The sequence below is a fragment of the Brevundimonas sp. BAL450 genome (assembly GCF_015767455.1).
GTDB lineage: Bacteria > Pseudomonadota > Alphaproteobacteria > Caulobacterales > Caulobacteraceae > Brevundimonas > Brevundimonas abyssalis.
In genome coordinates this window covers 54,278-109,544 of the sequence record NZ_JADWOW010000055.1, presented here as the reverse complement: position 1 = coordinate 109,544, position 55,267 = coordinate 54,278, and the positions used below count along the sequence as shown (strand labels likewise).

Genomic DNA, 55,267 nt, shown 5'->3' with positions numbered 1-55,267 from the left:
ACGCCCTGAACGACCAGCAGCGCGACGCCATCCTGACCCGCATCCCGGCCGGCCGCCTCGGCACGGGCGACGAGATCGCGGCAGCGGCCGTCTATCTGGCCTCGGACGAAGGCGCCTATGTCACCGGCCAGACCCTGAACGTGAACGGCGGCATGGCGATGATCTGAGCCGGGACCGGTTCCCTCACATTCCTGTCATGACGGGCTGTTTCCTCCCGTTTCAGGCGTGCTAAACATCAATTCGCGCTACCAGCCACCGGTTCCGTGGGCTATGGGACTTGCGAAACCAGCGGCTTCGTGACAACGGAGCGCGACCAGAAAGACCGCCACTAAGGCGTATCTAGGAAGGCATTAGATTCATGTCCGATACTCTCGAACGCGTCCGCAAGATCGTCATCGACCACCTGGACGCCGATCCGGACAAGGTGACCGAAAAGGCCAGCTTCATCGACGACCTGGGCGCCGACTCGCTCGACAACGTCGAGCTGGTGATGGCCTTTGAAGAAGAATTCGACATTGAGATTCCCGATGACGCGGCCGAGCACATCCAGACGGTCGGCGACGCGGTGAAGTTCATCGACGAGAAGACCGCGGGCTGATTTCGGCTCACGATCAACGGTAATTCGGCGGCCGCCGGCCTGTTCCTTTGCGGGACCGACCGGCGGCCGTTACTGTTTAAGGCTTAGGTTCTTGAGGAGCTGACCATGCGCCGCGTCGTCATCACTGGCATCGGCCTCGTCACCCCCCTGGGTTGGGGCGTCGAACACAGCTGGCGAAACATCCTGGACGGCAAGTCCGGCGCCGGCCAGATCACGGTCTTCGACACCGAAGGCTACGGCTGCACCATCGCCTGCGAGGTGCCGTCCGTGGACGGACGGGGCGGCGGCGGGCCGGACACGCCCGGCAGCTTCGACCCCGATCAGATCATGTCGGCCAAGGACCGCAAGCGCGTCGACGACTTCATCCTGTTCGCCATCGCCGCCGCCGACGAGGCCCTGGCCGACGCGAACTGGAAGCCCGAATCGACCGAGGACCAGGAAGCCACCGGCGTCATGATCGGCTCCGGCATCGGCGGTCTCGGCCCCATCGCCGACACCGCCATCGTGCTGAAGGAGCAGGGTCCGCGCCGGGTCAGCCCGTTCTTCATCCCCTCGGCCCTGATCAATCTGGCGTCCGGCCAGGTGTCGATCCGTCACGGCCTCAAGGGCCCGAACCACTCTGTCGTCACCGCCTGCGCCACGGGCGCCCACGCCATCGGTGATGCGGCGCGCATGATCGCCCTGGGCGACGCGGACGTGATGGTGGCCGGCGGCGCGGAAAGCGCCATCGTGCCTGTGGGCATCGCCGGATTCCTGGCCTGCCGCGCCCTGACCACCAGCTTCAACGACGCGCCGGAAAAGGCCAGCCGTCCCTATGATCGGGACCACGACGGTTTCGTCATGGGCGAGGGCGCGGGCATTCTGGTGCTGGAGGAGTACGAGCACGCCAAGGCCCGCGGCGCCAAGATCTACGCCGAGGTGGCGGGCTACGGCATGAGCGGCGACGCCTATCACATCACAGCCCCGTCCGAGGACGGGGAGGGCGGCTACCGCGCCATGCAGATGGCGCTGAAGCAGGCCGGAATGCAGGCGTCGGACATCGACTACGTCAACACCCACGGCACTTCGACCATGGCCGACTGGATCGAGCTGAAGGCCATCGAGCGAGTGCTGGGCGACCATGCGAAGAACGTCTCCCTGTCCTCGACCAAGTCCATGATCGGCCACCTGCTCGGCGCCGCCGGGGCGGTGGAGGCGGCGTTCTGCGCCCTGGCCATCCGCGACCAGACCGCGCCGCCGACCATCAATCTGGATGATCCGGAACACGAGACGGCCATCGACATGGTCAGGGACAAGGGCAAGGCGCGGAAGATCGATGTGGCCGTGTCCAACAGCTTCGGCTTCGGCGGCACCAACGCCTGTCTGATCCTGAAGTCGGTGTCCTGAGATGGCCCTGTTCCGTCGGCGGGGGGAAACGCCGGAACAGAAGAAGGGCGGTCTGATCGCCGGCCTGATCGGCGCCACGGCCACGCTCAGCCTGGTGGCCATCGCCGGGCTGGTCTGGGTCTGGAGCGTCTACTGGGGGCCGGGTCCGCAGGCGGGGCAGGGCGAGACCACGACCGTGATCCTGCGCTCCGGCGCCGGGGTTTCGGAAATCGGCGCGGCCCTGCACGAGGCCGGGGTGATCCGGTCGCCCGACATGTTCCGCGCCGCCGCCAGCCTGAGCGGCGCCGACCGGCGGCTGCGCGCGGGCGAGTACGAGATCGAATCACGCCTGTCGCTGGCCGGGGTCATCGACAAGCTGGTGTCAGGCGAGGTGGTGCGCCACTTCGTGACCCTGCCTGAGGGCCGGTCGTCGACCCAAGCCTGGGACATCCTGAACGCCGAAGAGGTGCTGACCGGCGAGATCCCGATCCCGCCCGAGGGCTCGCTGCTGCCGGAAACCTATGAAGTCACGCGTGGGGAAACCCGCGCCGAGGTGGTGCGCCGCATGCAGCAGGCCCACGACGAACTGCTGGCCGAGCTCTGGGCCGGGCGCGCGCCGAACCTGCCCATCGACACGCCGGAAGAGGCCGTGATCCTCGCCTCCATCGTCGAGAAGGAGACCGGCCTGGCCGAGGAAAGGCCCCAGGTGGCGGCGGTGTTCATCAGCCGGCTGCGTCGCGGCATGCGGCTGGAGAGCGATCCCACCATCGTCTACGGCGTCAACGGCGGCCGTCCGCTGGGCCGCGGCATTCGCCGCTCCGAGTTGCAGCGCCAGACGCCCTACAACACCTATCTGATCGACGGTCTGCCGCCGACGCCCATCGCCAATCCGGGCCGCGAGGCCCTGGCCGCCGTGCTGAACCCGCCCGAGACCGAATATCTGTTCTTCGTCGCCGACGGCACGGGGGGCCACGCCTTCGCCCGCACCTATGACGAACACCTGCGAAACGTGGCCCGCTGGCGCGCCATCGAGGCCCGGCGGGCGGGGGAGCCGGCCGAGACGGCCCCGCCCGAGGCGGTGCTGGAGGATGCGCGCGAGGATGCGGCGGGGGACGGCGAACCCTGATGGCGCAACTGACCAGCATGACCGGCTTCGGCCGGGCCGAGGGCGCCCATCAGGGCTGGACCTGGGCGGTCGAGGCGCGGTCGGTCAACGGGCGCAATCTGGAGGTCCGCTTTCGCGGCCCGCCGGGCTTCGACGGGCTTGAGCGATCCACGCGCGAGGCGGCGCAGGCCCGCTTCCAGCGCGGCCAGATCACCCTGGGGGTCCAGGCCCGCCGCGCCGAGGGCGATCAGGCTCTGGTCCTGAACGAGGCGGTGCTGGAGCAATACACGGCCATGGCCGAACGTCTGGCCGGGCGCGGCTTCGCCCAGGCCTCGGCCGACGGCTTGCTGGCCCTGCGCGGGGTCATGGAGGCGCCGCAGGAGGACGCCGACGCCGAGACCCGCGCCGCCCTCGAAGCGGCCATGACCGTCAGCATCAACGATGCGCTGGACGCCCTGTCGGTCTCGCGCGCCGCCGAGGGCGAGCGGCTGGCCCCGGTCGTCATTGGCCTGATCGAACGCATCGAGGTGCTGGTCGGGCAAGCGGAAACCGACGCCGCGGCCCAGACGGAGGCCATCCGTGAGCGCTTCACCCGCCGCATGAACGAGCTGGCGCCCGACGCACCGGATCTGGCGGACCGCATCGTTCTGGAGGCCGCCGCCCTGGCCGCCCGCGCCGACGTGCGCGAGGAGCTGGACCGGCTGACCGCCCACATCGATTCGGCGCGCGCCCTGTCGAAGGGCGGGGCGGTGGGCCGCAAGCTGGACTTCCTGATGCAGGAGTTCATGCGCGAGGCGAACACCCTGTGCTCCAAGTCCGCCACCACGCGGCTGACCGCCGTGGGCCTTGACCTCAAGGCCGCCATCGAACAGTTGCGTGAGCAGGTCCAGAATGTCGAATAACCACACCCCGCGCCGCGGCGTCCTGCTCATCGTCGCCAGCCCTTCGGGGGCGGGCAAGACTTCGCTGTGCCGTCGCCTGATGGCCGACCACGGCGGGCTGGAGCTGTCCATCTCCATGACCACCCGGCCCATCCGCCCCGGCGAGGTGGACGGCCGCGACTACAATTTCGTCAGCCACGAGGAGTTCCAGCGGCTGGTGGATCAGGACGCGTTCCTGGAATGGGCCGACGTGCATGGCCAGCGTTACGGCTCGCCGCGCGGCCCCATCGACCGGGCCCTGGCCGAGGGCCGGGACGTGCTGTTCGACATCGACTGGCAGGGGGCGGCCCAGGTCGCCGAGAAATGCCCCGAAGACGCGGTGCGCGTCTTCATCCTCCCGCCCAGCCTCGAGGAGCTGCGACGTCGGCTGATCACCCGGTCGCAGGATGCGCCGGAGGTGATCGAGCGGCGCATCAAGAACGCCAAGGGCGAGATCGAGCACTGCGACGTCTTTGACTACGTCTTCGTCAACGACGATTTCGACCGCTCCTACGCCGAGCTGGCCCACATCTACCATGCCGAGCGCAGCCGCCGTTTCCGCAATCTCTGGGTCGCCGACTACAAGGCCGCCCTGCTGCGCGAAGTGGTGTGATACGTCCCTGACGGGCTGACCGTTGGCGGCCGTCCTGCGTCGTCCGGCGGGCGCGTGGGGGCATCACGGTTCTGTGGCCGGATTTCCGTCAAGCTTGAACCGCCCGCGTTTGACGCCACATACTCTTCCGAACACCGTCGGAATCGGCGGACGGTCCGAATGTCCGGGCCGTGGGTCCAAGATGATCGAGGGCCCTGAAAGCAGTGAGCATCATGTCCGAGTCCAAGATTCTCCCCGTCCTGCCGCTTCGCGACATCGTCGTTTTCCCGCACATGGTCGTGCCCCTGTTCGTGGGCCGCGAGAAATCCGTGCGCGCCCTCGACGAGATCATGAAGGGGGAAAAGCAGATACTGCTGGCCACCCAGAAGAACTCGGTGGACGACGATCCGGCGCCCGGCGCCATCTATCCCATCGGCGTGCTGGCCACGGTCCTGCAGCTGCTGAAGCTGCCCGACGGCACCGTGAAGGTGCTGGTCGAGGGCAAGTCGCGCGCGCGCCTGACGGCCTTCACCGAGCGGGAGGAGTTCTACGAGGCCAGCGCCGTCGAGATCGACGATGAGGACGGCGACGCCGAGGAGGCCGAGGCCCTGATCCGCGCCGTGGTCGAGCAGTTCGACAGCTATGTGAAGCTGAACAAGAAGATCCCGCCCGAGGCGCTCAGCTCCATTCCGCAGATCACCGACCCGTCCAAGCTGGCGGACTCGGTGGCCGCGCACCTGTCGGTCAAGATTTCCGACAAGCAGAGCCTGCTGGACACCATCAGCGTGCCGCGCCGCCTGGAAAAGGTCTACGGCCTGATGGAGGGCGAGATCAGCGTCCTGCAGGTGGAGAAGAAGATCCGCTCGCGCGTGAAGCGTCAGATGGAGAAGACCCAGCGCGAATATTATCTGAACGAGCAGATGAAGGCGATCCAGCGCGAGCTGGGCGAGACCGACGATCAGCGCGACGAAATCCTCGAGATCGAGACGCGCATCCGCAAGACCAAGCTGTCCAAGGAAGCGCGCGCCAAGGCCGAGGCCGAGGTCAAGAAGCTGCGCAACATGTCGCCCATGTCGGCGGAATCCACCGTGGTGCGGAACTATCTGGACTGGTTGCTGTCGATCCCGTGGGGCAAGGCGCGCACCAAGCCCATCGACCTGGCGAAGGCCGAGACCATTCTCGAGGAGGACCACTATGGTCTGGAGAAGGTCAAGGAGCGGATCATCGAGTATCTGGCCGTTCAGGCGCGCACCAACAGCCTGAAGGGGCCGATCCTGTGCCTGGTGGGCCCTCCCGGCGTCGGCAAGACGTCGCTGGCCGCCTCCATCGCCAAGGCGACGGGCCGTGAGTACGTGCGCATGTCGCTGGGCGGCGTGCGGGACGAGGCCGAGATCCGCGGCCACCGCCGCACCTACATCGGCTCCATGCCCGGCAAGATCATCCAGTCCATGAAGAAGGCCAAGACCACCAACGCCTTCGTGCTGCTGGACGAGATCGACAAGCTGGGCGCCGACTGGCGCGGGGACCCGTCCTCGGCCCTGCTGGAGGTGCTGGACCCGGCGCAGAATTCGACCTTCGGCGACCACTATCTGGAGGTGGACTACGACCTGTCGAACGTCATGTTCGTGACCACGGCCAACAGCCTCAACATGCCCCAGCCGCTGATGGACCGGATGGAGATCATCCGCGTCGCCGGCTACACCGAGGACGAGAAGGTCGAGATCGCCAAGCGGCACCTGCTGCCCAAGCTGGCCAAGGACCATGGCCTGAAGGAGGGCGAGTGGATCGTGCCGGACGAGACCATCCGCGACACTATCCGCTACTACACCCGCGAGGCCGGCGTGCGTTCGCTGGAGCGGGCCCTGGGCGGGCTGGCCCGCAAGGCCGTGCGCGAGATGGCGCGCGGTGATGTCCTGTCGATCACCGTGGATGACGCCAAGCTGGCCGAATACGCCGGTGTCCGTCGATACCGCCACGGCGAGACGGACGAGGAGGATCAGGTCGGCATCGTCACCGGTCTGGCCTGGACCGAGTTCGGCGGCGACATCCTGACCATCGAGGCCATCAAGATGCCGGGCCGCGGCCGCATGACCGTGACCGGCAACCTCAAGGAGGTGATGAAGGAGTCCATCTCGGCCGCCGCCAGCTATGTGCGCGCCCGGGCCCTGGCCTTCGGCGTCAAGCCGCCGGTGTTCGAGAAGACCGACATCCACGTGCACGTGCCCGACGGCGCGACGCCCAAGGACGGCCCCTCGGCGGGCGTGGCCATGACCGTGGCCATGGTCTCGGTGCTGACCGGCATCCCGATCCGCAAGGACATCGCCATGACCGGCGAGATCACGCTGAGGGGCCGGGTCACGGCCATCGGCGGCCTGAAGGAGAAGCTGCTGGCGGCCCTGCGTTCGGGCGTGAAGACGGTGCTGATCCCGCAGGAGAACGAGAAGGACCTCGCCGAGGTGCCGGACAACGTCAAGGCGGCGCTGGAGATCGTGCCGGTGTCCACCGCCGATGAGGCGCTGAAGTGGGCCCTGACGGGCAACCTGACGCCGGTGGAGTGGGACGAGGAGACGGAACCCCTTCCGCCTGCCCCGCCTGCGGGGACCGGCGCGGAGACCGTCATCAGCCACTGATCGGTGAGAAAATCCTGCGAAAAGGCCGAAAAACCCCCAATTTAAAGGGATTGCGGGCGGTTTCCCTTTTGACGCGAGGGAAAAGCTGTCCTTTAGTCGGGGCGTAGGGCTTAGGCCGAGTCGTCTTTCAGACGGCAGCTGCGCCCATATAGGGCTGGAGAAAATTGTAATGACGAAAGCTGAACTCATCGCCGCCATCTCCGATGGCGCCGGGATCACCCGCGACCAGGCCAAGAAGTCCCTGGACGTGTTCACCGAAAGCGTGACCAAGGCGCTGAAGTCCGGCGAGGACGTGCGTCTGGTCGGTTTCGGCAGCTTCGTGGCGACCGAGCGCAAGGCTGGTCTGGCGCGCAACCCGCGCACCGGCGAGACCGTTCAACGCCCGGCCTCCAAGACCGCGCGCTTCCGCGTCGGCGAAGGTCTGAAGAGCGCCCTGAACGGCTAAACCGTTTATGCGTTGTTTCGATCAGGGCGCGGGCCGTGCGGTCCGCGCCCTGTTCAATTGAGGGCGGCTAGCTCAGCTGGAAGAGCATCTCGTTTACACCGAGAGGGTCGGCGGTTCGAACCCGTCGCCGCCCACCAATCCGTCAGCTTTCGTGGCTTGAGGCCGACACCCGCGCACGGGCATAGGCTGGCAGATGCTGACCCTTGTGCTGATTTCCACGATTCTCGCCACGTCCGTCGACACCGACTGGAGCGGGCAGGGCGCCTGGCCTGCGCCGCGCGAGGGCTATGCCGGCGTTACGGCGCCGAAGACGCCGCCGCGTGGAGACCCCGCGGCGCGGCGCGCCCTGTTCGCGGGCAAGGTGGAGGCCGCCTGGCTTTTGGCCGGCGGCGTTCCGCAGCAATCAGAACCGGAAGCTTGCCCGTAGCAGCAGGGCGTAGCGGACGTAATCGTCCAGGAACTCCGCATCGGCCTCGACGGCCAGCATGCCGAGCTCGTTGCCCACGTTCAGACGCAGGCCGACGATCGGACCGCCCCCTTCGAGACTGTCGGCCATGAGATCGAAGCCGGGACCGCCGCTGAGGAAGCGGGCCGTGGTGATCCCGCCGTCGTGGGAGATGATCTGACGCCAGCCGACCCGAAGCTCGGGACGCAGCCACTGGTTCTCGCCGAAGCCCATGCCGAAGTTCAGGGCGGCCGTGGTCGAGAAGATGTGGCCGTCCCGGTCCTCGATCGCCAGATTGAAGCCGTCGCCGCCGCCGGTTTCCTCGAAGCCGTCTTCGCTCAGGGCGAAATATTCGGCCAGGACTTCCGGCCGCAGGCTGTAGCGGCCGAAATTGCGTTCGTAGGACGCGCCAGCCGCGGCCGTGACCGTGTAGCCGTTCCAGTCGGCCTCGGCGCGGCGCAGGATGCCTTCGCCCACGAACTGTCGGACCGATTCAAAGCTGGCGTAGCCGCCCGCCGCACGGGCCCAGGTGGTCCAGGAGCCGCCCTGGGCGCGCCAGTAGAGGCCCAGTTCGATCAGATTGGCCGACAGACGCTCTTCAGCGGCCGCGCCCGGCTCTTCGAGATCCGAGGAGGTGAAGGCCGTGGACACGCCGATGGCGCCGAAGGCCGTTCCCCGTTCCACGCCGCCGGCGAAGCCGAAGCCCTCCGACTTGAAGCCGTAGGCGTTGTCGGTCTCCTTGTCGGCGTAGAAATTGATTTCTTGCAGCCAGGCGCTGGTCTCGCCGCGCGCGGCGCTGTTGTTGCGGCCGGCGAGGGCCCGGGTCACCGCATCCACACCCGAGGCCAGGGAGATCAGGGCGCCGCCCGAATGATCCGGCAGCATCTGCTCGTACACGGCCATCAGGCCGTCGCGCTCGTTCTGGCCAAGGAAGGCGTTGCGCAGCTCCTCGTCCGAATTCAGGGCGTTGTAGACCGCATCAAAGGCCGCAGATTCCGACTGGATCATGCCGATCTCGTCGGCGGTGCGGCGACGCACGTCCAGGTAGACCTGGCCGGCGGCTTCATCCGCCCCGGCCTCGACCACGAACAGGAAGGGCGAGTTCTCCGTGAGCGAGCTCTCGTCGATATCACCGAATTCCAGCACGCCCGCCTCGATGACGACGTAACGGGTCGGATCATCCACGAGCGAGATGAAGCGGGCGCCGAGACCGGCGCCGTCCGCGAAACTGGCGGTTCCCGACACGTTGAACCCGCCGGACGTTCCCGCCGCCGGATCGATGGTGAGGATCAGATCGCCGTCGGCGCCGACGGACAGGCTGCTGATGTCGAGAGAGCCGGCCTGCTGGGCGTCCAGGAGCCCGCTGGCCACGTCGATGGAGAGCAGGCCGCCGGTGGCGGACAGGGCGCCCCGAACCTCGGCGTCGCCGCTGATCAGCAGTCTGTCCGCGCCGGACCCGAAATCGATGTTTCCGTAAACGAACCCGTCACGGATATCCACGGTGTCGGCCCCCGAGCCGAGCAGGATGTCGCCGCTGATCACCGGGGAGGTGATGCCGCTGGCGGGCGGATCCTCGGGATCCGTCTCCAGAAGGAGCTGGGTCAGGGTGACCCCGGTTGTGTTGGCGCTGACGTCGATGGCGACGCGCTGCCCTTCGGCGGGAATGACCTCGCCGTCTTCATCCCGCGTCGAGACCGTGGTCGCCTGGATGACGCCGATGTTGTCGATCTGGGTGAGGGTGCCGCTGAGGTCGCGAATGGTCACCGCATCGCCGAGCGCACCGGTGAGAACCGATTGCAGGCGGCCGGAATTGTACAGGGCCGGCAGGCTGGCGCCGGCTTCGACAAGAATCGCCGTGGCGTCATGGCCGCCGTCGGTCACCGCGCCGCCAAGGATCGTGCCCGAGTTGTAGAGAATGGGGGTCGTGGCGCCGGCGCCGAACCGGACCGCCGTCGCGGCGGCCTCTCTCGAACGCGCTTCGACGCCCCCTTCATTTCTGAAGCCGCCCTCGATGGTGACGGCGTTGCCGCCGGCGACGCCGATCTGAATGCCGGTCGCCTCGACGCCGTCATAGACGCCCGAGGCCGTCACGCCTCCGCGGTTGATGAAGCCGTAGGCGAGTTCGTCCGCCCCCACGAGGCCCAGGGTGATGTCCCGGGTTTCCGAACCGATCTCGATGGCGGGCGCGGAGCCGAATGAGGTGATGCTGGCGGTTGTCTGTTCAGAGTCCGGAACGCCGTCACCGTCCGTGTCCGGGTTCTCCTCATCGTCGTCCTCATCCTCGTCTTCGACGGGGGGAGCCGTTGTGGCCAGCAGAACGCCTCCGGCCACGTTGCCGCTGATGCGGACGGCAGGACCGCCGATCAGGAGGTCGTCCTCGTCCAGGGCCTCCACCGCCTCCTCGTTGGCGGAGCGGCCGGTATAGCGGAAACCGGTCACGGTGATGTTGCCGTCGATGCGCAGGGATCCGCCGATATCGCCTTCCAGCGACACGCCGACCGTATCCTCGCCACGCGCAGTGATGGCGCCGCCGACCCAGACATCGCCGTCGACATTTCCCGTGCTGCGGATCGCATAGGAGCCGTCGCCGGTCATGGTGACGCTGCCGCGCATCACCAGGTCGCCCGTCAGTCCAGCCTCATTGAAGATGCCGTAGGAGTTGTTGCCCTCGACCGTAATGGCGCCCTGACGGCCGACGGTGATGCCGCCGTCCAGCGCCTCGGCGCCGACGACGCGAATGCCATAGCGATCCGACCCGATGGCGAAGGGACCGTCCAGGTCGCCGTCCTCGTCCTCGTCCTCGCCTTCGTGATCCTCGGTGATGCTGATCAGGCCGTTGACCTCGATCGAGCCGGAGTTGCCGCCTTCCGCCAGAATCGCGGTGGCGCCGTCCTCGGCGTCCTCCATCTGGATCAGTCCGCCGTTGGCGATCGTGATGTCGTTGTCGGAGTTCAGGGTCGCGGCGACGCCGGTGGCGATTCTGAGCGTGCCGCCATTGGTGATCACCACATCGTCCGCTTCGCCGTTGTTGGCGTTCGCGGTCAGAATCGGCGTGGTGCGCGTGTTCGAAATCTCGGTGTCGGCGTGAGCGGCCCCGGCGGCGATGGCGAGAGGTGCGAGCGCGACAGCGGCCGCGAGCAGTTTACGCATGGATTAAGAACCCCTTGGTGACGCGCGCCCGATACAGTCTGACCCCGAGTCCGGGACCGAACGGCACGCCCCAAGTTTCTCGAATTTGAGGCGATTGCAAGGCCGTCCCCCTCATAGCCGTGATGAAGCTGTCGTGCAAAGCCATGCACGCCTGCGACATCAGAAAGCTTGACCGTTACTGTGGTGGAGCGCACGCATCCAACGCTCGCGCTTGCGCGTTGCAGCCTTATGGGTAAGGCGGAGTAAGGAATGATCGACGTTCAGGAAAGCGAAGTTCAGCTGATTCCCGGCCGGGACGAAAAGGTGGCGAACACTTTCAGCAGTGTGAAGGGCGCTTCAGCCGACCCCAGAACCCGGATGGTCGACACCACCATGCTTTATGCGCCCCGGTCCGGCGGCGTGAAACGCTATCTGCTGGCCAAGAAGGCCTGGCTGGAGGCGAACCGGCCCGAAATCGCCCACACCCTGGTCGTGCCGGGCGCGCGCTATCATTCGCGTCCGGGCCTGCTGACACTGCAGGCGCCCAAACTGCCGTTCGGCGACGGATACCGTTGGCCCACGTCCATCAAGCGCTGGAGCGCATGGGTGGCGGCGACCCACCCCCACCTGATCGAGGCCGGCGACCCCTACACGCCCGGGCAGGCGGCCCTGGAGGCCGGGCAGCGGGCGGGATGTCCGGTGATCGGCTTCTGTCATTCGGATCCGGCTGCGCTGGCGGCGCTGCATTTCGGTGAATGGGCCAAGAAACCGGTGGAGAAGCGCTGGTCGAAGCTGTTCTGCCAGTTCGACCGGGTGGTTTCGCCCAGCCGCTACATTGCTCGCCGCCTGGAAGAGGCGAGGGTGTCCAACATCGTGGTCCAGCCCCTGGGCGTGGAGGTGGACACCTTCCGACCGGAGCGGGCGGACCGGGCCGATCTGCTGAAGCAGCTGGGCCTGAAGTCCGATGCGCGGCTGCTGGTGTTCGCCGGGCGGCCCGCGCGTGAGAAGAACATCGACGTCCTGATCCGGGCGGTCCAGAAGCTGGGCGCGCCCTATCATCTTGTGCTGGTGGGCGCGGGCATGGGCCTGCCCCGCGAGGACCGGGTGATCTCCCTGCCTTACGAATCAGACCCGAAGGCCGTGGCGCGGATCGTGGCCAGCTGTGACGCCTTCGTGCACGCCAACGACCACGAGCCCTTCGGCCTGATCGTGCTGGAGGCCATGGCGTGCGGTCGCCCCGTGGTGGGCGTGAACGCCGGCGGGGTGGCCGAGACCGTGGACCGCGAGGTCGGCGAACTGGCCGAGGCCGCCGAGCCTGCCGCCTTCGCCGCCGCCGTCGAGGCCCTGTTCGCGCGGGATGTGGAGGCCCTGGGCCAGGCCGCGCGTCTGCGGGCGGTCCAGCGGTTCTCCTGGGGGCGGGTCTTCGAGGACCTGTGCATGGTCTATGGCGACGTCAGCGGCCAGACCGCCTTCGTCCAGCCGGGTGTGTCCTATCCGGTCCACTGAGACGGTCGGACGCAAAGACAGTCCAATGAGAGTCTCACAAGTCCCACGGCGCGCGCCGGAGGCCTCCATAGGGCTGGGCGAATCTGAACGGAAGCGGGCCGGGCTGGTGACACTCAAATGAGTCTCACCGGTATCGACGGCTGATTCCGGTCTCCTACGCGGCTGCTGACCAGGCCGTCAGTTCAATTGCGTCCGAAGATGGTGGGCGTAAAGCGCCGTGAAATTCGCGCAAAACCTTGCCGCGGACGGCATTCGCGCGTGGAAATGCGGGATTACGGCCGACGATGGGGGAATTGAAAAGCGCCATTCCCTCGAAAGAAGGAATGGCGCGAGTGACGGGGCTCGAACCCGCGACCTCCGGCGTGACAGGCCGGCACTCTAACCAACTGAGCTACACCCGCGTATTCCCTCGTCGCGAAGCGGTGCGTCGCGGCGAGGGGCGTCGTTTAGGCGGCGCCCCTCGCGCCGTCAAGCGGCATAAGTCATGAAATTACCGCCCCGACGGTTCCGGCGCCGCCGGGCCCACCGGATTGGCGGGCTGGGCGGCCTCGGCGGGGGTGGGAAGATCGTAGTGCACCCCGGCGCCGGGCCCCAGCGGCAAGGCGGCGGCGGCCCAGGCGCCAGTCATGATCGAGCCGAAGATCATGAAGACCATCGAATAGGGGATCATGATCGCCATCAGGCTGCCCATGCCGAAATCCTTGTCCCAGCGGTGGCAGAAGGTCAGCACCAGCGGGAAATAGACCATCAGGGGCGTGATGATGTTGGTGACCGAGTCGCCCATGCGGTACGCGGCCGTGGTCATCTCGGGGCTGATGCCCAGCAGCATCAGCATGGGCACCAGGATCGGGGCCAGGAAGGCCCATTTGGCCGAGGCCGAGCCCACGAAGATGTTGATGAAGCCCGCCACGATGACGATGGCGAACAGCAGGCCGAAGGTGTTCAGGCCCGACTGGCTGATCAGCTCGGCGCCGCCGATGGCCATGATGGCCCCCAGATTCGACCAGTTGAACATGGCCACGAAGTGCGCCGCCACGAAGGCCAGGACGATGTAGGGCGCCATGTCGGCCATGGCCTGGGAGGTCATCCTGACGATGTCCCGGTGCGATTTCACCGTGCCCGCGGCGACGCCGAAGGCCACGCCGGTGAGCAGGAACAGCACGAAGAAGGCCGCCACCAGGGACTGATAGAACGGCTGCAGCCGGGCGGCGGAGTCCGCGCCTTCAGGATCGACCAGAGGCGCGCCGGGCGCGAACACCATGGCCGCCCATCCGCCGATGACCACCAGCGCAGCCAGGCCGGCCATCCACAGGCCGCGACGCTCGGCCGGGGTGGTGTCGCCGTCCGAGATCTGGATCGGCGAATCATCCTTCTGGACCCAGGCGCCCAGGCGCGGCTCGATCATCTTGTCGGTGACCCACCAGCCCAGGGGCACGAACATCACGGTCATGGCGACGATGAAGAACCAGTTGCCCGCCGGATTCATGGTCCAGCTGGGGTCGATCAGCTGAGCGGCCGGCTCGGTGATGCCCAGCAGCAGGACGTCCAGCTGGCCGGGGAAGATGTTCGCCGAGAAGCCTGCAGATACACCGGCAAAGGCCGCGGCGATGCCGGCGATGGGGTGGCGGCCCGCGGCGGCGTAGAGCACGCCCGCCAGAGGCACCAGAACCACATAGGCCGCGTCCGCCGCGTGGTTGCCGATGATGGCGATGAAGATGACCATGGGCGTGAGGAGGAAGGCGGGGGCGCGTTTCACGGCCGCCCGCATGCCGGCGGAAAACAACCCTGTGCGCTCGGCCACGCCTGCGCCCAGCATGACCACCAGGACATAACCCAGGGGCGCGAAGCCGGTCAGGGTCCGGGGCATCTCAACGAACAGCTGCCGAAGGTTGTCGGGTGAAACCAGGCTCTCCGCAACGATCGGCGCGCCCGTCACCGGATTGACGGCGGCCCAGCCTGCATAGGTAGCGAAGACGCTGACCCCCATCAGGATGGCGATGAGCCAGACAAAGATGAACACCGGATCCGGCAGCTTGTTGCCCGCCTTCTCGACCCCGTTCAGCAGCCAGTTGCCGATGCCCATGCGCCCAATTTCCTGATCTTCGGCCCCTCGAGCCTAGTTTGACCCAAAGGGAGAGGCGTTAGGGTGAAAAATCAACCCTCAAGGTTGCGAACCATTCTCAACAAAATCCTTGTACGACATGGGTTTGAACCGTTCGCGTCTTGGGTCTAGAAGACGCGCGAATCCGCCGCCTCCCCCCGGCGAACCAGGCGTGGTCTCGATGAACGAATTTCTGCTCGAATATCTGCCGATCGTGGTCTTCTTCGGGATCGCGACGGTGCTTGGACTCGGCTTCATGATCGCCGCCTGGGTGCTGGCGCCCAAGAATCCCGACACCGAGAAGCTGTCCGCCTACGAGTGCGGCTTCAACGCCTTCGACGATGCGCGGATGAAGTTCGACGTGCGGTTCTATCTGGTGTCGATCCTGTTCATCATTTTCGATCTGGAGATCGCCTTCCTGTTCCCGTGGGCGGTGGCGATGATGGGCATGCCGGGCGAGCATATGGTGTTCGCCTTCTGGTCGATGATGGTGTTCCTGGGCGTGCTGACCATCGGGTTCCTTTACGAATGGAAGAAGGGGGCCCTGGAATGGCAGTGACCGCCAAGACGGCTTCGGGCCTGGTCGTGCCGCCCGCCTATGGGGTGGGCGCGCGCTCGACGGTCGAGGGATACGATCCCGCGAAGCACGACCGGTTCTTCGAGCAGGTCAGCGACGAGCTGGACCAGCGCGGCTTCATCACCGCCTCGCTGGATGACGTCATCACCTGGGCCCGCACCGGCAGTCTGATGTGGATGACCTTCGGTCTGGCGTGCTGTGCGGTTGAGATGATGCAGGCGTCCATGCCGCGCTATGACATGGAGCGCTTCGGCATGGCCCCGCGCGCCAGTCCGCGGCAATCGGACCTGATGATCGTGGCCGGAACCCTGACCAACAAGATGGCGCCCGCACTTCGCAAGGTTTACGATCAGATGCCGGACCCGCGTTACGTGCTTTCGATGGGCTCGTGCGCCAACGGCGGCGGGTATTACCACTACAGTTACAGTGTTGTTCGTGGTTGTGACCGCGTTGTGCCTGTCGACGTCTATGTGCCGGGGTGCCCGCCGACGGCGGAGGCGCTGCTGTACGGGCTGCTGCAGCTGCAGAAGAAGATTCGCCGCACCGGGACGATCGACCGATGACCGATGTGATGACCAAGGCTGAAAAGTCCCTGGGCACGCTGGGCCGCGCCATCCAGAAGGCCGGCGGCAAGGCCGTGACCGGCTGGAGCGTGGCGTTCGGCGAACTGACCGTCGAGGTTCGCCGCGATGACATCGTGGCGGTCCTGACCAGGCTGCGGGACCAGTTCGAGTTCCAGCAGCTGACCGATCTGGCGGGGGTGGACTATCCCGAGCGGGTCGAGCGGTTCGACGTGGTCTATCACCTGCTGTCGTTGACGAAGAACCTGCGCCTGCGGGCGCGGGTGACGACGGACGAGCGCGCGCCCGTGCCCAGCATCACCGGCGTCTATCCGGCGGCGGACTGGTTCGAGCGCGAGGCGTTCGACATGTACGGCATGCTGTTCTCGGGCCACCCGGACCTGCGCCGGTTGCTGACCGACTACGGCTTCCAGGGCTATCCCCTGCGCAAGGACTTCCCCATGACCGGCTATGTGGAAGTCCGCTACGACGAGGCGCAGAAGCGGGTGGTCTATGAACCCGTCAAGCTGGCCCAGGAATTCCGGAATTTCGACTTCCTGTCGCCATGGGAAGGCGCCGAATACGCCGCGTCGGTCCTGCCGGGCGACGAGAAGGCGATCGGCTCGGCCGGCAAGCCCAGCGGAGGCAAGGCGTGATGGCTGACGGTCACGACACGATGCGCAAGGCGGAGCTGGACGCGCGAGACGAAACGGCGCTGGAAACCGGCGCCGTGGCGTTCGCCGCGCCGGTGAAGGACATGGACGACCGCAAGTTCACCATCAATTTCGGGCCGCAGCACCCGGCGGCGCATGGAGTGCTGCGTCTGGTGCTGGATCTGGACGGGGAGGTGGTGACGCGGGTGGACCCGCACATCGGCCTGCTGCACCGGGGTACGGAAAAGCTGATGGAGGCGCGGACCTACCTTCAGAACATCCCGTACTTCGACCGCCTCGACTATGTGGCGCCGATGAATCAGGAGCACGCCTTCTGCCTGGCCATCGAGAAGCTGGTGGGCATCGAGGTTCCGTACCGGGCCCAGCTGATCCGGGTGCTGTATTCGGAGATCGGCCGGATCCTGAGCCACCTGCTGAACGTCACGACCCAGGCCATGGACGTGGGCGCCCTGACCCCGCCGCTGTGGGGGTTCGAGCAGCGCGAACAGCTGATGGTGTTCTATGAGCGGGCCTGCGGCGCACGCCTGCACGCCAACTATTTCCGTCCCGGCGGCGTCCACCAGGACCTGCCCGACGACCTGATCAACGACATCTCGAAATGGTGCGAGGCCTTCCCGGAGGCCCTGAAGGACATCGAGAGCCTGGTCACCGAGAACCGCATCTTCAAGCAGCGCAACGTGGACATCGGGGTGGTCTCCAAAGAGGAGGCCCTGGCCTGGGGCTTCTCGGGCGTGATGCTGCGCGGCTCGGACATTCCGTGGGACCTGCGCAAGTCCCAGCCGTACGAATGCTATGACGAGATGGAATTCGACATCGTCGTGGGCAAGAACGGCGACTGCTGGGATCGGTACCTCTGCCGCATCGAGGAGATGAAGCAGTCGGTGCGGATCATGGAGCAGTGCATCCACAAGCTGCGCAATTTCCGCGGCCCGGTGATGGTCGAGAACAACAAGGTCGCGCCGCCGCGTCGGGGCGAGATGAAGCGGTCGATGGAAGCCCTGATCCATCACTTCAAGCTGTACACCGAGGGCTTCCATACGCCGGAAGGCGAGGTCTATGCGGCGGTCGAGGCCCCCAAGGGCGAGTTCGCCGTCTATCTGGTGTCCGACGGCACCAACAAGCCGTACCGCTGCAAGATCGTGGCGCCCGGCTTCAAGCACCTGCAGGCCATGGACTGGATGAACCGCGGCCACATGCTGGCCGACGTGTCCGCCATCCTGGGCTCGCTCGACATCGTGTTCGGAGAGGTGGACCGATGAGCGTCCGACGTCTTGCCAAGGATCAACCGGCCTCGTTCGCCTTTTCGAAGGACACGAAGAAGAAGGCCGACTGGTGGATCGGCAAATATCCGGCGGAGCGGAAGGCTTCGGCAGTGATCCCGATCCTGTGGCTGGTGCAGAAGCAGGAGGGCTGGGTCTCCGAGCCCGCCATCCGCGCCATCGCCGAGCTGCTGGGCATGCCGTTCATCCGGGTGCTGGAGGTGGCGACCTTCTACACCATGTTCCAGCTGGAGCCCGTGGGCCGCACCGCCCTGATCCAGGTGTGCGGCACCACACCGTGCATGCTGCGCGGCGCCAATGAGCTGATGGCCACCTGCCGCGAGAAGATCGGGCCCAAGGATCATCTGTCCGCCGACGGCCGCTTCACCTGGCAGGAAGTGGAGTGCCTGGGCGCCTGCGCCAACGCACCCATGGCCCAGATCAACGACTACTATTTCGAAGACCTGACGCCCGAGATTCTGGCGCAGATCATCGATGATTTCGCGGCGGGCAAGTCGCCGAAGGCCGGATCCTATGTGGGCCGGACCTCGTCAGAGCCGGAAGGCGGGGCCACGACCCTGACCGATCCGAAGCTGTATGACGGCTCGGCGGCCAGGCCGATCAAAAAGCTGCCCAACAGCGAACCGGCGAAGGAGACCGCATGACCGCTCTCCTTCCGCTCATCCCCGCGAACGCGGGGACCCAGTCCTGTCCAGCTCGCGTCAACGCTTCAGGACCTGGGTCAGCGCGCGTCTTTTTGAACACCGATCACCCAAATCACTGGGTCCCCGCGTTCGCGGGGATGAGCGGGTGTTTGTGATGGACAAGGTCGACCTGGACAACGCCGAGGGCCGCAAGGCCTACCGCGACGAGCTGAACGGTGTGGCGCGGCCGTACCGCTGGGCCGGGCTGGTGTTCATCGTCATCGGCGCCTTCGTGCTGTGGGGCTCCACGCGCGGCTGGGCGGGTCTGACCGAGAGCGCCCAGGTCTGGGGCTACGGCGCCCTGGCCATCGGCTGGGTTCTGTTTCTGACTGCGACGTTCCTTCGGACGCGCCACCACAAGCGCCGCATGGCGCGAGGACTGTAAGACATGGTCGGCATTCTCGAAGACAAGGACCGCATCTTCACCAACCTGTACGGCTTCCATGACTGGACGCTGGAGGGGGCGAAGAAACGCGGGGCGTGGAACGCGACGGCGGACATGCTGGCGCTGGGCCGCGACTGGGTCATCACCAACGTCAAGAACTCGGGCCTGCGCGGCCGGGGCGGCGCCGGTTTCCCGACCGGGCTGAAGTGGTCCTTCATGCCCAAGGAGGTGAAGGACCGGCCGCACTATCTGGTGGTCAACGCCGACGAATCCGAACCGGGCACCTGCAAGGACCGGGAGATCATGCGCCACGATCCGCACCTGCTGATCGAAGGGTGCCTGATCGCCAGCTTCGCCATGCAGGCGCACGCCTGCTACATCTATCTGCGCGGCGAATATGTGCTGGAGCGCGAGCGCATGGAGGCGGCGGTCAAGCAGGCCTATGAGGCCAAGCTGATCGGCAAGAACAACGTCCATGGCTGGGACTTCGACGTCTACATCCACCACGGCGCCGGGGCCTATATCTGCGGCGAGGAGACGGCCCTGCTCGAGTCGCTGGAGGGCAAGAAGGGCCAGCCGCGGCTGAAGCCGCCGTTCCCGGCGGGGGCGGGGCTGTATGGCTGCCCCACCACGGTGAACAATGTGGAGTCCATCGCGGTCGTGGGCACGATCCTGCGGCGCGGGGCGGAATGGTTCGCGGGCTTCGGCCGTCCGAACAACACCGGCACCAAGATCATGTCGATCTCGGGCCACGTGAACCGCCCGTGCAATGTGGAAGAGGCCATGTCCATTCCGCTGCGCCAGCTGATCGAGGATCACTGCGGCGGCGTGCGGGGCGGCTGGGACAATCTGAAGGCCATCATCCCCGGCGGATCGTCGGTTCCGTTGATCACCCGCGAAATGTCCGAAGCCGCGCTGATGGATTTCGACAGTCTGCGCGACATGAAGTCGGGCCTGGGCACGGCGGCGGTGATCGTGATGGACCAGTCGACCGACCTGGTCCGCGCCATCGCCCGCATCAGCTATTTCTACAAGCATGAGAGCTGCGGCCAGTGCACCCCGTGCCGCGAGGGCACCGGCTGGATGTGGCGGGTGCTGGAGCGCATGGCCGTGGGTGACGCGGATCCGTCGGAAATCGACCTGCTGCTGGACGTGGCCGGTCAGGTGGAAGGGCACACCATCTGCGCCCTGGGCGACGCCGCGGCGTGGCCGGTGCAGGGCCTGATCCGGCACTTCCGCCACGAGATCGAGGACCGCATCACCAGCTATCGCAACGCGCGCGGCGCCTTCGCCGGCCACGCGATCGCGGCGGAGTAGGGGATGCGCAACGCCTTTTCCCTCATCGCCCTGACGGCCGTGCTGGCCGCCTGTTCACAAGCGGAGGAGCCCGCGTCGGCGCCGGAGACGGCGGCCGAGCCCGCAGTGGTGACCCAGGCCTCGCCCGAGGCGCTGGATCAGGCCGGCTTGCGCGACGTCTGCCGCGCGGCCATCGCCACGGTGAACGAGCTGCCGGTGGCCCTGATCGATGTGGACGGCGTCGCGACGCTGGACGAAGGCGAGGCGGTGAACCTGTCCTGGCGCGCGCCGGTGGACGGGGGCCGCGCCCAGGCCCAGTGCCGGGTCGAGGGCGATGTGGTGGTGTGGCGCCTGACCGGCCTGCCGGACCCCGAGGCCCAGGTGTGGCGCACCGGACTTGCCGATCCGATCGTCCGCTATGTGCGCGACAACGACCAGATCACGATTATCCAGACCCTCCCGGATGGGACGAGTTCTCAGACGCAAGTGTCTGTGAACACTGAAGAAGAGGCCCGCTGATGCCCGTCGCCAAGGTCAACGGCGTTGAGATCGAGTTCGAGCCCGGCATGACCGTGCTCCAGGTCGCCGAGAAGGCGGGGCAGGAGATTCCGCGCTTCTGCTATCACGAGCGGCTGTCCATCGCCGGCAACTGCCGCATGTGCCTGGTCGAGGTGAAGCCGGGGCCGCCCAAGCCGCAGGCCTCGTGCGCCCTGCCGGCCGCCGACGGGCAAGAAATCTTCACCAACACCCCCATGGTCGAGAAGGCCCGCAAGGGGGTGATGGAGTTCCTGCTGATCAATCACCCGCTGGATTGCCCGATCTGCGATCAGGGCGGGGAATGCGACCTTCAGGACCAGTCGATGTATTTCGGCCGGGACGCCTCGCGCTATGCCGAGAACAAGCGCGCGGTCGAAGAAAAGCACATGGGTCCGACCATCAAGACCTTCATGACGCGCTGCATCCAGTGCACGCGCTGTGTGCGGTTCATCACCGAGGTGGCGGGCGTGCCGGACATCGGCATGATCTCGCGCGGCGAGAGCGCCGAGATCACCACCTATCTGGAAAAGTCGGTGGACTCCGAGCTGTCGGGCAACGTCAACGACCTTTGCCCGGTGGGCGCCCTGACGCACCGTCCGTGGCAGTTCCATTACCGCCCGTGGGAGCTGAAGAAGACCGAGACCATCGACGTGATGGACGCCTTGGGCTCCAACATCCGCGCCGACAGCCGCGGCGCCGAGGTCATGCGCGTGCTGCCGCGGGTGCACGAGGGCATTAACGAGGAATGGCTGTCGGACCGCAGCCGCTATGTGGTGGACGGGCTGACGAAGCGCCGTCTGGATCGCCCGTGGGTGCGTGAGGGCGGCAAGCTGCGCCCCGCCACCTGGGACGAGGCGCTGGGCGTCGTGGCCGGCAAGCTGAAGGCGACCAAGCCCGAGAAGATCGGCGCCATCGCCGGGGACCTGCAGGACGCGGAGTCCATGAAGGCGACGCTGGACCTGTTCCGGGCGCTGGGATCGGCCAACACCGATTGCCGCCAGGACGGCGCGGCGATCGGCGGCGGCGAGCGCGAGGGCTGGCTGTTCAACAGCGGTCTGGCGGGCATCGAGAACGCCGACGCCATCCTGATGGTGGGCGTCAATCCGCGCGTCGAGGCGCCGCTGCTGAACGCCCGCATCCGCAAGGGCTGGCTGGCGGGCCGCACCGAGGTGATGGTGATCGGCGAGCAGGCCGAGCTGACCTACGGTTATCAATATCTGGGCGCCGGAACGAAGACGGTCGGCAAGCTGCCCAAGGCGGCCATGGACGTTCTGACCCGGGCCGAGCGTCCGGCGATCATCGTGGGCTCCGCCGCCCTGACCGGCGAGACCGGTCCGGCGGTTCTGGGCGCGCTGGGCAAGCTGGCGGCCAAGGTCGGCGTGGTGGCGGACGGCTGGAACGGCTTCAACGTGCTGCACAATGCGGCGGCGCGGGTCGGCGGTCTGGATATGGGCTTTGTGCCGGGGCAGGGGGGTCTGTCGGCGGTCGAGATGGTTCAGAAGGGCGCGCTGGACGTGCTGTTCCTTCTGGGCGCCGACGAGATCGATGCGTCGAAGTCGAAGGCCTTCAAGATCTATCTGGGCAGCCACGGGGACGCCGGCGCCCACGGGGCCGACGTGATCCTGCCGGGCGCGGCATACACCGAGAAGTCGGGCCTGTATGTGAACACCGAGGGCCGGGTGCAGATGACCGAGCGGGTCGTGTTCCCCAAGGGCGAGGCCAAGGAAGACTGGGCCATCCTGCGGGCCCTGTCCGAGCGCGTGGGCCAGACCCTGCCGTACGACAGCCTGAACCAGCTGCGGGCCAAACTGATGGCGGATCATCCGACCTTCGGCCGGGTGGACTATCTGGCCCCGGCGCGGGTGTTCGGCGTCGACAAGCTGGGCGCCAAGGGCGATCTGGGCGACGTGGTGTTCGCCCCGGCCCTGAAGGACCCGTATCTGACCAACCCGATCGCGCGCGCGTCCGAGACCATGGCCGAACTGTCGGCCCAGCGTTCGGCGCCCCAGCTGATGGCCGCGGAGTAAGTGATGGAAGCGACCACGACATCGTTCTGGAGCACGCCGGTGGGCTGGACCCTGATGACCGCGGGCGGAATCCTGCTGGTCACCGTCGGGATCCTGATCTCGCTGGCGTTCCTGCTGCTGGCCGACCGCAAGATCTGGGCGGGCGTGCAGATGCGCAAGGGGCCCAATGTGGTGGGGCCGTTCGGCCTGCTGCAGTCCTTCGCCGACTTCTTCAAATTCGTGCTGAAGGAGATCGTGGTCCCGGCGGGTGCGGACAAGATCGTGTTCCTGCTGGCGCCGCTGCTGACCTTCGTGCTGGCCTTCATCGCCTGGGCCGTGATCCCGTTCGCCCCCGGATGGGTGGTGTCGGATCTGAACGTGGGCGTGCTGTACCTGTTCGCCGTGTCGTCGCTGGGCGTCTACGGCATCATCATGGGCGGCTGGGCCTCCAATTCGAAATACCCGTTCCTGGGCTCGCTGCGGTCGGCGGCCCAGATGGTCAGCTACGAGGTGTCGCTGGGCCTGATCATCGTCACGGTGATCCTGCTGGCCGGCAGCATGAACCTGACCACCATCGTGGACAATCAGGCGGGCTGGATCTGGAACTGGCACGCCTTCGGCGGCGGCCTCGGCAATCTGCCGCTGCTGATCATCATGTTCCCCATGTCGATCGTGTTCTTTGTCTCGGCGCTGGCCGAGACGAACCGCCCGCCGTTCGACCTGCCCGAGGCGGAGTCCGAGCTGGTGGCCGGGTATCAGGTGGAATACTCGTCCACGCCGTACCTGCTGTTCATGATCGGCGAGTACGCCAACATCGTGCTGATGTGCGCCATGATCACCCTGCTGTTCTTCGGCGGGTGGAACCCGGGCTTCCCGACGCCCTTCCTGGACGGCGCGCCCCAGTTCCTGGCCAACCTGTTCTATCTGGGCGTCTTCCTCTTCAAGACGGTGTTCTGGTTCGCCATGATCGCCATGGTGAAGGCCTTCGTGCCCCGCTATCGCTATGACCAGCTGATGCGCCTGGGCTGGAAGGTGTTCCTGCCCTATTCGCTGGTGGCCGTGGTGCTGGTGGCGGCGTGGCGGGTGTTCGGGGGCGCGATCTGATGCGTATCGGCCTGCCCGTCACTGTGATCTGCGCGGTGCTGCTGACCGGCTGCGGGCCCGTGGTGTTCGGGCCCATGCCGACGCCCGCGCCCGTTCCCGCCGAGGTGGCCCTCGAGCGCCAGGAGGCGCGCGAGGACGCCGCCGCCGAACGCCTGCGCCGCTGCCAGATGGGCGAGACCGGCGTGCGCCGGGACGACCGCCGCTGCCGCGAAGGGGTTCCCAAATGACCGCCCGTCTCGTGACCGGACTGATCGCGGCGGGCCTGCTGGCGTCCTGCGCGCCCTATGAGGCGGAGCCCACGTCCGTCTATCAGTGGGAGCGCCGCCAGGAGGGCATCGAGCGCGCCCACGCCCAGCGCGTGGAGCGTTGCCGCGCCATGAACCGAGACAGCGAGCGCTTCACCCGTGAGTGCGCCGACCTGAGAGAGATCGACTGATGTTGAACCGTATCGGACAGGCCATGAAAGGCGCGCTGCTGATCGACGTGATCGGCGCGGTCGGCCTGTCGCTCAAATACATGATGAAGCCCAAGGCGACGGTGAACTATCCGTTCGAGCGCGGGCCGCAATCGCCGCGCTTCCGGGGCGAGCACGCCCTGCGCCGCTATCCCAACGGCGAGGAGCGCTGCATCGCATGCAAGCTGTGCGAGGCCATCTGCCCGGCCCAGGCCATCACCATCGAGTCCGAGCCGCGCTCGGACGGCAGCCGCCGCACGACCCGCTACGACATCGACATGGTGAAGTGCATCTACTGCGGCCTGTGCCAGGAGGCCTGCCCGGTGGACGCCATCGTCGAGGGGCCGAACAGCGAATACGCCACCGAGACGCGCGAAGAGCTGTATTTCGACAAGGACCGCCTGCTGGCCAACGGGGATCGTTGGGAGCGGGTGATCGCGAAGAATCTGGAACTGGACGCCCCCTACCGATAAGAGGGGCGCCGATTCCACGCATCAGGGTCTGCCGCGTCGCCGTCGGGGGCGGGCAGGGGATTTCACAAGGGCTTCGGGGCGTCCCGGACTCCGCACGGTTTTTGAGAGGGGCTTGGTCCCGCCGATGATACAGGCGATCGCCTTCTATCTGCTGGCCACGGTGAGCGTGGTGTCCGCGTTGCTGGTCGTGACGGCCAAAAACCCGGTGCACTCGGTGCTGTGGCTGATCACCACCTTCTTCTCGGCCGCCGGGCTGTTCGTCATGCTGGGCGCCGAGTTCCTCGCCATGCTGCTGGTGGTGGTCTACGTGGGCGCCGTGGCGGTGCTGTTCCTGTTCGTGGTCATGATGCTGGACGTGGACTTCGTGCAGCTGCGCGAGGGCTATGCGAAATACTTCCCGCTGGCCGCCATCGTGGGCCTGATCCTGCTGGCCGAGATGATCGTGGTGGCGGTGGCGGCGGCCCAGGGCGGGGCGGCGCGCGGCGCCGAGCTGATCCCGGCCACGGACGTGTCCAACGTGGAGGCCATCGGGCGGGTGCTCTACACCGAGTACGTCTACATCTTCCAGGCGGCGGGTCTGGTGCTGCTGGTGGCCATGATCGGCGCCATCGTCCTGACCCTGCGCTACAAGCCCAACATCAAGCGCCAGGACATCGGCCGCCAGGTGAACCGTCGCCAGTCCGACGCCTATGCCAATGTCCAGGCCGAGAGCGGCAAGGGCGTCACCCTGGAGGATCTGAAATGATCGGTCTGCCGCACTATCTGGCGGTCGCCGCGATCCTGTTCACCATCGGGGTGTTCGGCATCTTCGTGAACCGCAAGAACATCATCATCATCCTGATGTCGATCGAGCTGATCCTGCTGTCGGTGAACATCAATTTCGTCGCCTTCTCGGCCTATCTCAACGATATCTCAGGGCAGATCATGGCCATGTTCATCCTGACCGTCGCCGCCGCTGAGGCGGCCATCGGCCTGGCCATTCTGGTGACCTTCTTCCGCAACCGCGGCAACATCGCCGTGGATGACGCGTCCATGATGAAGGGCTGACCGCGTGACCATCGAGACTCTCGTCACAATCGGCGTCTTCGCCCCGCTGCTGGGCGCCATGATCGCCGGCTTCTTCGGCCGCCGGATCGGCAACGTCGCCTCGCAGGCGGTGACCACCGGCCTGCTGTTCCTGTCGTGCGCCATCGCCTGGACCGTGTTCGGCCAGCACACCTGGGGGCACATGGAGGCCTTCACGGTCGAGCTGTTCCCCTTCATCAACGTGGGCGATTTCCAGTCCACATGGTCGGTGCGGGTGGACGCCCTGTCGGCGGTGATGCTGATCGTGGTGACGACCGTGTCGTCGCTGGTGCACCTGTATTCCTGGGGCTACATGGCCGAGGACGACAGTCGGCCGCGCTTCTTCGCCTATCTGTCCCTGTTCACCTTCATGATGCTGGCGCTGGTGACGGCGGCCGACTTCATGCAGCTGTTCTTCGGCTGGGAAGGGGTGGGACTGGCGTCCTATCTGCTGATCGGCTTCTGGTACAAGAAGCCCACGGCCAGCGCCGCAGCCATCAAGGCCTTCGTGGTCAACCGGGTGGGCGATTTCGGCTTCGTGCTGGGCATCATCACCGTGTTCTGGATGTTCGGCACCATCAAGTTCGCCGAGCTGTTCCCGCTGATCGCGGCCCAGTCGGGCGCGGGCTGGGACTTCATCGGCCAGCGCTGGTCGGCGCTGGACCTGGCGGCGTTCCTGCTGTTCATCGGCGCCATGGGCAAGTCGGCCCAGTTCTTCCTGCACACCTGGCTGCCTGACGCCATGGAAGGCCCGACGCCCGTGTCGGCCCTGATCCACGCGGCCACCATGGTGACGGCGGGCGTCTACATGGTCTGCCTGCTGTCGCCGATCTATGAGTATGCGCCGACGGCCTCGCTGATCGTCGCCATCATCGGCGGCATCACGGCCCTGTTCGCCGCCACCGTCGGCCTGGCCCAGAACGACATCAAGCGGGTCATCGCCTATTCGACCTGTTCGCAGCTGGGCTACATGTTCTTCGCGGCGGGCGTCGGCGCCTATCAGGCAGCCATGTTCCACCTGTTCACCCACGCCTTCTTCAAGGCGCTGCTGTTCCTGGGCGCCGGCTCGGTGATCCACGGCATGCACCACGAGCAGGACATGCGGAACATGGGCGGGCTGGCCAAGTTGCTGCCCATCACCTACGGCGCGATGATGATCGGCACCATCGCCATCACCGGCCTGGGCATTCCCGAGCTGAAGTGGGGCTTCGCCGGCTTCTATTCCAAGGACTCGATCCTGGAGAGCGCCTTCGCCTCGGCGGACTACAGCCCCGCGGGCCTGTTCGTGTTCTTCATCGGCCTGTTCGCGGCCGGGCTGACGGCCTATTATTCCTGGCGTCTGATCTTCATGACCTTCCACAACAAGCCGGTGTGGAAGGACGCGCACGCGCCGGTCGAGCATCATCATGACGACCACGCCTCTGACGCCCAGAAGGAAACCCACACCGAGCCGCTGATGGACGACGCCGTGGCCGCGCACACGGGTGCGCACCATGACGCCCATCACGACGACCATCACGACGACCATGGCCATCACGGACCGCTGAAGCCGCACGAAAGCCCGTGGACCATGCTGATCCCGCTGATCGTGCTGTCCATCGGTGCGGTGGCGGCGGGCTTTGTCTTCTACAACTACTTCGTGGGCCACCACGAGGCCGAGTTCTGGCGCGGGGCGATCTTCACCGCCGAGGCCAACCACGTCCTGCACGACAGCCACTATGTGCCGCGCTGGGTGCTGTGGGCCCCCGTGGTGCTGACCCTGCTGGGCACCTTTGTGGCGTTCTGGATCTATGTGCTCAAGGAAGGCATGGCCCGGCGCATGGCCGAGCGGGGCAACATCTTGCACACCTTCTTCTACAACAAGTGGTTCTTCGACGAGCTGTACGACGTGATCTTCGTCAAGAGCGCCCGGGCCATCGGGGATTTCTTCTGGAAGGTCGGCGACGTGAAGATCATCGACGGTCTCGGCCCCAACGGCGCCGCCTGGGCCTCGCTGAAATCGGCCGCGCGGCTGGCCAAGGTCCAGTCCGGCTATGTCTATCACTATGCGTTCGTGATGCTGCTGGGTGTGGCGGGTCTTCTCGCCTTCGCCATCGCGACGTGGGGAGCCTGATACCGTGCCCTACATCCTGAGCATCGTAACCTTCCTGCCGCTGGTCGGCGCCCTGGCCGTGCTGATGGCGCGCGTCATGGCGAAGTCCGAAGAGGCCGCCGCCGGTCCGGCCCGCTGGATCGCCCTGATCGCCAGCCTGGTCGTGCTGGCCGTCTCGGTCGTGCTGGTGGCCGGGTTCGATCCGTCGAACCCCGCCTATCAGTTCGTGGAGATGGTCCCCTGGTTCGCCGGGGCCAGCTATCACCTGGGCGTGGACGGGATCTCGATCCTGTTCGTGCTGCTGAGCGCGTTCCTGCTGCCCATCTGCATCATCGCCAGCTGGTCCTCCATCAAGGAGCGGGTGGCGGAGTACATGATCGCCTTCCTGATCCTGGAGACGCTGCTGATCGGCGTGTTCACGGCGCTGGACCTGTTCCTGTTCTACATCTTCTTTGAAGGCACCCTGGTGCCGATGTTCATCATCATCGGGGTGTGGGGCGGGGCGAACCGCATCTATGCGGCCTACAAGCTGTTCCTCTACACCCTGCTGGGGTCGGTGCTGATGCTGGCCGCCATGCTGTACATGGCGGCGACGGCGGGCACCTCCAGCATTCCCGAGCTGACGGCCTATGACTGGCCGGTCGGGGTGCAGACCTTCCTGTGGCTCGCCTTCTTCGCCTCGTTCGCGGTGAAGATGCCCATGTGGCCGGTGCACACCTGGCTGCCCGACGCCCACGTGCAGGCGCCGACGGCGGGGTCGGTGATCCTGGCGGGCATCCTGCTGAAGCTGGGCGGCTACGGCTTCATCCGCTTCAACCTGCCCATGTTCCCGGACGCGTCCGAGTACTTCACCCCGCTGGTGATGGTGCTGTCGGTGATCGCCATCATCTACACCTCGCTGGTCGCCTTCCGTCAGACCGACATCAAGAAGCTGATCGCCTATTCGTCGGTGGCCCACATGGGCTTCGTGACCATGGGCATCTTCGCCGGCAACGATCAGGGCGTGCAGGGCGCGGTGTTCCAGATGATCAGCCACGGGCTGATCTCGTCGGCGCTCTTCCTGTGCGTGGGGGTGGTCTATGACCGCATGCACACCCGAGAGATCGCCTTCTACGGCGGGCTGACATCGCGCATGCCGTGGTTCGCGGCCATCTTCCTGATGTTCACCATGGCCAATGTGGGCCTGCCGGGCACCTCGGGCTTCATCGGCGAGGTGCTGACCATGGTCGGCGCCTATCAGGTCTCCACCTGGGCGGTGTTCTTCGCGGCCTCGGGCGTGATCCTGTCGGCCGTCTATGCGCTGACGCTGTACCGCAACGTCATGTTCGGCGAGATCACCAATCCTGCGCTGAAGGCCATCACCGACATCGACCGGCGCGAGCTGCTGATCTTTGTGCCCCTCATCATCGGTACGATCTGGCTGGGGGTCTATCCCGCCGCCGTGCTGGACATCACCCAGGCTTCGGTCAGCGCGGTGACGGCCGCCTATCAGACCGCGATCGGCGGATAAGACGACCATGTTCGACATCAATCTCGCCCTTCAAATCGCTGCTCCCGAGGCCCTTCTGGCCATCGGGTCGATGATCCTGCTGATGCTCGGCGCCTATGGCGGCGAGAAGCTGGGCCGCGTGGTCAGTCTGCTGGCCGTCGCCCTGCTGATCGGCGCCGCCGGCGTCGCCGCCAATGCGCCGCTGGGCATGGTGTTCAACGGCGCCTTCGTCTCGGATCCCATGTCGGTCTACGCCAAGGTGGCCATCTATCTGGCCAGCGCCCTGGCCGTGGTGCTCGGCGACGGCTGGACGCGCCGTAACGGAATTGCCCGGTTCGAGTATCCCGTGCTGATCGTGCTGGCCGCCGTGGGCATGGGCATGATGGCTTCGGCCGGCGACCTGATGTCCCTGTATGTGGGCGTGGAGCTGCAGTCGCTGGCGCTGTACGTGCTGGCCGCCTTCCACCGGGACGACGGCCGGGCGTCGGAAGCGGGCCTGAAGTATTTCGTGCTGGGCGCCCTGTCGTCGGGCCTGCTGCTGTACGGCTCCAGCCTGATCTACGGCTTCACCGGCTCCATGCGCTTCGACGAGATCGCGGCGGTGGCTGCGGGCGGCGCCGAGACCGGCCTGATCTTCGGTCTGGTGTTCCTGATCTGCGGCCTGGCCTTCAAGGTCTCGGCCGCGCCGTTCCACATGTGGACGCCCGACGTCTATGAGGGCGCGCCGACCCCGGTCGTGGCCTTCTTCGCCACGGCGCCCAAGTTTGCGGCCATGGTGCTGTTCGCCCGCGCCCTGTCCGAGGGCTTCGGCGGCGCTCACGACCAGTGGGCCCAGGTGCTGGTGATCATCTCGCTGATCTCGTTCGCGGTGGGCGCCTTCGGCGGCCTGGCCCAGCGGGACATCCCGCGGCTGCTGGCCTATTCGTCCATCGCCAACATCGGCTATGCGCTGCTGGCCATCACGGCGGGCACGCAGGCGGGCCTGCAGGCCCTGCTGCTGTTCATGACCTTCTACATGGTCGACACCCTGGGCTTCTTCGCCCTGCTGATGGCCCTGTCGCGCGGCGGTCGGCCGATCCGGCGCATCGCCGACCTGGCGGGTCTGCGCAAGGACAAGCCGGTCACCACCATCGCCATCACGGTGCTGTCCCTGTCGGTGCTGGGCATGCCGCCCTTCGCCGGGTTCTGGGGCAAGTTCTATGTGTTCGGCGCGGCGCTGCAGGCCGGCTACTGGATTGTGGCGGCGCTGGGTCTGGTGGCCTCGGTCGTGGCGGCCTTCTACTATCTACGCATCATCAAGGTGATGTGGTTCGACGCACCGCCGGAAGGCGAGGGGGCGGTGGATCCGTCGCCGCGTGACGCCCAGTGGATCGGCTGGGCCGCCGCGGCCTTCTCGTTCCCGTTGGTGCTGATCGCCCTGACCTGGCTGGAGCCGCTGGCCCGCAACGCCGCGACCAGCTTCGGGGCGGGCTGATTGGCCGAGGCCGCCCCGCGCCTGATCCTCGAGGACACGGACTCCACCAACGCCGAGGCCCGCCGCATGGCCGAGCGCGGCGAGACCGGGCCGCTGTGGATCGTGGCCCGACGCCAGTCGGCGGGACGGGGCCGGCGGGGCCGGACCTGGTCCAGCGAGACCGGCAATCTGGCCGCGACCCTGCTGACCGTGGTGCACCGCCCACCGGCAGAGGCGGCGCAACTGACCTTCGTGGCGGCGCTCGCAGCGGCGGACCTGCTGGACGGGTACGCGCCGCCGGCGCTGGTCAGCATCAAATGGCCCAATGACGTGATGCTGGACGGCAAGAAGGCCAGCGGCATCCTTCTGGAGTCCGGCGCCCACGACAGCGGCGGCCTGTGGCTGGCGGTCGGAATCGGGGTCAATCTGGCCCACGCGCCGGACGACACCGAGCGGCCCGCCACGGCGCTTGCGGACCACCTGCGCGGGGACGTGGCCGCGCCGCCGTCCATCGAGCGGGCGGCCGAGGAGCTGGCGGAGGCGTTCGCGGTGTGGATGGAACGCTGGAGAGTGCTGGGTTTCCAGCCGATTCTGGACGGCTGGATCGCGCGGACGCCGGGGCTGGACGGCCCCTGCACGGCGCGGCTGGGCCATGAGACGGTCAGCGGCCGTGCCGAGGGCGTCGAGCCGGACGGCGCGCTGCGCCTGCGCTTGCCCTCGGGCGAACTGCGGCGCATTTCGGCGGGCGACGTGTTCTTCGGGGAGGCGGCCTGATGCTTCTGGCCATTGAGCAAGGCAACACCAACACCCTGTTCGCGGTGCACGACGGGACCGACTGGATCGCCCAGTGGCGCACGGCCACGGAGTCCACCCGCACGGCCGACGAATACGCCGTCTGGCTGAGCCAGCTGCTGTCCATGTGGGACATCAAGATGGCGGCGCTGAACGGCTGCATCATCTCCAGCGTGGTGCCCCAGTCGATCTTCAATCTGAAGAACCTGTCGCGGCGCTACCTGAACGTCGAACCCCTGGTGATCGGGGACAATGTGGACCTGGGCATTCCGGTGCGGATCACCAAGCCCAGCGAGGCGGGGGCTGACCGGCTGGTCAACGCCATCGGGGCGCATCTGAAATACGACGGCGACCTGATCGTCATCGACTCCGGCACCGCGACCACCTTCGACGTCATCGCCGCCGACGGCGCCTTCGAGGGCGGGGTGATCGCGCCAGGCATCAACCTGAGCCTGCAGGCCCTGCACGAGGCGGCGGCCATGCTGCCGCGCATCGCCATCCAGAAGCCCGACCGGGTCATCGGCAAGGACACCGTGTCCAACATGCAATCCGGCGTGTTCTGGGGCTATGTCTCGCTGATCGAGGGCATGGTGGCGCGGATGAAGGCCGAATGGGCGAAACCCATGACCGTCATCGGAACCGGCGGCGTGGCCAGCCTGTTCGAAGGCGCAACCGACAGCATCGATCACTTCGACGCGGATCTGACTATCCGCGGCCTTCTGGAAATCTGGCGTCGCAACGCCCATCTGAAAACGACATGAAAAAATCAAATCAAGACGAACTGGTCTTCCTGCCGCTCGGCGGTTCCGGAGAGATCGGCATGAACCTGAACGCCTACGGCTTCGGCCCGGCGCATGACCGCAAGTGGATCATCGTCGATGTGGGCGTGACGTTCGGCGACCTGTCGACGCCCGGCGTCGACATCATCGTGCCCGATCCGGAGGCTCTGAAGGGCGAGAAGATCCTTGGCATCCTGCTGACCCACGCCCACGAGGACCACATCGGCGCCCTGGGCTGGCTGTGGCCGCGCATCCAGGCGCCGCTCTACGCCACGCCGTTCACGGCCTATCTGATCCGCGACAAGCTGCGCGAACAGAACCTGCTGCAGGAGGCCAAGCTGCATGAGGTGCCGCTGGGCGGCACGGTCAACCTGGGTCCGTTCGAATGCGAGTTCGTCACCATGACGCACTCCATCGCCGAGCCCAACGGAATCGCCATCAAGACGCCGCTGGGCACGGTGATGCACACCGGCGACTGGAAGATTGACGACACGCCCGTGGTCGGGTCGCGCACGGACGCCAAGGCTCTGACGCGACTGGGCGACGAGGGCGTGCTGGCCATGGTGGGGGATTCCACCAATGTCTTCGTGGACGGCGTGGCCGGGTCCGAAGGCGATGTGGCCGGCGCCTTGGTCGATCTGATCAAGCCCCTGCGCGGCCGCGTGGCCGTGGGCTGTTTCGCGTCCAATGTGGCCCGGGTTCACAGCGTGGCGCTGGCGGCCAAGGCGGCGGGACGGCGCGTGGTTCTGGCCGGGCGGTCCATGCATCGCATCACCGCCGCGGCCAAGCACGTTGGCCTGCTGGGCGACCTGCCGCCCTTCCTGACGGACGAGGAGGCCCGCGTCTGGGCGCCGGACGAGGTTCTGTACCTCTGCACCGGCAGCCAGGGCGAGGCGCGCGCGGCGCTGTCGCGCGTCGCCGACGGCACGCACCCCGTGGTCAAGCTGGGGTCGGGCGATCATTGCATCTTCTCGTCGCGGGTCATTCCCGGCAACGAGCTGGCCATCGGCGATCTGCAGGACCGTCTCGCGGACCGGGGCGTGCGCCTCTACACCGAAAAGGATCACCCCGGCATCCACGTGTCCGGCCACCCGTGCCGTGATGAGCTGAAGCAGATGTACGACTGGGTGCGCCCGCGCATCGCGGTGCCCACCCACGGCATGCGCCGCCACCTGATGGAGCATGCCAACCTGGCCAGGGACATGGGGGTCCCCGAGACCGTGACGCCGCGCAACGGCGATCTGGTGCGTCTGGCTCCCGGGCCGGCGCAGATCATCGACGAGGTTCCCTCGGGCCGCCTGTACGTGGATGGCGGCATGCTGGTGACCGAGGCGGGCGAGGCGATCCGCGAACGCCGCCACGCGTCGAGCAACGGCGTACTGGTGGTCAGCTTCGTGCTGGACAAGGGCGGCCGCATCGTCAGCGACATCGACGTGCGCGGCATCGGCCTGCCGGGCGACGAGGGCACCCCGCTGGGCGACGCCCTGGACGGCCTCGCCGAACGGGTCGAGGACGTGGTGCGCGGCCTGAAGGGCGAGGCGCTTCAGGACGAGCTGGTGGTCGAGCAGGCCGTGGCCCGCGCGCTGAAGAAGGCCAGCCAGCAGATCTGGGACCGCCGACCCATCGTGGAAACCATCGTCCTGCGGCTGTAGGTTCGCCGGGCCCGAGCGGAGCGCGCCCATGCCGGACATGCACCAGCTTTCCGCCCGCGGCTGTGAGCGCGCCCGGCGTGCGCTGGAGCGCGTCCGCCATGCTCGCCATCCGCTGCACGGCTGGCGGCGCTGGACGATCATCGCGGTGCAGGCAGCGGTCGGGCTGTTTCTGCTGTTCGCGCTGGTGAACCTGGCTCTGTGGTTCTCCATCGACCGTTCCGGCGGCCCGGTCCGTCAGGCGATGTGGGAGGTTGAGGCGCTGGCTCGCAGCCCCCTGGATGGGGAACAGGCGCCGGACCATGCTTTCACCGCCCTGTACGGCGACGTGCTGGGCGCCGAGCCGGATGTCGGTGAAGTCCGGGACTATTTCGAGGATCAGTCGCGGCGGGAAGAGTTCGTGCTGGAGCACGTCATGACCCAGCGCATGCTCTCACTGAACGACAGGCTGGACGCCAGGGTGTTTCCGTCCGGCGTCTATGTGGGCCTGCGCGCCATGGGGCCGGACGGGGCGCCGATGGTGTACGTCACCCGGCATCTGGCGCACTTCATGTTCTTCCCCCGCCACGCCTATATCCTGGTCGTGCCGGAGCAGGGGGAGGCCACGGTCTTTTCCGCCAGCGTCAACAACAAGCTGGACGAGGACGCGGAGCATCCGAACCACCTGCGCGCGACGCTTCAGGCTTATGATGTGGAGGCCTATGATTTCCCGTCGTCGGGGCAGGCCGTCCATCTGATGACCCGCATCTCGGATGAGGTGGCGACGGACGCGCTGGCGCGTCTGGAGACCGCGGCCCAGCGACTGGCGGAGGCTGAGGTCACCTATGGGGTGCTGGCGCCCAACTCCAACACCGTGATCGGGTGTCTGCTGGAGGACGCTGGCGTCATGACCCGTGCGGAACGCTCGGGCGCGCTGCTGGCGGTTAGGGCGCCGGGCCTCGGCGCAGACTGCGTTTGACGGTGGACAGGCTCGCGCTTTACGCCCAGCCTCAGACTTCGACAGGGAGATCATCATGAGCGCCAGGGTTCGCATCGCGGTTCTTGCAGGGTTTCTGGCCGTCGCGGCCTGTGACCAGCCCGAACGGATCGAGGCGAACGAGGCTGTGCCCGCCGCCGAGCCCACGCCGGCGGCAGCACCGGACGCCATGACGCCCGAAGGTCTGGTGCAGGCCCTGTACATGGAGCCCGCCATCCCCACCGCCGCGCCCCATGTGCGCCTGTACTTCGCCGAACCGCTGGTGGACGGCCTGTCGGGCGAGGAGGGGATCGGCTTCGACTACCGTCTCGACGCCCAGGACGGCGCCATCACGGACCTGATGGTGGAGGAGACCGCCTCCGGCCCCGACGGATCAGCCATCGTGGCGCGCTTCAATCGGGCCGGGCGGCCGGTGTCCATGGCCTATGACCTGTGCCGTCGCGACAGCGGCGAGTGGCGCATCACCAATGTCCGCAGCGTCCAGAACGACTGGAACCTGCGCGACCTCACAGGCGCCGATGCGGGCGAGGATGCGTCGTCGCAGCCTGCGTGCTGAGCCTCGCCCCGGCGCTCCAAACCGGCTAAGCCAACGCCATGATCGGACGTTTGAACCATGTGGGGGTGGCCACACCCTCCATCGAGGCCTCCGTGGCCCTGTACCGGGACCTGCTGGGCGCGACGGGGGCGGGCGAGCCGTTCGACTTGCCGGCGCAGGGGGTGCGGGTCTGCTTCATTGACCTGCCCAACAGCCAGATCGAACTGATCGAGCCGCTGGGCGAGGACTCACCGATCCACGGCTTTCTGGCCAAGAACCCCAAAGGGGGCCAGCATCACGTCTGCTACGAGGTCGAGGACATCATCGCCGCCCGCAACGCCCTGCGCGCCAAGGGGGCGACCATTCTGGGCACCGGCGAGCCGCGCATCGGCGCCCACGGCACGCCCATCGTCTTTGTGCATCCGAAAGACATGGGCGGCGTGCTGGTGGAGCTTATGGAAACACCGAAGGAGCCCCACTGATGATCGGACCGACCACAGCCATCGCCATCTATTTCGTGGTCTGGTGGACCGTGCTGTTCGCCGTCCTGCCGCTGGGCATGAATCAGGGGCCGCGCGAGCGCCAGACCGACGGCGGCGACTGGGGCGCGCCGGTCAATCCGAACCTGAAGAAGAAGTTCATCACCACCACCTGGGTGGCGGCCATCGTCTGGGCCGTGATCCTGGTCATCATCTTCACCGGAATCTTGCCGCTGCCGTCCCTGCCTGGCGGAGGTTGATTTCCGCAATTCGGGAACCGAGTCGACTTTGATTGCCTAATCCCCGGCGCCCCGGCTAAAGGCGTAAGGCTCAGTTACATACGGATTCCCGATGCGTCTTTCGCGCTACTTCCTGCCCACTCTGAAAGAGACGCCGTCCGAGGCGCAGATCGTCTCGCACCGGCTGATGCTGCGCGCGGGCCTGATCCGTCAGGAAGCGGCGGGCATCTACGCCTGGCTGCCGCTGGGCCTGCGGGTGCTGAAGCGCATCGAACAGATCGTGCGCGAGGAGCAGGAGCGGGCGGGCGCCGTCGAGATCCTGATGCCGACCATCCAGCTGGCCGACCTGTGGCGCGAATCCGGCCGCTATGACGCCTATGGCCCGGAGATGCTGCGCATCGTCGACCGGCACAAGCGCGACATGCTGTACGGCCCCACGGCCGAGGAAGTCGTCACCGACATTTTCCGCGGGTTCGTGAAGAGCTATCGCGACCTGCCGCTGAACCTGTTCAACATTCAGTGGAAGTTCCGCGACGAGCAGCGGCCCCGGTTCGGGGTGATGCGCGGCCGCGAGTTCCTTATGAAGGACGCCTATTCCTTCGACGTGGACGAGGTGGGCGCGCGCAAGTCCTACAACCGCATGTTCGTGGCCTATCTCAACACCTTCTCGCGCCTGGGCCTGAAGGCGGTCCCCATGCGGGCCGACACCGGCCCTATCGGCGGTGACCTGAGCCACGAGTTCATCATTCTGGCGGACACGGGCGAAAGCCAGGTGTTCTGCGACCGCCGTCTGGTGGACATGCCGGCGCCGGGTCCGGACGTGGACTGGAACGACCTCCAGTCAATCGTTGATCAACGAACGGCGCTCTACGCCGCCACCGACGAGATGCACGAGGCGGACCGCTTCGACGCCGAGGTGGGCGAGGGCGACCGCCTGACCGCGCGCGGCATCGAGGTGGGCCACATCTTCTATTTCGGCACCAAATACTCCAAGCCCATGAAGGCTATCGTGGCCGGGCCGGACGGCAAGGACGTGCCCGTGCACATGGGCAGCTACGGCGTCGGCGTCTCGCGCCTGATCGGGGCCATCATCGAGGCCAGCCACGACGACGCCGGCATCATCTGGCCCGAGGCCGTGGCCCCGTTCGACGTGGGGATCATCAACCTGCGCCCCAATGACGAGGCGGTCTCGGCCGCCTGCGAGGACGCTTGGGCCAAGCTGAAGGCAGCGGGCAAGACGGTGCTGTACGACGACCGGGACGACCGGCCGGGCGGCAAGTTCGCCACCGCCGACCTGATCGGTCTGCCGTGGCAGCTGATCATCGGGCCCAAGGGCGTGGCCGACGGCGTGGTGGAGCTGAAACGCCGCGCCACGGGCGAACGCGAGACCCTGCCGCTGGATGCGGCGCTTCAGAAGCTGACCGCATGACCGACGCGACCGCCGGGAAGCCCGCCAAGCCCGCCGGGGCGTTCAGTTCCTGGGAGATCGGCCTGGCCCTTCGCTACCTGCGCGCCAAGCGCAAGGAGGGCGGGGTCGCCCTGATCGCCGTGATCAGCTTCATCGGCATCATGCTGGCCGTGGCGGTGCTGATCAGCGTCATGAGCATCATGTCCGGCTTCCGCACCGAGTTGCTGAACCGGATGCTGTCGTTCAACGGGCACATGTACGTGCATGGCCAGGTGCTGCAGGCGCCGGACCGGGACGAGGCGCTGGCGCGCATCCGCGCGGTGCCCGGGGTGGTTAGCGTCACGCCCCTGACCGAGTCCCCGGCCATGTTCACCGCCCATGGTCGGACGACCGGCGGCGTGGTCCGGGGCATCGCGCCCGAGAACCTGAACTCCATGAGCTTCGTCTATCAGAGCCTGGACGAGGAAGCCCGCGCCCGGTTCGGTCAGGGCGACTACGGCGGCGACAACATCCTGATCGGGCAGGCCTTGGCGGATCAGATGGGCCTGCGCATCGGGGATCTGATGACCCTGATCTCGCCCCAGGGCGGGGCCACGGCGTTCGGCGATCTGGGCACGTCCAAGACCTATGTGATCGGCGGCATCTTCCAGTCGGGCGCCGCCGACTATGACCGGGCCTATGTGTTCATGCCGCTGGAGCAGGCGCAGCTGTTCTTCGGCAAGGAAGGCCTGTGGGACGCCATCGAATTGAAGGTCGAGGACCCGGATCAGGTGGCCCGCTATGTCCAGCCGGTGTCCGAGGCGGCGGGGCAGGGTGCGCTGGTCAGCGACTGGCGCAACACCATGGCGGCGTTCTGGAGCGCGCTGAAGATCGAGCGCGTGGCCATGGGCATCATCCTGGGCCTGGTGGTGGCCATCGCCGCCATGAACATCATCTCGGGCATCGTCATGCTGGTGAAGAACAAGGGGCGCGACATCGCCATCCTGCGCACCATCGGGGCCAGCCCGTCGTCGATCCTGCGCATCTTCTTCATGGCCGGGGCGACCATAGGGGTTGCGGGGACGCTGGCGGGCCTCGTTCTGGGGCTGCTGTTCTGCTGGAACATCGGCGCCATCCAGAGCTTCCTCGAGTGGGTCCTGCAGGTGCAGCTGTTCCCGGCGGACGTTTACATGCTGGACGGAGTGCCGGCCCTGGTCGATCCAGGCGACGTGTTCTGGGTCACGGTGTGGTCGCTTCTGATGTCCTGCCTCGCCAGCCTGCCGCCCTCGTGGAACGCCTCGCGCATCGATCCGGTGGAGGCCCTTCGCTATGAGTAGCCCCGTGCTGTCCCTGCGGGGCGTGACGCGCACCTATGACACCGCCCAGGGCGGGCTGCAGGTGCTGAAAGGCGTCGATCTGGACGTGTTTCCGAGCGAGGTGGTCGGGCTGATCGGTCCATCGGGTTCGGGCAAGTCGTCGCTGCTGCACGCCGCCGGCCTGCTGGAGCGGCCCACCGACGGTCAGGTGATGATCGACGGTCAGGACGTGGGCGCCCTGCCGGAGCGGGCGCGCACGCGCATCCGTCTGGCCAAGGTGGGGTTCGTCTATCAGTTCCACCACCTGCTGCCCGAGTTCGACGCGGGCGACAACGTGGCCCTGCCCATGCGCATAAACGGCGTGTCGCACAGCGTGGCGCGGGCGCGGGCGTCAGAGCTGCTGACCGCCCTGGGCCTCGGCGAGCGGCTGATGCACCAGCCGGCCCAGCTGTCAGGCGGCGAGCAGCAGCGGGTCGCCGTGGCCCGGGCGCTGGCCAACCAGCCGCGCCTGCTGCTGGCCGACGAGCCTACGGGCAACCTGGACCCGGCCACCAGCCAGGCGGTGTTCGAATCCCTGCGCGAACTGGCCAAGACCACGGGCGTCGCCGCCCTGATCGCCACCCACAACATGGAGCTGGCGGGCCACATGGACCGGGTCTTCGCCCTGCGCGACGGCCACCTGGAAGAGCGCCCGGCCCAGAGTCAGGCCTACTGAGGCGCTACTTCTTACCCGGGGGGACGGTGAAGGGCGAGGCGACGACGGTGATCGGGGGCTTGGTCTTCTCCGCCTTGGGTTTGCGGATTTCCTTGGTGCTGCGTTTCTGACCCTTGGCCATGACGGGCGCTCCGGGCGCCGGCGGCCGCCGGAAGGGCGGGGAAGGGCGTTGGCGTCAGTCTACAGCAGGCTGGCCGCGCCGTCAGTGAAATCCGATGCCCCGCCATCATCGACCTTTCCGATTCTTAACGCCCAAAAGGCGCGACCATCGCCTAGTCATGGCCCACGACGAATCCGGAGGGGCTTCTCATGAAACGACTTTTTGTCACCGCAGCTGGCGCCGTGCTGGCGTGCACGGTGGCCTTCGGCGCCCAAGCCGAAGAGTTTCAGCCCTGCGCCGACTCTGACGAAGCGCCGGAACTGGCAGGATCGCTGTGCGCGGTTGTCACGACCCCTCTGGATCATGGAAGCGACGCTGGCGACAGCATTGAACTGTTCGTGCGGAAGTTCCCGGCGGTCGGACAGTCCAGCGGCCAGGTCTGGCTGGTCGCCGGAGGGCCGGGCGAGTCGGGAGCCTCGTTCTATCCATTTCTCGATACGCTGCGCCGGGCCTTTCCTGACATGGATCTGATCGCGCCGGATCATCGGGGCACTGGCTATTCGTCGAAGCTCTGCCCTGACCAGGAATCTCCGGAAAGCGAGGAAGGCATCGCTCTGGCAGGCTCGGAATGGGGCCCCTATCGGGTCCATCTATCAGGATCAGGCGCGGGCGCACGCCTTCACCATCACCAATGCTGCGCATGATCTATCCAACCTGATCGCGACCTATCGAGCGGACGGGGAGGTTCATGTCTACGCTGTCTCTTACGGCACCCAATTGGCGCTGCGCATGATGCACGTTGCGCCGGTTGAACTGGACGGGCTGATCCTGGACGGACTGGTCCCGCCGGAGAGCAGCATACGCTGGGATCTCAGCCGACGTAGCGAACTGGTGGATCAGGTGGGGCGCAGCCTGCTGTCTCCAATGGAAGCGGCGACCTACGAAAGCGTTCTGGCGGCGGACCCGTCCCCTTGGGCGGACGTCGTTCCCGGAGGCGATCTGAAACAGTTCATGGGCAGCCTGCTGAACTTTCCGGATCTGCGGGCGCGCATTCCCGACATCATCACCGCCTTGTCGAACAATGACGCCAGCCCCCTTCGACGCGCGATCGAAGACCGACAGGCGGCGTTTGCGGCCATTACGGGGTTCGCCCAGTCCGCTTCATCGGCCCCACTGGTCATTCTCATCAGCGCCTCCGAAAACAATGCGCGTCCGGACATCACGCAAGAGGTTGTGCGGACGGAAGCGAGCTCGGCCCTGTTCACCAGTCCACTCCCGGCGTTTCTGGCGAGCGACGTCCTTCCCACTTACGAACGCGACTCCGCTTTCGGCCAGATACCGGCAGCATTGCCGCGCACTCTGGTTGCTCAGGGAACGATGGACCCCAACACCGCCTACGAAGGCGCGCTTGAGCACGTGGCGCTGCTGCGCGAAGCCGGTCCCGTGAGCGTGGCGACCGTTGAGGGCGGCGCTCACCTGCTTCTGTTCGCTGCGCCGGATTGCTTCGTGGGGGCGGTGCGCGCCTTCATGCATGGAGAGACGGCGCCTTCCACGTGCGCCGCCCCTTGACGTGAACGAAGACGGAACATAGAACATTCCCGGAACATCACTTCTGGGGATAAGGCATGACACGTCTGGTTCGGGAATCGCTGTCTCTGGCATCGTGCGCCGGGGTCGTCTGGGTGGTCTGGCAGGTCGCTTTTCTGGTGACGTGACGCGCCCGGGCCCATGAGTGTCGGAGCAAGGCGTGGCGCACGAAGCCGGTAACGGGTTCATCCATCTTCGGGTCAAGTCGGCCTATTCGCTGCTGGAAGGCGCGATCAAGGCGGGCAAGGTGGGCCAGCTGGCGGCCGGCCAGGGCATGCCGGCCGTGGGCGTCGCGGACCGGGCCAACCTGTTCGGGGCGCTGGAGTTCAGCCAGGCGGCGCGGGACGCCGGGGTTCAGCCCATCATCGCCTGCGCCTTGCCCGTTCTGGAGATCGGCGGGCGGATGAGTCAGCGGTGGGCGAAGACGCCCACGGTCGTCCTGATCGCCCAGAACGAGACTGGCTGGCTGAACCTGTGCGCGCTGTCGTCGGCGGCCTATCTGGGCTCCATGGCGCTGGCCGAGCCAGGTGTTCCGTGGTCGCTGGTTGAGCAGCATGCTGAAGGGCTGATCCTGCTGTCGGGCGGGCCGGACGGGCCGGTGGACTGTCTGTTCGCGGGGGGCAAGACCGCCGAGGCGCGGGCGGCGCTGGACGCCATGAAGGCGGCCTTCGGCGACCGGTTCTATGTGGAGCTGCAGCGGCACGGTCTGGACGCCGAGAAGGCCGCCGAGCCCGGGCTGGTGCGCTGGGCCTATGACAGCGACGTGCCTCTGGTGGCCACCAACGACGTCCATTACGCCGAGGCGCGGCAGGCGAAGTCCCACGACGCCCTGATGTGCATCGCCGACGGGGCCTTTATCGGCCAGGACGACCGCCGCCGGGTGACGGGCCAGCACTGGTTCAAGCCCGCCGCCGACATGCGGGCCCTGTTCGCCGACCTGCCGGAGGCTTGCGACAACACCATAGAGATCGCCCGCCGCTGTGCGTTTCTGGTGCAGACCCGCGCGCCGATCCTGCCCCGGTTCGACACCGGCGCGGGCCGCAACGAGGCCGACGAACTGGCGCACCAGGCTCGCGAGGGCCTGAAGGCCCGGCTGGACGGCCTGACGCTGGCGGCGCCCGAAGAGGAATACTGGACGCGGCTGGAGTGGGAGGTGTCCATCATCCAGCAGATGGGCTTCCCCGGCTACTTCCTGATCGTGTCGGACTTCATCAAATGGGCCAAGGCCCACGGCATCCCCGTGGGGCCCGGCCGGGGCTCGGGCGCCGGGTCGCTGGTGGCCTGGTCGCTGACCATCACCGACCTTGACCCCATCCGGTTCGGCCTGCTGTTCGAGCGGTTCCTGAATCCCGAACGGGTCTCCATGCCCGATTTCGACATCGACTTCTGTCAGGAGCGGCGAGAGGAGGTCATCACCTACGTCCAGCAGCACTACGGCGCCGACCGGGTGGCCCAGATCATCACCTTCGGCACCCTGCAGGCGCGGGCCGTGCTGCGCGACGTGGGCCGGGTGCTGCAGATGCCGCTGGGGCAGGTGGACCGTCTGGCCAAGATGGTGCCCGCCAACCCCGCCAATCCGGTAACCCTGGCCCAGGCCATCGAGATCGAGCCGCGCCTGAAGGAGGCCCGGGCCGCCGAGGCGTCGGTGCGCCACCTGCTGGACACGGCGCTGGAGCTGGAAGGGCTGTACCGCAACGCCTCGACCCACGCGGCGGGGGTGGTGATCGCCGACCGGCCGCTGACCCAGTTGGTGCCGCTGTATCAGGATCCGCGGTCCGACATTCCCGCCACCCAGTTCAACATGAAATGGGTGGAACCGGCGGGTCTCGTGAAGTTCGACTTCCTCGGCCTGAAGACCCTGACGGTGCTGGACCGCGCGCGGGGCTATCTGGAGCGGCGGGGCGCGGCGCAGGACTGGAGCCGCCTGCCGCTGGATGATGCGCGCACCTATGAGCTGATGGCCTCGGGCCAGACGGTGGGGGTGTTCCAGCTGGAATCCCAAGGCATGCGCGACACCCTGCGCAAGATGCGCTGCGGCTCCATCGAGGAGATCACGGCCCTGATCTCCCTGTATCGACCCGGCCCAATGGAGATGATCGACACCTATATCGACCGCAAATTCGGGCGGGCCGAGGTGGACTATCTGCACCCCAGCCTGACCGAGGTGCTGACCGAGACCTACGGCGTCATCATCTACCAGGAGCAGGTGATGAAGATCGCCCAGATCCTGGCCGGCTACAGCCTGGGCGAGGCCGATCTGCTGCGCCGCGCCATGGGCAAGAAGAAAAAGGAGGAGATGGACTTCCAGCGGGCGCGCTTCGCCAAGGGCGCGTCGGAAAAGGGAGTCCCGGAGGAGCAGTCGGGCGGCATCTTCGATCTGGTGGCCAAGTTCGCCGGTTACGGCTTCAACAAGTCGCACGCCGCCGCCTACGCGATGATCTCGTTCCAGACCGGCTGGCTGAAGGCCAACCATCCGGTGGAGTTCTTCGCCGCCTCCATGAGCCTGGATATCTCGAATACCGACAAGCTGGCGGTGTTCTATCAGGACGCCCGGCGCTTCGAGGTGCCGATCCGGTCGCCGGACATCAACGCCTCCTCGGCCGATTTCGACGTGGCCTTTGACGATGAGGGCAAGGGGGCGGTGCTCTATGCGCTGGGCGCCATCCGTAACGTGGGGCTGGAGGCCATGCGCCACGTGCAGGCCGTGCGGGAGGAGGGCGGGCCGTTCGCCGACATCTTCGACTTCCTCGAGCGGGTCGATCCGCGCAGCGTCAACAAGCGCGCGCTGGAGAACCTGGCCCGGTCCGGCGCCTTTGACAGCATCCATCCGAACCGGCGTCAGCTGTTCGAGCAGGCCGACAAGCTGATGGCCTATTGCCAGAGCGTGGCCGCCGAGCGCGCCTCGTCGCAGGTCAGCCTGTTCGGCGGGGATCAGGCCGGCGCCGCGCGGCCGCGACTTGCGGCGGTGGAGCCTTGGGTTGGGCCGGAGAAGCTGGACGAGGAACTGTCGGCCGTCGGCTTCTACCTGTCCGGTCACCCGCTGGAGGACATGGCCGAGGTGCTGAAGCGCCGCAAGCGCGTGACTTTCGTGGCCGAGGCCCTGGGTCTGGCCGAGGCGGGGCACGAGGCGTTCAACATGGCGGGCGTGGTGCGCCGTCGTCAGGAGCGGGCCAGCGCCCGGACGGGGGAGAAATTCGCCTTCGTCACCTTCTCGGACCCCACCGGCGAGTTCGAATGCCTGTTCCCGCCCGAGCAGCTGCGCGCCTGCCGCGAGGTGCTGGAGCCCGGCGCCGCGGTGCTGGTGCGGGTGCGGGCCAAGGCGGCGGACGGAGAGGTGCGCTTCTTCGGCGATTCCGCCAGCCCCATCGATACAGCCATGGAGCAGGCGGTCGTGGGCCTGCGCATCCATGTGTCGCCGCGCGCCGCCGAGCTGGAGGCCCTGCGCTCGCGGCTGGACCGCGCGGTCAGCGACCGGGGCGGGGAGGTGGTGCTGGTCGCCTCGCTGGAAGGACGCACCGAGGTGGATATGAAGCTGCCCGGCCGCTACCGGCTGGACGCGTCCCTGCGCGGGGCGCTGAAGTCTGCGCCGGGCGTGGTGATGCTGGAGGATGCCTGATTTCTCCGCTCATCCCGGCGAAAGCCGGGATCAAGTCCTGTCCAGCTTGACGCCGGCGTTTCAGGACTGGCGAGCGGTTGATGATCCTGATCCGCTGCAACACCCAAAGCACTGGGTCCCGGCTTTCGCCGGGATGAGCGGAATATTGTTCAGTGATACCGCCGCATGAGGCCGACCAGCTTGCCCTGGACCTCGACCTGGTCGGGGCCGAAGATGCGGGTTTCGTAGGCGCGGTTGGCGGGCTCCAGGGCTATGGATGCCCCCTTCTTTCTCAGGCGCTTGAGGGTGGCTTCCTCGCCTTCCACCAGAGCCACGACGATCTCGCCGGAACTGGCCGTGTCGACGCGCTTGATGACCACCATGTCGCCGTCGAGGATGCCGGCCTCGATCATGGAGTCGCCCTCGATCTCCAGCACATAGTGCTCTCCCGCGCCCAGCATGCTCTCGGGCACCATCAAACGGTCGCGCTCGTGCTGGATGGCGGCGATGGGCGTGCCGGCGGCGATCTTGCCCAGCAGGGGCAGTTCGCGGGTGTCGTTGGCGGGCTGGATGGCGGCGGGACGGCCCGCGCCCTCGATCACCTGGGGCGTGAAGGCGGCGCGGCCGCGTGACGGGGCCGAGGCGGTGGCCTGTTCCGGCATCTTGAGCACTTCCAGCGCCCGCGCCCGATGAGCCAGACGGCGAATGAAGCCGCGCTCCTCCAGCGCCGTGATCAGGCGGTGGATGCCCGACTTGGAGGCCAGATCCAGCGCCTCCTTCATCTCGTCGAACGAGGGCGAGACGCCCGTCTCCTTGATGCGTTCATGAATGAACATCAGGAGTTCGTGCTGCTTGCGCGTGAGCATCGGCCATCTTCCCCGCGGGCCGCTCCGGAATCACTCCGGGAACAAGCCGTGAACTGATGCCGATGTTCTGTAAGTGTTCTTCGTTAATGTCAACTTACCGACAGCAACGCTTTCGTCGCCGCCGTGACGTCGTCCTGGCGCATCAGGCTCTCGCCCACGAGGATCGCGCGGGCCCGGGCGTGAGCCACGCGGGCCACATCGGCGGGCGTGAAGATGCCGCTCTCCGCCACCAGCAGGGCGTTTGACGGGCGCAGCAAAGCCAGACGCTCGGTCGTTTCCATATCCACCTCGAAGGTCCGCAACGAGCGATTGTTGATGCCCACCAGATCAGCCTTCAGCCCGCAGGCGCGGGCCATTTCCTCTTCGTCATGTGTCTCGACCAGGGCGTCCATGCCGAATCGCGCCGCCTCGGCCATCAGCTCGGCGGCCAGGGTGTCGTCGATCATGGCGAGGATGACGAGGATGCAGTCGGCGCCCAACGCCCGGCTCTCGGCCACCTGCCACGGGTCGACGAGAAAATCCTTGCGCAAACAGGGCAGGGCGGTGGCCTCGCGGGCGGCGCCCAGATAGGCGTCGTCGCCCTGGAAGCTGGGGCCGTCGGTCAGCACCGACAGGCAGGCCGCGCCGCCGGCTTCGTACGCTTTCGCCAGCGCGGGCGGGTCGAAGTCCGGACGGATCAGGCCCTTGGACGGGCTGGTTTTCTTGATCTCCGCGATCAGGGCCGGGCGGTCGGGCGCAGCCTTGTCCTCAAGCGCCTGACGAAAGCCGCGCGGCGGCGAGGCGGCGGCGGCCAGCGCCTCGATGTCGGTCTGGGAGCGAGCGGCCTTGCGCGCCGCCACGTCCTCGCGCTTGTAGGCGGCGATGCGGCTCAGAACGTCGGTCACGCGGCGGCCTCTTCCTCATTGGTGATGCGCACAAGCGCGTCCAGGGCGGCGCGGGCGCGTCCGTCGTCGATGGCGGCGGCGGCCAGGGCCGCGCCCTGGGCCAGATCATCGGCCTTGTCGCTGACCACCAAGGCGGCTGCGGCGTTCAGCAGCACGATGTCGCGATAGGGACCGGCGGCGCCGTCCAGCAGGGCGGTCAGGGCGCGGGCGTTGTGGGGGCCGTCGCCGCCCATCAGATCGTCCATCGCGGCCTCGGGCAGGCCTGCGTCGGCGGCGGTGACGGTGAAGCGGCGCACGGCCCGGTCCCGCCATTCCGCGATCTCGGTGGCCCCCGTGGTGGTCAGCTCGTCCAGACCCTGGCCATGCACGGTCCAGGCGCGCACAGCGCCCAGACGGCCCAGGACCTCGGCCAGCGGCTCGAGCAGGCGCGGATCATAGACGCCCATGACCTGACGCTTCGCCGTCGCAGGGTTCGAAAGCGGGCCCAAGAGGTTGAAAACCGTACGGAAGCCGATGTCGGCGCGCACCGGCGCCACATGCTTCATGGCGCTGTGGTGGGCAGGGGCGAACAGGAAGGCGATGCCGGCCTCGTCAAGCGCGCGGCGCTGCCGGGCGGGGGAGGCGGCCAGATTCACGCCCAGCGCGGCCAGCACGTCGGAGGAGCCGGATTTCGAGCTGACGGCCCGGTTGCCGTGCTTTGCGACCTTCAGCCCCGCGCCCGCCAGCACCAGCGCCGAAGCGGTGGAGATATTGAAGGTGTGCAGGCCCGATCCGCCGGTGCCGCAAGTGTCGATCACCTCATAGGGCAGGTCCAGCTTCAGGGCCGCGGCGCGCATTTCCGTGGCGAAGGCGGCGATTTCCTCCACCGTTTCGCCGCGCAGACGCAGGGCGGTGACGGCGGCGGCCATCTGGGCGGGGGTGGGCTCGCCGCGCAGGCAGGCGGCGAAGAAGGCCCGCGCCTCATCGGCGGTCAGGGCGCGGCCGTCGGCCAGCTTTGACAGGATGGGCTTGAAGGCGTCCGACATGGCTCAGGCGGCGGCCAGACGGCGCACGCCGGCGATGTCGAGGAAGTTGGCCAGCAGGTCGTGGCCGCGCTCGGTGGCGATGGATTCGGGGTGGAACTGGACCCCGTGGATCGGGCGGGTGCGGTGCGCCAGGCCCATGATCTCGCCGTCGGCGGTCCAGGCGGTGACCTCCAGCACGTCGGGCAGGCTTTCACGCTCCACCGCCAGGCTGTGATAGCGGGTGGCGGTGAACGGATCGGGCAGGCCTCGGAACACGCTCTTGCCCTCATGCCGGATGGGCGAGGTCTTGCCGTGCATCAGGGTCTTGGCCCGGATCACCTTGCCGCCGAAGGCCTGACCCATGGCCTGGTGGCCGAGGCAGACGCCGAAGATGGGCAGGCTGTCGGGGGCCTTGGCCAGCACATCGAGGCAGATGCCGGCCTGATCCGGCGCGCAGGGGCCGGGGGACAGCAGCACCGCATCGGGGTTCAGCGCCAGCGCCTCGTCGGCGCTCAAGTCGTCATTGCGGATGACATGCGTCGGCGCGCCCAGTTCCGCCAGATAGTGGACCAGGTTGTAGGTGAAGCTGTCGTAGTTATCGACGACCAGGATCATGATGCGGCTGTTCTAGGCCGGGTGCATCGCCTCGCCAAGGAGAATGCTCCTGTCCCGGAAAGGGAAAGCTAACGGGTGCGTCCTAATCTCTGCGGGCAACAAGCGGAGAGGGGCCATGACCGAGGCCGACGCCATCCAACGTGCTCGTGAACTTCTGGGGCCGCCGCCGGCCCGTGATCCGGCCATGGGCGCGCTGGGCGCGGCCCTGCTGGCGGCCGTGTCCGCCCTGGTGATGGCCGGTGCGGTGATCATGGGGCCGGGGTTCGAGGTGGATCCGTCTTCGCCGGGCGTGATGCGCGGTTTCGACTGAGTCTGGCCCGGCGTCTGCTGGCCCGGCGCTTGCTTGAAACACGGCATGCGCACCATTCTGACACTCTCCGCCGTCGTCGTCCTGGCCGCCGCCTGCGCGCCGAGGCCGCACCCTTATCCGGTCGCCGAGGCGCCGTATCTGCTTCACGTGCCTGCGCCGGGGACGGATTACCGCTATCGCAGCGGGCCCCAGGGCTTCGGCCGCACCGGGCCGGTGTACGCACCCGGACCGGCGGATGGTCCCTATGGTCCTCGCTATGGCGGACACGGCGAAGGCTATCAGGGCCCTGCACCCCATGGCCCGCGGCCCGGCTATGGCGGCTACGGCTATGAGTCTGAGGCCTATGGCTATGGCCCGCGCGTCCGTGGGTATTCAGACGGCTATGCCTGGGGCGATCGGCGCCATTCGGTCCGCGGCGGATCCAGCTATGAAAGCCGCGAGATGATGACCGAGGAGACCTACATCACCGGCGGAGTCATCGTGGAGCGCGAAGGGCCGCGGGCGCCGCACCGGCCTGCGCCTTACCCGGACACGTCGGGATACCAGTCTTACCCCGGGCCTTACGCCCAATCTCCGCGGTATGAGTCGCCGCGTGTCGAAACGCCGCCGACCCCGCGGCCCTATCCCGATGCGGGCCCCGAGCCCTTCTACTGATCAGCCGAAGCGCCAGGCTTCCTCGGCGGCGGCCTTGAGGGCGCGGGACTTGTGCAGGGTCTCTTCGTATTCGGCCTTGGGGTCGCTGTCGGCGACCACGCCGGCGCCCGCCTGAACATGCATCATGCCGTCCTTGAACAGGGCGGTGCGCAGGACGATGCAGGCGTCGATCTCGCCGCCTGACGAGATGTAGCCCGCCGCACCGGCGTAGCCGACGCCGCGTTTGACCGGCTCCAGCTCGTCGATGATCTCCATGGCCCGCACCTTGGGCGCCCCCGACAGGGTGCCGGCGGGCAGGGCGGCCAGCAGGATGTCCACCGGATGCAGGTCCGGCCGGGCCTTGCCCGTGACGTTGGAGACCAGATGCATGACGTGACTGTAGCGCTCCACGAAGAAGCTCTTCGTCACCTTGACCGAGGCCGGTTCGGCAACCCGGCCCACGTCGTTGCGGCCCAGATCCACCAGCATCAGATGCTCGGCCCGCTCCTTGGGATCGGCCAGAAGCTCGGCCTCCAGCGCCTGATCCTCCTCCGGCGTCTTGCCGCGCGGGCGGGTGCCGGCGAGAGGGCGGATGGTCAGTTCGCCGTCACGCAGGCGGACCAGAATCTCGGGGCTGGAGCCCGCCAGCTGGAAGTCGCCGAAGTTCATGTGGAACAGGAAGGGCGACGGGTTGGTGCGGCGCAGGGAGCGGTAGAACGCGAAGGACTCCCGGGCGAACGGCGCGCTGAACCGCTGGCTGGGCACGACCTGGAAGATGTCGCCCGCCGCGATGTAGTCCTTGGCCCGGCCGACGATGGCGGCGAAGCCGGCTTCGGTCTCCGAGGCCTGGAAGACGACAGGATCAGGCGCGCCGGGAGCGGGGCGGGGGGTTGGCTGGTTCAGGCGCTCGACCACGGCGTCCAGCCGGGCCACGGCGGCCGCATAGGCGGGCTCGGCCTCGCCGCCGTCCGGCCAGGCCGGGGTGGCCAGGATGATCTCCTGGGCCACGCCGTCGAAGATGGCGACGATGGACGGACGCGTCAGGACGGCGTCGGGCAGGTCCAGCGGGTCGGGATTGGCCTCGCCGATGGGCTCGAACAGGCGCACCAGATCATAGCCGAAGACCCCGAACACGCCCGCGGCCATCGGCGGCAGGCCTTCGGGCAGCGGGATGCGGGCGTCATCCACCAGGCGCTTCATGGAAGCCACGGCGCCGTCCGGCTCGGCCGTGAAGTGGTCCGCCGCGATGTCCTCGCCGCGCGCCACCTCGGCCTTGTCGCCGCGACATCGCCAGACCAGATCGGGCGCCAGGGTCAGGATGGAATAGCGCCCGCGCCAGGCGCCGCCTTCCACCGATTCGAACAGGAAGGCGTAGGGCTCGCCCCGGCCCAGCTTGAGACAGGCCGAGACCGGGGTCTCCAGATCATCGATCAGGCGGCGGAACACCACCTGCGCCCGGCCTTCGCTCCAGCCGCGCGCGAAGTCCCCCGGGGAGGGCGAAGCGGCTTCGCGGCTCATTCTTCCTCGGCGACGGGCGCGGCGGGCGCCTGCGACGGGGCGATGCCCAGGGCGTTCAGGGCGCGATCGGGCCAGGTGCGGACGTTCATCTGATCGGCCGCGGCGGCGCGTGCGCCGTCGCCGAGCGCTTCGGCCGCCTGCATGCTCATCTGCGGGCGGATCTGCTCGGCGCGAGGGGCGGCGAGGGCCGCCACGGGCGCGCGGATGCGGTCGACGCGTCCGACCACGAAGCTCTGACCGTCCTGCTGACCGCTGAACACCTGCTCGACACCCTGGCTGAACAGGCCGCGCATGACGCCCTGTCCGACCTGGGTCTGGGTTTCCTCGTTCTGCTGAACGCCGGTGCGGGTCACCAGCTCGGCGTTCACGGAAGCCGCGACCTCGGCGATGGACTCGCCGCCGCGCACGCGGCCGGCCAGTTCATCGGCGAGAGCCGCCAGGCGCCGGGCGTTCTCACGCTGCAGCCAGTTCTGGACCAGGGGCTCGCGGACGTCGTCAAGAGACGGCATGGCGGCGGGCGTGACCTCGTTCACGCGCACCACGAAATACTGGCCCTGGCCGGCGTCGATGACGTCGCTCTCGCCGCCTTCGTCCTGGGCGTAGGCGCTACGCAGGACCGGCTCGGGCGCGTTCAGCGGCTGACCGTTGGGCAGGCGGCCGTCCTCGGTGAAGGGCGGCAGGTCGATGACCCGGGCGCCGGCGGCCTCGACCGCCTCGGCCAGGGACGCGCCGTCCTGACGGGCCTGTTCGTAGCGCTCGACGGCGTCATAGGTCTGGCCGCGCATGGCCTCCTCGCGCAGTTCCTGAACGATGGCCTCGCGGGAGGACGCCAGGGTGGCGGCCTGACCCGCCGTGACGGACTCGACCAGGATCACGGTCCGGCCCAGGCCGCTGCGGACGGGGCCGACGACCGCGCCCTCTTCAGCGCCAAAGGCGGCGGCGGCGATGGCCGGATCGGTAACGGCCGAACGGGCGCGGTTCTCGTATTCCACCGGCTGAACATCGTTGGCCGCGGCCACCGCGGCGGGGGACTGCCCGCCGCGCAGGCCCTGGGCGATGGCGGCGGCGGTTTCCTCGTCGGCGGCGGTCAGGGTGGTGAAGGTGCGGGTCTCGGCCTGGGACAGGGATTCGCGACGGAACTCGAAGCGCTCCTGGATCTGTTCGTCGGTGATCGGCGGCAGATCGGCTTCGGACGCCGGGCTGAACACGACCAGGGAGATGGTGCGGAATTCGGGGCGGCGGAGCTGCTCGGCGTTTTCGTTGAGGTAGGCGGTGAGCTGCTCCTCGGTCGGAGGCTCGGCCTGCCCCGCCATGGCCGGGGTCACGACGAACCAGCTGCCGTCGCGGGTGTGCAGCGACTGGCCGGCGAGCACGGCGCCGTAGATGCGCGGCAGGCGCAGGCCCGCGTAAATGGCCGCGCCATAGTGGTTGGCGGCGAGCTGGTCGCGGATCTCAGCCTCGAAATCGGCCTCGGTCACGTTCTGCTGGGCAAGGGTGGAGGCGTACTGCTGCGGGTCGAACTGGCCGGTGACCTGATTGAAGAACACCGGGAACTCGCGAATCTGGGCCGCGATCAGTTCGGCGCCGGGACGCAGGCCGGAGCGCCAGGCCCACGCCAGGAACCCTTCGGACTCGGCGATGCCTTCCAGAATCTGGAGATGGCCGCCCTGGTCGACGAGATCCTGCATCGTGATGGCCTGGCCGGACTGTTCGCGGAACGCCTCGACCCGCTGATCCACGATGCGTCGATAGTCGAGCTGGCTGATCTCGCGGCTGCCGGCCTTGACCACGGGGCCGTTGCTGCTGCCGCCGCCCAAGAAGTCGGTCGTGCCGACGATCACGAAGCTCAAGGCGATCAGGCCCACGATGATCGGGGCCACCCAGGACTTCGACAGCTTGCGGAACGAGGAGATCATGCGGCGGGGCCCTGGATCACGGAGCGCAAGAGTGCGCAGACTGGCCGTATAGGGGAGGGGGCGGCGGTCCCGCAAGCGGGGAGCCCCTTGGCTTGGCCATAACCCCCGCCTAAACAGCGGTCATGACACATATGAGACCCCTGATCGCCGGGAACTGGAAGATGAACGGGACCGGCGCGGCCCTCGATGAGGCGAAGGCGCTGGCCGCCGCCCTGAAGGCCGAACCCGCCGCCGCCCGCGTGGCCCTGTGCCCGCCCGCGACCCTGATCGAGCGCCTGGCCCGGGCCGTGGAGGGCTCGGCCGTCGAGGTCGGCGGGCAGGAGTGCCATGCGGAGGCCTCGGGCGCCTTCACCGGCGACGTATCGGCGGCGATGCTGGCGGATGCGGGCGCGGGCCTGGTGATTCTGGGCCATTCGGAGCGGCGGGCCCTGCACGGCGAAACCGACGCCGACGTGGCGGCCAAGGTGGAGGCGGCGCTGGCGGCCGGGCTGGAGCCGGTCATCTGCGTCGGCGAGACCCTGCAGCAGCGCGAGGCGGGCGAGGCCGTGGCGGTCGTTCAGGCGCAGGTCGCAGGCTCTCTGCCCAAGTCACTGAATGGAAAAGACTTTGCCGTCGCCTATGAGCCCGTCTGGGCCATCGGCACGGGGCTGACCCCGACGGTGGAGCAGATCGAGGAGGTCCACCGGGCGGTGCGGGCGGCGATGGTGGCGCGGCTCGGCGAAGCCGGCCGCGCGGCGCCGATCCTGTACGGCGGGTCGGTCAAGCCGTCGAACGCCGCCGAGATCCTGAAGACGCCCGAGGTGGGCGGGGCGCTGGTGGGCGGGGCCTCCCTGAAGGCTGGAGACTTTCTGGGCATCATCCGGGCGGCGTGAGCACCCCCGGATTTCGGACTCTGGACCCAAAAAACAGAGTCCGAATAGTACGAATTGTCCGAAATCGGCTCCGCCGGGTCCTGATGGCCAACCATTGTAAGGGCGCCGGGAGGGCGTGGGCGAAACCAGAAATCAGCCCGCCTTCTCCGCCGCCTTGGCCGCGTTCCACAGGGCGTCCATTTCGGCCAGGTCCGACTGGTCCGGCGTGCGGCCGTCCTTCGCCAGTTCGGCCTCGATGAAGCCGAAACGGCGGATGAATTTGGCGTTGGCGCCCCGCAGGGCGTCCTCGGGCTCCACCTCCAGCTTGCGGGCCAGGTTGGCCACCACGAACAGCAGGTCGCCCATCTCCTCACGGGCCTTGTCCAGATCGCCCGCCGCGATCTCGGCGCGCAGCTCGGCCACTTCCTCGTGCAGCTTGTCGAACACCTCGTCGGTGGAGGGCCAGTCGAAGCCGACGCGGCCCGCCCGCTTCGTCAGCTTGGCGGCGCGGGCCAGGGCTGGCAGGCCCACGGGCACGTCGTCCAGCACCCCGTGCTGGGCCCTGGCCACCCGCTCTCCGGCCTTGATGTCCTCCCAGCGCGCCTTCTGGGAGACGGCGTCCGTCTTTGCGGCCTCGTCGCCGAAGACGTGGGGGTGGCGACGCTCCAGCTTGTCGGCCATGGCGACGACCACGTCGTCGAAGGCGAACAGGCCCTGCTCCTCGGCCATGCGGGCGTGGAAGACGACCTGGAACAGCAGGTCGCCCAGCTCGCCCTTCAGATCATCCAGATCGCCGCGCTCGATGGCGTCGGCCACTTCATAGGCTTCCTCGATGGTGTAGGGGGCGATGGTGGCGAAGGTCTGGGCCACATCCCACGGACAACCGCCGTCGGGGTCGCGCAGGCGCGCCATGATCTGGATCAGGCGGTCGATGGGGCGGGGTTCGGTCATGGCGAGGGCTTATCGTGCTGGGCTCGCCGCATCCAGAGCGGCGCGGATCTCGGCGTGGCGGGCCTGGGTCAGGGGATAGCGGTAGAGCGCCCAGGCGCCGAGCATCAGGCACAGGGCCGGCAGACCCGCGAACATGACCTGCAGCCACATGAGGGCGGCGGGGCTGTTGTTCTCCACCAGCGCCGGATTGAAGCCTGAGAACTGCAGGCCGGTGAAGGTCAGCACCGACACTGCATAGCCCAGCTTGGAGGTGGCGGTCAGGATCGAGAACAGCAGGCCGGTGCGGTCCGCGCCCTGCTCAAGCCTCACTTGGTCGGCCACGTCGGCCATCATGGCCCGAAGCAGCAGGTCGCCCGAGGCGAAGGCCAGACCCACCAGCGCCACCATGATGGCCGCCATGATCAGGGGCGAGACGCCAAGGGCCGTGGCCAGAACCGGCGCCCCGAAACTGGCCAGCAGCAGGGTCACGGCGAAATAGACGCAGGCCAGAATCAGGGCGGCGTGCTTGCCCAGCCGAACCGCCAGGGCGCTCCAGACGGGGGCCCCGATCAGCCCGGCCACGAAATAGACCAGCAGCAGGATCGAGGTCTGGGCCCGCTCGAAGCC

General features: G+C 67.4%; 55 protein-coding genes and 2 tRNA genes (2 of these 57 cut by a window edge). 45 read left to right on the top strand and 12 right to left on the bottom strand.

Features of this window, described 5'->3' with window-relative positions; genetic code table 11:
- From fabG to IWC96_RS10870, 10 genes are all read left to right on the top strand, one after another.
- Positions 1-167: the final stretch of a 3-oxoacyl-[acyl-carrier-protein] reductase gene (fabG, locus tag IWC96_RS10915; RefSeq protein ID WP_021697839.1), read on the top strand. It extends 574 nt beyond the left edge of the window; the window shows 167 of its 741 coding nt (coding positions 575-741); the start codon falls outside the window, past its left edge; the stop codon is at positions 165-167.
- 191 nt (positions 168-358) lie between these two features.
- Positions 359-598 carry an acyl carrier protein gene (locus tag IWC96_RS10910; RefSeq protein ID WP_021697838.1) on the top strand — a complete coding sequence of 80 codons (240 nt, stop codon included), beginning with the start codon at positions 359-361 and terminating at the stop codon, positions 596-598.
- Positions 599-703: 105 nt separating this feature from the next.
- Positions 704-1,984: a beta-ketoacyl-ACP synthase II gene (gene fabF / locus IWC96_RS10905; protein WP_021697837.1), complete on the top strand. Its 1,281-nt coding sequence runs from the start codon at positions 704-706 to the stop codon at positions 1,982-1,984.
- A 1-nt stretch (position 1,985) separates the two neighbouring features.
- Entirely contained in the window at positions 1,986-3,089 is a 1,104-nt protein-coding gene (mltG, locus tag IWC96_RS10900; protein WP_021697836.1) for an endolytic transglycosylase MltG, read from the top strand.
- The gene (locus IWC96_RS10895) at positions 3,089-3,970 is read left to right on the top strand and encodes a YicC/YloC family endoribonuclease (protein ID WP_021697835.1); all 882 of its coding nucleotides are present in this window, start codon (positions 3,089-3,091) and stop codon (positions 3,968-3,970) included. The genes mltG and IWC96_RS10895 overlap by 1 nt, the downstream gene beginning before the upstream one ends.
- Positions 3,960-4,601: a guanylate kinase gene (gene gmk, locus IWC96_RS10890; protein WP_021697834.1), complete on the top strand. Its 642-nt coding sequence runs from the start codon at positions 3,960-3,962 to the stop codon at positions 4,599-4,601. Before IWC96_RS10895 ends, gmk begins: the two co-directional genes overlap by 11 nt.
- Before the next feature lie 212 nt (positions 4,602-4,813).
- Positions 4,814-7,210, top strand: coding sequence for an endopeptidase La (gene lon / locus IWC96_RS10885; RefSeq protein WP_021697833.1), 2,397 nt, complete (start codon positions 4,814-4,816; stop codon positions 7,208-7,210).
- Positions 7,211-7,379: 169 nt separating this feature from the next.
- Complete coding sequence (locus IWC96_RS10880; protein ID WP_021697832.1) at positions 7,380-7,655, top strand: HU family DNA-binding protein; 276 nt, start codon at positions 7,380-7,382, stop codon at positions 7,653-7,655.
- A gap of 61 nt (positions 7,656-7,716) precedes the next feature.
- Positions 7,717-7,792, top strand: a tRNA-Val gene (locus IWC96_RS10875).
- 56 nt (positions 7,793-7,848) lie between these two features.
- Positions 7,849-8,082 carry a hypothetical protein gene (locus IWC96_RS10870; protein ID WP_021697831.1) on the top strand — a complete coding sequence of 78 codons (234 nt, stop codon included), beginning with the start codon at positions 7,849-7,851 and terminating at the stop codon, positions 8,080-8,082.
- On the opposite strand, the gene IWC96_RS10865 is transcribed toward IWC96_RS10870, so the two are convergent.
- The gene (locus IWC96_RS10865; RefSeq protein WP_021697830.1) at positions 8,059-11,250 is read right to left on the bottom strand and encodes an autotransporter domain-containing protein; all 3,192 of its coding nucleotides are present in this window, start codon (positions 11,248-11,250) and stop codon (positions 8,059-8,061) included. The two genes, IWC96_RS10870 and IWC96_RS10865, sit on opposite strands and share 24 nt — an antisense overlap.
- Before the next feature lie 357 nt (positions 11,251-11,607).
- Here IWC96_RS10865 and IWC96_RS10860 point away from each other — a divergent pair, with 357 nt between their 5' ends.
- Positions 11,608-12,735, top strand: coding sequence for a glycosyltransferase (locus IWC96_RS10860; protein ID WP_370541133.1), 1,128 nt, complete (start codon positions 11,608-11,610; stop codon positions 12,733-12,735).
- A 324-nt stretch (positions 12,736-13,059) separates the two neighbouring features.
- Here IWC96_RS10860 and IWC96_RS10855 read toward each other — a convergent pair.
- Positions 13,060-13,136, bottom strand: a tRNA-Asp gene (locus IWC96_RS10855).
- 89 nt (positions 13,137-13,225) lie between these two features.
- Positions 13,226-14,818 carry an AbgT family transporter gene (locus IWC96_RS10850; RefSeq protein WP_021697828.1) on the bottom strand — a complete coding sequence of 531 codons (1,593 nt, stop codon included), beginning with the start codon at positions 14,816-14,818 and terminating at the stop codon, positions 13,226-13,228.
- A 199-nt stretch (positions 14,819-15,017) separates the two neighbouring features.
- On the opposite strand from IWC96_RS10850, the gene IWC96_RS10845 reads away from it, so the two are divergent.
- The 28 genes from IWC96_RS10845 (at position 15,018) to IWC96_RS10710 (ending at position 39,831) form a co-directional block, all read left to right on the top strand.
- Positions 15,018-15,395, top strand: a complete 378-nt coding sequence (locus IWC96_RS10845) for an NADH-quinone oxidoreductase subunit A (protein WP_045319163.1) — start codon at positions 15,018-15,020, stop codon at positions 15,393-15,395.
- Positions 15,365-15,976 carry an NADH-quinone oxidoreductase subunit B family protein gene (locus IWC96_RS10840; protein ID WP_370541132.1) on the top strand — a complete coding sequence of 204 codons (612 nt, stop codon included), beginning with the start codon at positions 15,365-15,367 and terminating at the stop codon, positions 15,974-15,976. The genes IWC96_RS10845 and IWC96_RS10840 overlap by 31 nt, the downstream gene beginning before the upstream one ends.
- Positions 15,973-16,629, top strand: a complete 657-nt coding sequence (locus IWC96_RS10835) for an NADH-quinone oxidoreductase subunit C (RefSeq protein ID WP_021697825.1) — start codon at positions 15,973-15,975, stop codon at positions 16,627-16,629. Before IWC96_RS10840 ends, IWC96_RS10835 begins: the two co-directional genes overlap by 4 nt.
- Before the next feature lie 101 nt (positions 16,630-16,730).
- Positions 16,731-17,906, top strand: a complete 1,176-nt coding sequence (locus IWC96_RS10830) for an NADH-quinone oxidoreductase subunit D (protein ID WP_196838978.1) — start codon at positions 16,731-16,733, stop codon at positions 17,904-17,906.
- The gene (gene nuoE, locus IWC96_RS10825) at positions 17,903-18,571 is read left to right on the top strand and encodes an NADH-quinone oxidoreductase subunit NuoE (protein WP_196838915.1); all 669 of its coding nucleotides are present in this window, start codon (positions 17,903-17,905) and stop codon (positions 18,569-18,571) included. The genes IWC96_RS10830 and nuoE overlap by 4 nt, the downstream gene beginning before the upstream one ends.
- 154 nt (positions 18,572-18,725) lie before the next feature.
- Complete coding sequence (locus tag IWC96_RS10820; RefSeq protein ID WP_045319178.1) at positions 18,726-18,995, top strand: hypothetical protein; 270 nt, start codon at positions 18,726-18,728, stop codon at positions 18,993-18,995.
- A gap of 3 nt (positions 18,996-18,998) precedes the next feature.
- Complete coding sequence (gene nuoF, locus IWC96_RS10815; protein ID WP_021697881.1) at positions 18,999-20,312, top strand: NADH-quinone oxidoreductase subunit NuoF; 1,314 nt, start codon at positions 18,999-19,001, stop codon at positions 20,310-20,312.
- Between the two features lie 3 nt (positions 20,313-20,315).
- Positions 20,316-20,810 (top strand): hypothetical protein, encoded by a 495-nt coding sequence (locus tag IWC96_RS10810; RefSeq protein ID WP_021697882.1) that lies wholly within the window; start codon positions 20,316-20,318, stop codon positions 20,808-20,810.
- Positions 20,810-22,855 (top strand): NADH-quinone oxidoreductase subunit NuoG, encoded by a 2,046-nt coding sequence (gene nuoG / locus IWC96_RS10805; protein WP_021697883.1) that lies wholly within the window; start codon positions 20,810-20,812, stop codon positions 22,853-22,855. Before IWC96_RS10810 ends, nuoG begins: the two co-directional genes overlap by 1 nt.
- A 3-nt stretch (positions 22,856-22,858) precedes the next feature.
- Entirely contained in the window at positions 22,859-23,938 is a 1,080-nt protein-coding gene (gene nuoH / locus IWC96_RS10800; RefSeq protein WP_021697884.1) for an NADH-quinone oxidoreductase subunit NuoH, read from the top strand.
- On the top strand, positions 23,938-24,165 hold the full coding sequence (locus tag IWC96_RS10795) for a hypothetical protein (RefSeq protein WP_021697885.1): 228 nt from the start codon (positions 23,938-23,940) through the stop codon (positions 24,163-24,165). The genes nuoH and IWC96_RS10795 overlap by 1 nt, the downstream gene beginning before the upstream one ends.
- On the top strand, positions 24,162-24,374 hold the full coding sequence (locus tag IWC96_RS10790; protein ID WP_021697886.1) for a hypothetical protein: 213 nt from the start codon (positions 24,162-24,164) through the stop codon (positions 24,372-24,374). The genes IWC96_RS10795 and IWC96_RS10790 overlap by 4 nt, the downstream gene beginning before the upstream one ends.
- On the top strand, positions 24,374-24,865 hold the full coding sequence (gene nuoI, locus IWC96_RS10785; protein ID WP_021697887.1) for an NADH-quinone oxidoreductase subunit NuoI: 492 nt from the start codon (positions 24,374-24,376) through the stop codon (positions 24,863-24,865). Before IWC96_RS10790 ends, nuoI begins: the two co-directional genes overlap by 1 nt.
- Positions 24,866-24,989: 124 nt before the next feature.
- Positions 24,990-25,610: an NADH-quinone oxidoreductase subunit J gene (locus IWC96_RS10780; RefSeq protein ID WP_021697888.1), complete on the top strand. Its 621-nt coding sequence runs from the start codon at positions 24,990-24,992 to the stop codon at positions 25,608-25,610.
- On the top strand, positions 25,607-25,912 hold the full coding sequence (nuoK, locus tag IWC96_RS10775) for an NADH-quinone oxidoreductase subunit NuoK (protein WP_021697889.1): 306 nt from the start codon (positions 25,607-25,609) through the stop codon (positions 25,910-25,912). The genes IWC96_RS10780 and nuoK overlap by 4 nt, the downstream gene beginning before the upstream one ends.
- Positions 25,913-25,922: 10 nt before the next feature.
- Positions 25,923-28,043: an NADH-quinone oxidoreductase subunit L gene (nuoL, locus tag IWC96_RS10770; protein ID WP_045319179.1), complete on the top strand. Its 2,121-nt coding sequence runs from the start codon at positions 25,923-25,925 to the stop codon at positions 28,041-28,043.
- A gap of 4 nt (positions 28,044-28,047) precedes the next feature.
- Positions 28,048-29,532, top strand: a complete 1,485-nt coding sequence (locus IWC96_RS10765; RefSeq protein ID WP_021697891.1) for an NADH-quinone oxidoreductase subunit M — start codon at positions 28,048-28,050, stop codon at positions 29,530-29,532.
- 7 nt (positions 29,533-29,539) lie between these two features.
- Positions 29,540-30,985 (top strand): NADH-quinone oxidoreductase subunit NuoN, encoded by a 1,446-nt coding sequence (gene nuoN / locus IWC96_RS10760; protein WP_021697892.1) that lies wholly within the window; start codon positions 29,540-29,542, stop codon positions 30,983-30,985.
- Complete coding sequence (locus tag IWC96_RS10755) at positions 30,986-31,738, top strand: biotin--[acetyl-CoA-carboxylase] ligase (protein WP_021697893.1); 753 nt, start codon at positions 30,986-30,988, stop codon at positions 31,736-31,738.
- Positions 31,735-32,517: a type III pantothenate kinase gene (locus IWC96_RS10750; protein ID WP_045319176.1), complete on the top strand. Its 783-nt coding sequence runs from the start codon at positions 31,735-31,737 to the stop codon at positions 32,515-32,517. The genes IWC96_RS10755 and IWC96_RS10750 overlap by 4 nt, the downstream gene beginning before the upstream one ends.
- Entirely contained in the window at positions 32,514-34,187 is a 1,674-nt protein-coding gene (locus IWC96_RS10745) for a ribonuclease J (RefSeq protein WP_196838914.1), read from the top strand. The genes IWC96_RS10750 and IWC96_RS10745 overlap by 4 nt, the downstream gene beginning before the upstream one ends.
- A 28-nt stretch (positions 34,188-34,215) precedes the next feature.
- Entirely contained in the window at positions 34,216-35,142 is a 927-nt protein-coding gene (locus IWC96_RS10740) for a hypothetical protein (RefSeq protein ID WP_021697896.1), read from the top strand.
- A 55-nt stretch (positions 35,143-35,197) separates the two neighbouring features.
- Positions 35,198-35,716, top strand: a complete 519-nt coding sequence (locus IWC96_RS10735; RefSeq protein ID WP_021697897.1) for a hypothetical protein — start codon at positions 35,198-35,200, stop codon at positions 35,714-35,716.
- A 38-nt stretch (positions 35,717-35,754) separates the two neighbouring features.
- Positions 35,755-36,177 (top strand): methylmalonyl-CoA epimerase, encoded by a 423-nt coding sequence (mce, locus tag IWC96_RS10730; RefSeq protein ID WP_021697898.1) that lies wholly within the window; start codon positions 35,755-35,757, stop codon positions 36,175-36,177.
- A gap of 2 nt (positions 36,178-36,179) precedes the next feature.
- Positions 36,180-36,434: a DUF1467 family protein gene (locus IWC96_RS10725; protein WP_045319181.1), complete on the top strand. Its 255-nt coding sequence runs from the start codon at positions 36,180-36,182 to the stop codon at positions 36,432-36,434.
- Positions 36,435-36,525: 91 nt separating this feature from the next.
- Positions 36,526-37,842: a proline--tRNA ligase gene (gene proS / locus IWC96_RS10720; protein WP_021697900.1), complete on the top strand. Its 1,317-nt coding sequence runs from the start codon at positions 36,526-36,528 to the stop codon at positions 37,840-37,842.
- Positions 37,839-39,137 carry a lipoprotein-releasing ABC transporter permease subunit gene (locus IWC96_RS10715; protein WP_021697901.1) on the top strand — a complete coding sequence of 433 codons (1,299 nt, stop codon included), beginning with the start codon at positions 37,839-37,841 and terminating at the stop codon, positions 39,135-39,137. The genes proS and IWC96_RS10715 overlap by 4 nt, the downstream gene beginning before the upstream one ends.
- The gene (locus IWC96_RS10710) at positions 39,130-39,831 is read left to right on the top strand and encodes an ABC transporter ATP-binding protein (RefSeq protein WP_045319177.1); all 702 of its coding nucleotides are present in this window, start codon (positions 39,130-39,132) and stop codon (positions 39,829-39,831) included. Before IWC96_RS10715 ends, IWC96_RS10710 begins: the two co-directional genes overlap by 8 nt.
- Positions 39,832-39,835: 4 nt before the next feature.
- Here IWC96_RS10710 and IWC96_RS10705 read toward each other — a convergent pair whose 3' ends face one another.
- Entirely contained in the window at positions 39,836-39,952 is a 117-nt protein-coding gene (locus IWC96_RS10705) for a hypothetical protein (protein ID WP_021697903.1), read from the bottom strand.
- Positions 39,953-40,140: 188 nt separating this feature from the next.
- On the opposite strand from IWC96_RS10705, the gene IWC96_RS10700 reads away from it, so the two are divergent.
- From IWC96_RS10700 to dnaE, 3 genes are all read left to right on the top strand, one after another.
- On the top strand, positions 40,141-40,635 hold the full coding sequence (locus IWC96_RS10700) for a hypothetical protein (RefSeq protein ID WP_021697904.1): 495 nt from the start codon (positions 40,141-40,143) through the stop codon (positions 40,633-40,635).
- A gap of 73 nt (positions 40,636-40,708) precedes the next feature.
- Positions 40,709-41,500: an alpha/beta hydrolase gene (locus IWC96_RS10695; protein ID WP_148291506.1), complete on the top strand. Its 792-nt coding sequence runs from the start codon at positions 40,709-40,711 to the stop codon at positions 41,498-41,500.
- Positions 41,501-41,678: 178 nt separating this feature from the next.
- On the top strand, positions 41,679-45,134 hold the full coding sequence (dnaE, locus tag IWC96_RS10690; RefSeq protein ID WP_196838913.1) for a DNA polymerase III subunit alpha: 3,456 nt from the start codon (positions 41,679-41,681) through the stop codon (positions 45,132-45,134).
- 149 nt (positions 45,135-45,283) lie between these two features.
- On the opposite strand, the gene lexA is transcribed toward dnaE, so the two are convergent.
- From lexA to IWC96_RS10670, 4 genes are all read right to left on the bottom strand, one after another.
- Complete coding sequence (lexA, locus tag IWC96_RS10685; RefSeq protein WP_196838912.1) at positions 45,284-45,979, bottom strand: transcriptional repressor LexA; 696 nt, start codon at positions 45,977-45,979, stop codon at positions 45,284-45,286.
- 89 nt (positions 45,980-46,068) lie between these two features.
- Positions 46,069-46,863, bottom strand: a complete 795-nt coding sequence (gene trpC, locus IWC96_RS10680; protein ID WP_196838911.1) for an indole-3-glycerol phosphate synthase TrpC — start codon at positions 46,861-46,863, stop codon at positions 46,069-46,071.
- The gene (gene trpD / locus IWC96_RS10675) at positions 46,860-47,888 is read right to left on the bottom strand and encodes an anthranilate phosphoribosyltransferase (RefSeq protein WP_196838910.1); all 1,029 of its coding nucleotides are present in this window, start codon (positions 47,886-47,888) and stop codon (positions 46,860-46,862) included. Before trpD ends, trpC begins: the two co-directional genes overlap by 4 nt.
- Before the next feature lie 3 nt (positions 47,889-47,891).
- Positions 47,892-48,482 carry an aminodeoxychorismate/anthranilate synthase component II gene (locus IWC96_RS10670; protein WP_196838909.1) on the bottom strand — a complete coding sequence of 197 codons (591 nt, stop codon included), beginning with the start codon at positions 48,480-48,482 and terminating at the stop codon, positions 47,892-47,894.
- Between the two features lie 115 nt (positions 48,483-48,597).
- Here IWC96_RS10670 and IWC96_RS10665 point away from each other — a divergent pair, with 115 nt between their 5' ends.
- Together IWC96_RS10665 and IWC96_RS10660 are read left to right on the top strand one after the other, a co-directional pair.
- Positions 48,598-48,792: a peptidoglycan-binding protein gene (locus IWC96_RS10665; protein ID WP_196838908.1), complete on the top strand. Its 195-nt coding sequence runs from the start codon at positions 48,598-48,600 to the stop codon at positions 48,790-48,792.
- Between the two features lie 45 nt (positions 48,793-48,837).
- A complete protein-coding gene (locus IWC96_RS10660; RefSeq protein WP_196838907.1) occupies positions 48,838-49,446 on the top strand; it encodes a hypothetical protein in 609 nt (202 codons plus the stop codon).
- On the opposite strand, the gene trpE is transcribed toward IWC96_RS10660, so the two are convergent.
- Together trpE and IWC96_RS10650 are read right to left on the bottom strand one after the other, a co-directional pair.
- Positions 49,447-50,943, bottom strand: coding sequence for an anthranilate synthase component I (gene trpE, locus IWC96_RS10655; protein ID WP_196838906.1), 1,497 nt, complete (start codon positions 50,941-50,943; stop codon positions 49,447-49,449). It abuts the gene before it with no gap.
- Positions 50,940-52,859, bottom strand: coding sequence for a peptidylprolyl isomerase (locus tag IWC96_RS10650; RefSeq protein WP_196838905.1), 1,920 nt, complete (start codon positions 52,857-52,859; stop codon positions 50,940-50,942). Before IWC96_RS10650 ends, trpE begins: the two co-directional genes overlap by 4 nt.
- Positions 52,860-52,981: 122 nt before the next feature.
- Here IWC96_RS10650 and tpiA point away from each other — a divergent pair, with 122 nt between their 5' ends.
- Entirely contained in the window at positions 52,982-53,731 is a 750-nt protein-coding gene (tpiA, locus tag IWC96_RS10645) for a triose-phosphate isomerase (protein WP_196838904.1), read from the top strand.
- 132 nt (positions 53,732-53,863) lie between these two features.
- On the opposite strand, the gene mazG is transcribed toward tpiA, so the two are convergent.
- Together mazG and IWC96_RS10635 are read right to left on the bottom strand one after the other, a co-directional pair.
- Positions 53,864-54,661 (bottom strand): nucleoside triphosphate pyrophosphohydrolase, encoded by a 798-nt coding sequence (gene mazG / locus IWC96_RS10640; protein ID WP_196838903.1) that lies wholly within the window; start codon positions 54,659-54,661, stop codon positions 53,864-53,866.
- A gap of 9 nt (positions 54,662-54,670) precedes the next feature.
- Positions 54,671-55,267, bottom strand: the 3' portion of a protein-coding gene (locus IWC96_RS10635) for an MFS transporter (protein WP_196838902.1). Its footprint extends 804 nt past the window's final position; 597 of the gene's 1,401 nt are visible here — the last part of the coding sequence; the start codon falls outside the window, past its right edge; it ends in the stop codon at positions 54,671-54,673.

What these genes read in the sequence shown, in the direction of transcription:
- IWC96_RS10780 (WP_021697888.1), top strand. Translation starts at nt 24,990, where the DNA reads ATGATACAGGCGATCGCCTTCTATCTGCTGGCCACGGTGAGCGTGGTG.
- nuoN (WP_021697892.1), top strand. Translation starts at nt 29,540, where the DNA reads ATGTTCGACATCAATCTCGCCCTTCAAATCGCTGCTCCCGAGGCCCTT.
- tpiA (WP_196838904.1), top strand. Translation starts at nt 52,982, where the DNA reads ATGACACATATGAGACCCCTGATCGCCGGGAACTGGAAGATGAACGGG.
- IWC96_RS10845 (WP_045319163.1), top strand. Translation starts at nt 15,018, where the DNA reads ATGAACGAATTTCTGCTCGAATATCTGCCGATCGTGGTCTTCTTCGGG.
- IWC96_RS10865 (WP_021697830.1), bottom strand. Translation starts at nt 11,250, where the DNA reads ATGCGTAAACTGCTCGCGGCCGCTGTCGCGCTCGCACCTCTCGCCATC.
- lon (WP_021697833.1), top strand. Translation starts at nt 4,814, where the DNA reads ATGTCCGAGTCCAAGATTCTCCCCGTCCTGCCGCTTCGCGACATCGTC.
- mltG (WP_021697836.1), top strand. Translation starts at nt 1,986, where the DNA reads ATGGCCCTGTTCCGTCGGCGGGGGGAAACGCCGGAACAGAAGAAGGGC.
- nuoG (WP_021697883.1), top strand. Translation starts at nt 20,810, where the DNA reads ATGCCCGTCGCCAAGGTCAACGGCGTTGAGATCGAGTTCGAGCCCGGC.
- IWC96_RS10880 (WP_021697832.1), top strand. Translation starts at nt 7,380, where the DNA reads ATGACGAAAGCTGAACTCATCGCCGCCATCTCCGATGGCGCCGGGATC.
- nuoE (WP_196838915.1), top strand. Translation starts at nt 17,903, where the DNA reads ATGAGCGTCCGACGTCTTGCCAAGGATCAACCGGCCTCGTTCGCCTTT.
- trpD (WP_196838910.1), bottom strand. Translation starts at nt 47,888, where the DNA reads ATGTCGGACGCCTTCAAGCCCATCCTGTCAAAGCTGGCCGACGGCCGC.
- IWC96_RS10790 (WP_021697886.1), top strand. Translation starts at nt 24,162, where the DNA reads ATGACCGCCCGTCTCGTGACCGGACTGATCGCGGCGGGCCTGCTGGCG.
- IWC96_RS10715 (WP_021697901.1), top strand. Translation starts at nt 37,839, where the DNA reads ATGACCGACGCGACCGCCGGGAAGCCCGCCAAGCCCGCCGGGGCGTTC.
- nuoK (WP_021697889.1), top strand. Translation starts at nt 25,607, where the DNA reads ATGATCGGTCTGCCGCACTATCTGGCGGTCGCCGCGATCCTGTTCACC.
- IWC96_RS10670 (WP_196838909.1), bottom strand. Translation starts at nt 48,482, where the DNA reads ATGATCCTGGTCGTCGATAACTACGACAGCTTCACCTACAACCTGGTC.
- IWC96_RS10735 (WP_021697897.1), top strand. Translation starts at nt 35,198, where the DNA reads ATGAGCGCCAGGGTTCGCATCGCGGTTCTTGCAGGGTTTCTGGCCGTC.
- IWC96_RS10830 (WP_196838978.1), top strand. Translation starts at nt 16,731, where the DNA reads ATGGACGACCGCAAGTTCACCATCAATTTCGGGCCGCAGCACCCGGCG.
- nuoH (WP_021697884.1), top strand. Translation starts at nt 22,859, where the DNA reads ATGGAAGCGACCACGACATCGTTCTGGAGCACGCCGGTGGGCTGGACC.
- IWC96_RS10650 (WP_196838905.1), bottom strand. Translation starts at nt 52,859, where the DNA reads ATGATCTCCTCGTTCCGCAAGCTGTCGAAGTCCTGGGTGGCCCCGATC.
- IWC96_RS10835 (WP_021697825.1), top strand. Translation starts at nt 15,973, where the DNA reads ATGACCGATGTGATGACCAAGGCTGAAAAGTCCCTGGGCACGCTGGGC.
- IWC96_RS10860 (WP_370541133.1), top strand. Translation starts at nt 11,608, where the DNA reads ATGGTCGACACCACCATGCTTTATGCGCCCCGGTCCGGCGGCGTGAAA.
- IWC96_RS10700 (WP_021697904.1), top strand. Translation starts at nt 40,141, where the DNA reads ATGAAACGACTTTTTGTCACCGCAGCTGGCGCCGTGCTGGCGTGCACG.
- mce (WP_021697898.1), top strand. Translation starts at nt 35,755, where the DNA reads ATGATCGGACGTTTGAACCATGTGGGGGTGGCCACACCCTCCATCGAG.
- IWC96_RS10705 (WP_021697903.1), bottom strand. Translation starts at nt 39,952, where the DNA reads ATGGCCAAGGGTCAGAAACGCAGCACCAAGGAAATCCGCAAACCCAAG.
- IWC96_RS10795 (WP_021697885.1), top strand. Translation starts at nt 23,938, where the DNA reads ATGCGTATCGGCCTGCCCGTCACTGTGATCTGCGCGGTGCTGCTGACC.
- IWC96_RS10660 (WP_196838907.1), top strand. Translation starts at nt 48,838, where the DNA reads ATGCGCACCATTCTGACACTCTCCGCCGTCGTCGTCCTGGCCGCCGCC.
- gmk (WP_021697834.1), top strand. Translation starts at nt 3,960, where the DNA reads ATGTCGAATAACCACACCCCGCGCCGCGGCGTCCTGCTCATCGTCGCC.
- proS (WP_021697900.1), top strand. Translation starts at nt 36,526, where the DNA reads ATGCGTCTTTCGCGCTACTTCCTGCCCACTCTGAAAGAGACGCCGTCC.
- trpE (WP_196838906.1), bottom strand. Translation starts at nt 50,943, where the DNA reads ATGAGCCGCGAAGCCGCTTCGCCCTCCCCGGGGGACTTCGCGCGCGGC.
- IWC96_RS10740 (WP_021697896.1), top strand. Translation starts at nt 34,216, where the DNA reads ATGCCGGACATGCACCAGCTTTCCGCCCGCGGCTGTGAGCGCGCCCGG.
- nuoF (WP_021697881.1), top strand. Translation starts at nt 18,999, where the DNA reads ATGGTCGGCATTCTCGAAGACAAGGACCGCATCTTCACCAACCTGTAC.
- IWC96_RS10710 (WP_045319177.1), top strand. Translation starts at nt 39,130, where the DNA reads ATGAGTAGCCCCGTGCTGTCCCTGCGGGGCGTGACGCGCACCTATGAC.
- IWC96_RS10910 (WP_021697838.1), top strand. Translation starts at nt 359, where the DNA reads ATGTCCGATACTCTCGAACGCGTCCGCAAGATCGTCATCGACCACCTG.
- fabF (WP_021697837.1), top strand. Translation starts at nt 704, where the DNA reads ATGCGCCGCGTCGTCATCACTGGCATCGGCCTCGTCACCCCCCTGGGT.
- IWC96_RS10745 (WP_196838914.1), top strand. Translation starts at nt 32,514, where the DNA reads ATGAAAAAATCAAATCAAGACGAACTGGTCTTCCTGCCGCTCGGCGGT.
- IWC96_RS10665 (WP_196838908.1), top strand. Translation starts at nt 48,598, where the DNA reads ATGACCGAGGCCGACGCCATCCAACGTGCTCGTGAACTTCTGGGGCCG.
- IWC96_RS10895 (WP_021697835.1), top strand. Translation starts at nt 3,089, where the DNA reads ATGGCGCAACTGACCAGCATGACCGGCTTCGGCCGGGCCGAGGGCGCC.
- IWC96_RS10850 (WP_021697828.1), bottom strand. Translation starts at nt 14,818, where the DNA reads ATGGGCATCGGCAACTGGCTGCTGAACGGGGTCGAGAAGGCGGGCAAC.
- lexA (WP_196838912.1), bottom strand. Translation starts at nt 45,979, where the DNA reads ATGCTCACGCGCAAGCAGCACGAACTCCTGATGTTCATTCATGAACGC.
- mazG (WP_196838903.1), bottom strand. Translation starts at nt 54,661, where the DNA reads ATGACCGAACCCCGCCCCATCGACCGCCTGATCCAGATCATGGCGCGC.
- nuoI (WP_021697887.1), top strand. Translation starts at nt 24,374, where the DNA reads ATGTTGAACCGTATCGGACAGGCCATGAAAGGCGCGCTGCTGATCGAC.
- IWC96_RS10820 (WP_045319178.1), top strand. Translation starts at nt 18,726, where the DNA reads ATGGACAAGGTCGACCTGGACAACGCCGAGGGCCGCAAGGCCTACCGC.
- IWC96_RS10810 (WP_021697882.1), top strand. Translation starts at nt 20,316, where the DNA reads ATGCGCAACGCCTTTTCCCTCATCGCCCTGACGGCCGTGCTGGCCGCC.
- IWC96_RS10840 (WP_370541132.1), top strand. Translation starts at nt 15,365, where the DNA reads ATGGAAGAAGGGGGCCCTGGAATGGCAGTGACCGCCAAGACGGCTTCG.
- IWC96_RS10870 (WP_021697831.1), top strand. Translation starts at nt 7,849, where the DNA reads ATGCTGACCCTTGTGCTGATTTCCACGATTCTCGCCACGTCCGTCGAC.